At 63.8% G+C, this 57,671-nt stretch carries 51 protein-coding genes and 1 pseudogene (2 of these 52 cut by a window edge); 36 read left to right on the top strand and 16 right to left on the bottom strand.

What is annotated here, in order from left to right; all coding sequences use genetic code 11:
• Positions 1–2,208, top strand: partial view of a DNA polymerase I gene (gene polA / locus BFN03_RS09060; RefSeq protein WP_084385563.1) — the 3' portion only. Its footprint begins 537 nt before the window's first position; 2,208 of the gene's 2,745 nt are visible here — the last part of the coding sequence; its start codon lies beyond the left edge, outside the window; its stop codon occupies positions 2,206–2,208.
• 34 nt (positions 2,209–2,242) lie between these two features.
• Here the strand turns inward: polA and trxA are convergent, their stop codons facing one another.
• On the bottom strand, positions 2,243–2,611 hold the full coding sequence (gene trxA, locus BFN03_RS09055; protein ID WP_070378737.1) for a thioredoxin: 369 nt from the start codon (positions 2,609–2,611) through the stop codon (positions 2,243–2,245).
• Positions 2,612–2,684: 73 nt separating this feature from the next.
• Positions 2,685–3,683 carry a GlxA family transcriptional regulator gene (locus BFN03_RS09050; RefSeq protein WP_070378736.1) on the bottom strand — a complete coding sequence of 333 codons (999 nt, stop codon included), beginning with the start codon at positions 3,681–3,683 and terminating at the stop codon, positions 2,685–2,687.
• A gap of 194 nt (positions 3,684–3,877) precedes the next feature.
• Between BFN03_RS09050 and BFN03_RS09045 the strand changes: the two genes are divergently transcribed.
• The gene (locus tag BFN03_RS09045; RefSeq protein ID WP_070378735.1) at positions 3,878–4,801 is read left to right on the top strand and encodes a DMT family transporter; all 924 of its coding nucleotides are present in this window, start codon (positions 3,878–3,880) and stop codon (positions 4,799–4,801) included.
• Here BFN03_RS09045 and BFN03_RS09040 read toward each other — a convergent pair.
• Both BFN03_RS09040 and BFN03_RS09035 read right to left on the bottom strand, forming a co-directional pair.
• Complete coding sequence (locus BFN03_RS09040; protein ID WP_070378734.1) at positions 4,785–5,306, bottom strand: 2'-5' RNA ligase family protein; 522 nt, start codon at positions 5,304–5,306, stop codon at positions 4,785–4,787. The genes BFN03_RS09045 and BFN03_RS09040 overlap by 17 nt on opposite strands.
• 57 nt (positions 5,307–5,363) lie before the next feature.
• A complete protein-coding gene (locus BFN03_RS09035) occupies positions 5,364–6,521 on the bottom strand; it encodes an RNA-guided endonuclease InsQ/TnpB family protein (protein WP_070378733.1) in 1,158 nt (385 codons plus the stop codon).
• A gap of 38 nt (positions 6,522–6,559) precedes the next feature.
• On the opposite strand from BFN03_RS09035, the gene tnpA reads away from it, so the two are divergent.
• Positions 6,560–6,955, top strand: a complete 396-nt coding sequence (gene tnpA / locus BFN03_RS09030; protein ID WP_070378732.1) for an IS200/IS605 family transposase — start codon at positions 6,560–6,562, stop codon at positions 6,953–6,955.
• Between the two features lie 51 nt (positions 6,956–7,006).
• On the top strand, positions 7,007–8,101 hold the full coding sequence (locus tag BFN03_RS09025; protein WP_070378731.1) for an isocitrate/isopropylmalate dehydrogenase family protein: 1,095 nt from the start codon (positions 7,007–7,009) through the stop codon (positions 8,099–8,101).
• A gap of 905 nt (positions 8,102–9,006) precedes the next feature.
• On the opposite strand, the gene BFN03_RS09015 is transcribed toward BFN03_RS09025, so the two are convergent.
• Both BFN03_RS09015 and BFN03_RS21020 read right to left on the bottom strand, forming a co-directional pair.
• Positions 9,007–9,756 (bottom strand): RICIN domain-containing protein, encoded by a 750-nt coding sequence (locus BFN03_RS09015; protein WP_157109586.1) that lies wholly within the window; start codon positions 9,754–9,756, stop codon positions 9,007–9,009.
• Positions 9,757–9,804: 48 nt separating this feature from the next.
• Entirely contained in the window at positions 9,805–10,425 is a 621-nt protein-coding gene (locus tag BFN03_RS21020; protein ID WP_442971880.1) for a ricin-type beta-trefoil lectin domain protein, read from the bottom strand.
• Positions 10,426–10,949: 524 nt separating this feature from the next.
• Here BFN03_RS21020 and BFN03_RS09005 point away from each other — a divergent pair.
• From BFN03_RS09005 to BFN03_RS08985, 5 genes and pseudogenes are all read left to right on the top strand, one after another.
• Positions 10,950–11,349 (top strand): annotated as a pseudogene (locus BFN03_RS09005) (amino acid ABC transporter permease); the annotation flags it as partial.
• A 174-nt stretch (positions 11,350–11,523) separates the two neighbouring features.
• Complete coding sequence (locus BFN03_RS09000; RefSeq protein WP_070380759.1) at positions 11,524–12,588, top strand: isocitrate/isopropylmalate dehydrogenase family protein; 1,065 nt, start codon at positions 11,524–11,526, stop codon at positions 12,586–12,588.
• A gap of 150 nt (positions 12,589–12,738) precedes the next feature.
• Positions 12,739–13,659 carry an ABC transporter substrate-binding protein gene (locus BFN03_RS08995; RefSeq protein ID WP_070380758.1) on the top strand — a complete coding sequence of 307 codons (921 nt, stop codon included), beginning with the start codon at positions 12,739–12,741 and terminating at the stop codon, positions 13,657–13,659.
• Between the two features lie 11 nt (positions 13,660–13,670).
• Positions 13,671–14,663, top strand: coding sequence for an amino acid ABC transporter permease (locus BFN03_RS08990; protein WP_070378727.1), 993 nt, complete (start codon positions 13,671–13,673; stop codon positions 14,661–14,663).
• Positions 14,660–15,421 carry an amino acid ABC transporter ATP-binding protein gene (locus BFN03_RS08985; RefSeq protein ID WP_070378726.1) on the top strand — a complete coding sequence of 254 codons (762 nt, stop codon included), beginning with the start codon at positions 14,660–14,662 and terminating at the stop codon, positions 15,419–15,421. Before BFN03_RS08990 ends, BFN03_RS08985 begins: the two co-directional genes overlap by 4 nt.
• 47 nt (positions 15,422–15,468) lie before the next feature.
• Here BFN03_RS08985 and BFN03_RS08980 read toward each other — a convergent pair whose 3' ends face one another.
• Positions 15,469–16,350, bottom strand: a complete 882-nt coding sequence (locus tag BFN03_RS08980) for a class I SAM-dependent methyltransferase (RefSeq protein ID WP_070378725.1) — start codon at positions 16,348–16,350, stop codon at positions 15,469–15,471.
• 249 nt (positions 16,351–16,599) lie between these two features.
• Between BFN03_RS08980 and rpsA the strand changes: the two genes are divergently transcribed.
• A complete protein-coding gene (gene rpsA / locus BFN03_RS08975) occupies positions 16,600–18,084 on the top strand; it encodes a 30S ribosomal protein S1 (protein WP_070378724.1) in 1,485 nt (494 codons plus the stop codon).
• Between the two features lie 103 nt (positions 18,085–18,187).
• On the opposite strand, the gene BFN03_RS20130 is transcribed toward rpsA, so the two are convergent.
• The gene (locus BFN03_RS20130) at positions 18,188–18,406 is read right to left on the bottom strand and encodes a hypothetical protein (RefSeq protein WP_084385561.1); all 219 of its coding nucleotides are present in this window, start codon (positions 18,404–18,406) and stop codon (positions 18,188–18,190) included.
• A gap of 201 nt (positions 18,407–18,607) precedes the next feature.
• Here BFN03_RS20130 and coaE point away from each other — a divergent pair, with 201 nt between their 5' ends.
• A complete protein-coding gene (gene coaE / locus BFN03_RS08965; protein ID WP_070378722.1) occupies positions 18,608–19,822 on the top strand; it encodes a dephospho-CoA kinase in 1,215 nt (404 codons plus the stop codon).
• Between the two features lie 3 nt (positions 19,823–19,825).
• Here the strand turns inward: coaE and BFN03_RS08960 are convergent, their stop codons facing one another.
• Positions 19,826–20,344: a DUF402 domain-containing protein gene (locus BFN03_RS08960; RefSeq protein ID WP_070378721.1), complete on the bottom strand. Its 519-nt coding sequence runs from the start codon at positions 20,342–20,344 to the stop codon at positions 19,826–19,828.
• Positions 20,345–20,420: 76 nt separating this feature from the next.
• Here BFN03_RS08960 and uvrB point away from each other — a divergent pair, with 76 nt between their 5' ends.
• A complete protein-coding gene (gene uvrB, locus BFN03_RS08955; protein WP_070378720.1) occupies positions 20,421–22,583 on the top strand; it encodes an excinuclease ABC subunit UvrB in 2,163 nt (720 codons plus the stop codon).
• Between the two features lie 46 nt (positions 22,584–22,629).
• Here the strand turns inward: uvrB and BFN03_RS08950 are convergent, their stop codons facing one another.
• On the bottom strand, positions 22,630–23,667 hold the full coding sequence (locus BFN03_RS08950) for an FAD-dependent oxidoreductase (protein WP_084385560.1): 1,038 nt from the start codon (positions 23,665–23,667) through the stop codon (positions 22,630–22,632).
• A gap of 246 nt (positions 23,668–23,913) precedes the next feature.
• Between BFN03_RS08950 and BFN03_RS08945 the strand changes: the two genes are divergently transcribed.
• Positions 23,914–24,366 (top strand): universal stress protein, encoded by a 453-nt coding sequence (locus tag BFN03_RS08945; RefSeq protein ID WP_070378718.1) that lies wholly within the window; start codon positions 23,914–23,916, stop codon positions 24,364–24,366.
• 91 nt (positions 24,367–24,457) lie between these two features.
• Here the strand turns inward: BFN03_RS08945 and BFN03_RS08940 are convergent, their stop codons facing one another.
• The 3 genes from BFN03_RS08940 to BFN03_RS08935 all read right to left on the bottom strand — a co-directional run bounded on the left by BFN03_RS08940 (position 24,458) and on the right by BFN03_RS08935 (position 28,509).
• The gene (locus BFN03_RS08940; protein WP_442971879.1) at positions 24,458–26,683 is read right to left on the bottom strand and encodes a HelD family protein; all 2,226 of its coding nucleotides are present in this window, start codon (positions 26,681–26,683) and stop codon (positions 24,458–24,460) included.
• Positions 26,684–26,884: 201 nt separating this feature from the next.
• Positions 26,885–26,989, bottom strand: coding sequence for a methionine/alanine import family NSS transporter small subunit (locus BFN03_RS20125; protein WP_084385559.1), 105 nt, complete (start codon positions 26,987–26,989; stop codon positions 26,885–26,887).
• Complete coding sequence (locus BFN03_RS08935) at positions 26,986–28,509, bottom strand: sodium-dependent transporter (protein WP_070378717.1); 1,524 nt, start codon at positions 28,507–28,509, stop codon at positions 26,986–26,988. The genes BFN03_RS20125 and BFN03_RS08935 overlap by 4 nt, the downstream gene beginning before the upstream one ends.
• Before the next feature lie 1,266 nt (positions 28,510–29,775).
• Between BFN03_RS08935 and BFN03_RS08930 the strand changes: the two genes are divergently transcribed.
• Positions 29,776–31,299 carry a sodium-dependent transporter gene (locus BFN03_RS08930; RefSeq protein ID WP_070378716.1) on the top strand — a complete coding sequence of 508 codons (1,524 nt, stop codon included), beginning with the start codon at positions 29,776–29,778 and terminating at the stop codon, positions 31,297–31,299.
• Complete coding sequence (locus tag BFN03_RS20120) at positions 31,296–31,400, top strand: methionine/alanine import family NSS transporter small subunit (RefSeq protein ID WP_084385558.1); 105 nt, start codon at positions 31,296–31,298, stop codon at positions 31,398–31,400. Before BFN03_RS08930 ends, BFN03_RS20120 begins: the two co-directional genes overlap by 4 nt.
• A 59-nt stretch (positions 31,401–31,459) precedes the next feature.
• On the opposite strand, the gene BFN03_RS08925 is transcribed toward BFN03_RS20120, so the two are convergent.
• A complete protein-coding gene (locus BFN03_RS08925; RefSeq protein ID WP_070378715.1) occupies positions 31,460–32,149 on the bottom strand; it encodes an MBL fold metallo-hydrolase in 690 nt (229 codons plus the stop codon).
• Positions 32,150–32,301: 152 nt separating this feature from the next.
• Here BFN03_RS08925 and uvrA point away from each other — a divergent pair, with 152 nt between their 5' ends.
• Positions 32,302–35,295 (top strand): excinuclease ABC subunit UvrA, encoded by a 2,994-nt coding sequence (uvrA, locus tag BFN03_RS08920; RefSeq protein ID WP_070378714.1) that lies wholly within the window; start codon positions 32,302–32,304, stop codon positions 35,293–35,295.
• 6 nt (positions 35,296–35,301) lie between these two features.
• Here uvrA and BFN03_RS08915 read toward each other — a convergent pair whose 3' ends face one another.
• The gene (locus BFN03_RS08915; protein ID WP_070380756.1) at positions 35,302–36,030 is read right to left on the bottom strand and encodes an alpha/beta fold hydrolase; all 729 of its coding nucleotides are present in this window, start codon (positions 36,028–36,030) and stop codon (positions 35,302–35,304) included.
• Positions 36,031–36,150: 120 nt separating this feature from the next.
• Between BFN03_RS08915 and BFN03_RS08910 the strand changes: the two genes are divergently transcribed.
• The gene (locus tag BFN03_RS08910; RefSeq protein WP_070378713.1) at positions 36,151–36,852 is read left to right on the top strand and encodes a helix-turn-helix transcriptional regulator; all 702 of its coding nucleotides are present in this window, start codon (positions 36,151–36,153) and stop codon (positions 36,850–36,852) included.
• A 44-nt stretch (positions 36,853–36,896) separates the two neighbouring features.
• Here the strand turns inward: BFN03_RS08910 and BFN03_RS08905 are convergent, their stop codons facing one another.
• Positions 36,897–37,280 (bottom strand): DUF1844 domain-containing protein, encoded by a 384-nt coding sequence (locus BFN03_RS08905; RefSeq protein WP_070378712.1) that lies wholly within the window; start codon positions 37,278–37,280, stop codon positions 36,897–36,899.
• Positions 37,281–37,652: 372 nt separating this feature from the next.
• Here BFN03_RS08905 and infC point away from each other — a divergent pair, with 372 nt between their 5' ends.
• The 19 genes from infC to tyrS form a co-directional block, all read left to right on the top strand.
• The gene (gene infC, locus BFN03_RS08895) at positions 37,653–38,288 is read left to right on the top strand and encodes a translation initiation factor IF-3 (RefSeq protein WP_232320517.1); all 636 of its coding nucleotides are present in this window, start codon (positions 37,653–37,655) and stop codon (positions 38,286–38,288) included.
• A gap of 47 nt (positions 38,289–38,335) precedes the next feature.
• Positions 38,336–38,530, top strand: coding sequence for a 50S ribosomal protein L35 (gene rpmI, locus BFN03_RS08890; RefSeq protein ID WP_070378709.1), 195 nt, complete (start codon positions 38,336–38,338; stop codon positions 38,528–38,530).
• A 63-nt stretch (positions 38,531–38,593) separates the two neighbouring features.
• Complete coding sequence (gene rplT, locus BFN03_RS08885) at positions 38,594–38,983, top strand: 50S ribosomal protein L20 (protein WP_070378708.1); 390 nt, start codon at positions 38,594–38,596, stop codon at positions 38,981–38,983.
• Between the two features lie 68 nt (positions 38,984–39,051).
• Positions 39,052–39,861, top strand: coding sequence for a TrmH family RNA methyltransferase (locus BFN03_RS08880; protein WP_070378707.1), 810 nt, complete (start codon positions 39,052–39,054; stop codon positions 39,859–39,861).
• Between the two features lie 97 nt (positions 39,862–39,958).
• Positions 39,959–41,044 carry a phenylalanine--tRNA ligase subunit alpha gene (gene pheS / locus BFN03_RS08875; RefSeq protein ID WP_070380755.1) on the top strand — a complete coding sequence of 362 codons (1,086 nt, stop codon included), beginning with the start codon at positions 39,959–39,961 and terminating at the stop codon, positions 41,042–41,044.
• A gap of 68 nt (positions 41,045–41,112) precedes the next feature.
• The gene (gene pheT, locus BFN03_RS08870) at positions 41,113–43,599 is read left to right on the top strand and encodes a phenylalanine--tRNA ligase subunit beta (RefSeq protein WP_070378706.1); all 2,487 of its coding nucleotides are present in this window, start codon (positions 41,113–41,115) and stop codon (positions 43,597–43,599) included.
• Between the two features lie 53 nt (positions 43,600–43,652).
• Complete coding sequence (locus tag BFN03_RS08865; protein WP_070378705.1) at positions 43,653–44,078, top strand: hypothetical protein; 426 nt, start codon at positions 43,653–43,655, stop codon at positions 44,076–44,078.
• Positions 44,079–44,164: 86 nt separating this feature from the next.
• Positions 44,165–45,220, top strand: a complete 1,056-nt coding sequence (gene argC / locus BFN03_RS08860; protein ID WP_070378704.1) for an N-acetyl-gamma-glutamyl-phosphate reductase — start codon at positions 44,165–44,167, stop codon at positions 45,218–45,220.
• On the top strand, positions 45,217–46,461 hold the full coding sequence (gene argJ, locus BFN03_RS08855) for a bifunctional glutamate N-acetyltransferase/amino-acid acetyltransferase ArgJ (protein WP_070378703.1): 1,245 nt from the start codon (positions 45,217–45,219) through the stop codon (positions 46,459–46,461). The genes argC and argJ overlap by 4 nt, the downstream gene beginning before the upstream one ends.
• Complete coding sequence (gene argB, locus BFN03_RS08850; RefSeq protein ID WP_070378702.1) at positions 46,458–47,387, top strand: acetylglutamate kinase; 930 nt, start codon at positions 46,458–46,460, stop codon at positions 47,385–47,387. Before argJ ends, argB begins: the two co-directional genes overlap by 4 nt.
• Positions 47,384–48,583 carry an acetylornithine transaminase gene (locus BFN03_RS08845; protein WP_070378701.1) on the top strand — a complete coding sequence of 400 codons (1,200 nt, stop codon included), beginning with the start codon at positions 47,384–47,386 and terminating at the stop codon, positions 48,581–48,583. Before argB ends, BFN03_RS08845 begins: the two co-directional genes overlap by 4 nt.
• Entirely contained in the window at positions 48,580–49,527 is a 948-nt protein-coding gene (argF, locus tag BFN03_RS08840; RefSeq protein ID WP_070378700.1) for an ornithine carbamoyltransferase, read from the top strand. The genes BFN03_RS08845 and argF overlap by 4 nt, the downstream gene beginning before the upstream one ends.
• A complete protein-coding gene (locus tag BFN03_RS08835; protein WP_070380754.1) occupies positions 49,491–50,003 on the top strand; it encodes an arginine repressor in 513 nt (170 codons plus the stop codon). The genes argF and BFN03_RS08835 overlap by 37 nt, the downstream gene beginning before the upstream one ends.
• 48 nt (positions 50,004–50,051) lie before the next feature.
• A complete protein-coding gene (locus BFN03_RS08830) occupies positions 50,052–51,251 on the top strand; it encodes an argininosuccinate synthase (RefSeq protein ID WP_070378699.1) in 1,200 nt (399 codons plus the stop codon).
• Between the two features lie 2 nt (positions 51,252–51,253).
• A complete protein-coding gene (argH, locus tag BFN03_RS08825; RefSeq protein ID WP_070378698.1) occupies positions 51,254–52,702 on the top strand; it encodes an argininosuccinate lyase in 1,449 nt (482 codons plus the stop codon).
• A gap of 136 nt (positions 52,703–52,838) precedes the next feature.
• Complete coding sequence (locus tag BFN03_RS08820; RefSeq protein WP_070380753.1) at positions 52,839–55,805, top strand: acyl-CoA synthetase; 2,967 nt, start codon at positions 52,839–52,841, stop codon at positions 55,803–55,805.
• Positions 55,806–55,845: 40 nt separating this feature from the next.
• On the top strand, positions 55,846–56,094 hold the full coding sequence (locus BFN03_RS08815; RefSeq protein ID WP_070378697.1) for a Trm112 family protein: 249 nt from the start codon (positions 55,846–55,848) through the stop codon (positions 56,092–56,094).
• A gap of 46 nt (positions 56,095–56,140) precedes the next feature.
• On the top strand, positions 56,141–56,749 hold the full coding sequence (locus BFN03_RS08810; RefSeq protein WP_070378696.1) for a DNA-3-methyladenine glycosylase: 609 nt from the start codon (positions 56,141–56,143) through the stop codon (positions 56,747–56,749).
• A 16-nt stretch (positions 56,750–56,765) separates the two neighbouring features.
• Positions 56,766–57,671, top strand: the 5' portion of a protein-coding gene (gene tyrS / locus BFN03_RS08805) for a tyrosine--tRNA ligase (RefSeq protein WP_070378695.1). The gene runs 372 nt beyond the window's last position; 906 of the gene's 1,278 nt are visible here — the first part of the coding sequence; its start codon is at positions 56,766–56,768; its stop codon lies beyond the right edge, outside the window.

Below are 57,671 nucleotides of genomic sequence, written 5' to 3'. Positions count from 1 at the left end.
GAGCTGGCCCGGTTCACCCCCGCGGCGGTGGAGGAGAAATACGGGCTCACCCCAGCGCAGTACCCGGACTTCGCGGCGCTTCGGGGCGACCCGAGCGACAACTTGCCGGGCATCCCGGGCGTGGGGGAGAAGACCGCCACCAAGTGGATCAAGGAATACGGCGACCTCGTCGGACTCGTCGACAACGTCGACAAAGTGCGTGGCAAGGTCGGTGACGCACTGCGCGAGAATCTTCCGAACGTTCTTCTCAATCGGGAACTCACCGAGATGGTGCGCGATGTTCCACTTCCGTACACACCGGACCAACTCATTCTCGCGCAGTGGGATCGTGACAAGATCCACGCACTGTTCGACGACCTCGAGTTCAAGGTGTTGCGAGACCGGTTGTTCGCGACGCTCGCACCCGTCGAGGCCGAAGCCGAGGAGGGCTTCGAGGTGCGTGGTGGTGCGCTCGAATCCGGTGCGGTCGCTGACTGGCTGTCCGAGCACACGTCGGGCGGCGAAAGATCCGGAGTCTCCGTGGTCGGAACCCGCAGACCTTACGGCGCCGACGTGACGGCGATCGCGATTGCGTCCGCGGACGGCGAAGGCGCCTACATCGACACCGCAAGGGTTACACCCGAAGACGAGAAGGCGCTCGGCGACTGGCTCGCTGATGCGGATCAGCCGAAAGCCCTGCACGAAGCCAAGTGGGCGATGCACGCTCTGCGCGGCCGCGGCTGGGTGCTCGGCGGTCTCACCAGCGACACCGCGCTGGCGGCCTACCTGGTACGGCCGGGGCAGCGGACGTTCAACCTCGACGACCTGGCGCTGCGCTACCTGCGCCGAGAGCTGCGGGCGGAGAAGACGGGCGAGGAGCAATTGTCGCTTCTCGACGACGCCGATCAGGTGGAGGCCGAGGCAGCGGAAACCGAAATCCTCAGCGCCCGTGCCGTGCTTGATCTCGCATCGGCGCTCGATGCCGAACTTTCCGACATCGAATCGAGCACCCTGCTCTCCGAGATCGAGTTGCCTCTGTTGGAGGTGCTCGCCGATCTCGAAGCATCGGGTATCGCCGTCGACGGTTCTCACCTGCAAGATCTGCAGAGCCAGTTCGCCGCCAGGGTCTCGGACGCGGCGGAGGCTGCCTACGGGGTCATCGGGAAGCAGATCAATCTCGGGTCACCCAAACAGCTGCAAGTCGTGCTCTTCGAAGAACTGGAGATGCCCAAGACGAAGAAGACCAAGACCGGCTACACCACCGACGCCGATGCGCTGCAGAACTTGTTCGAGAAGACGTCTCACCCGTTCCTCGAGCACCTGCTCGCCCACCGTGACGCGACACGTCTGAAGGTGACGGTGGACGGTCTGCTCAAGACCGTTGCGGAGGATGGTCGCATACATACCACGTTCAACCAGACGGTCGCTGCCACCGGCCGGCTGTCTTCGACCGAACCCAATCTCCAGAACATCCCGGTCCGCACCGACGCGGGTCGTCAGATCCGTGACGGGTTCGTAGTCGGCGAAGGCTTCGACACCCTGCTCACCGCGGACTACAGCCAGATCGAGATGCGGATCATGGCCCACGTGTCCGGGGACGAGGGGCTGATCGAGGCGTTCAACACCGGCGAGGACCTGCACAGCTTCGTAGGCGCCCGCGCGTTCGGCGTGCCGATCGAGGAGGTCACGCCCGAGCTGCGCCGCCGGGTGAAGGCGATGTCCTACGGTCTTGCCTATGGGCTCAGCGCCTTCGGGCTCGCTGCACAGCTCAAGATCTCGACCGAAGAGGCCAAGTCTCAGATGGAGGCTTACTTTGCGCGGTTCGGTGGCGTTCGCGACTACTTGCGCGAGGTGGTGGAACAGGCACGGAAGGACGGTTTCACCTCGACGCTGTACGGCCGCCGTCGCTACCTGCCCGATCTCAACAGCGACAACCGCCAGCGTCGAGAAGTCGCGGAGCGGGCCGCGTTGAATGCCCCGATCCAGGGCACGGCCGCCGACATCATCAAGGTCGCGATGATCAACGTTGCACGCTCGCTGCGCGAAGCCGGGCTGAGGTCACGCATGCTGCTGCAAGTTCACGACGAGCTCGTCCTCGAGGTCGCCCTGTCGGAGCGTGAACAGGTTGAACAGCTGGTGCGGCACGAGATGTCCTCGGCCATCGAGCTGTCGGTGCCTCTCGAGGTGTCCGTCGGCACCGGTCGCAGCTGGGACGCCGCCGCACACTAGGCGGCGCCCCTCGTCCTGTTCGGCCCCTTCGCCCCTATTCGGCCGGAGCCTGCTCGGCGATCTGCTTGCGTACCTCGTCCATGTCGAGGGCCTTCACCTGCGTGACGAGATCCTCGAGTGCGGCCGGCGGCAGGGCGCCCGGCTGGCTGAATACCAGTACACCCTCGCGGAACGCCATGATGGTCGGGATCGAGCGGATGTTCGCCGCCGCTGCAATGCCTTGTTCCGCTTCGGTGTCAACCTTGGCGTGGACCACGTCGGGGTGCTTCTCCGACGAAGCCTCGAAGGTGGGAGCAAACGCGCGGCAGGGTCCGCACCACGATGCCCAGAAGTCGACGAGAACCACGTCATTACCGGTCACGGTCTCGTCGAAGTTCTGTTGAGTCAGTGTCTTGGTGGCCACGAGGGTCCTTCCGATCGGTGAGGGTGTTGCTTGTGTAACGTACGGATCTGCCCGATTCTTCCCGGTGGGGCGATCAGGCGGTTCGTTCGGTGTCGCGGAAGGCGCGGCGGTACGCCTGCGGGGTGGTGTGACGCAGACGCAGGAAATGCTGCCGCAGCACTGCTCCACCCCCGAATCCCACGCGCTCGGCAACCACGTCGATCGGCAGGTCCGAGTTCTCCAAGTGGTGTTGCGCGGCGAGGACCCGTTGATCGCGGAGCCACCGGGCCGGAGTGGTGCCGGTTTCGGCCTGGAACCGTCTCGCAAATGTGCGTGGCGACATGTTGGCCTTCGCGGCCAGGGCCGGCACCGAGAGGTCGAGGGCCAGATGTTCGGTCATCCAGTCCAGCACAGGCCCGAGGGTGTCGATCGACGGCTTCGGAAGCGGCATCGCCACGTATTGAGCCTGACCACCGTCCCGGTGAGGTGGGACCACCATGCGCCGCGCGATGCCGTTGGCCACTGCGCTGCCCTGCTCCTTGCGCACGATGTGCAGGCACAGATCTATACCCGCCGCGGTACCTGCGCTGGTCAGGATGGGGTCGTCGTCTACGTAGAGGACGTCCGGATCGACCGTGGCCGCAGGATGGCGTTCGGTGAGTCGCTGGGTGTGCTTCCAGTGGGTAGTGCACCTGCGGCCGTCCAGGAGTCCAGCGGCACCCAGCACATACGCGCCGCTGCAGAGGCTCGCGACTCTGGCTCCGCGCTCGATGGCACCACGGAGCTTGTCCAGAAGTGGGTCCATGCATGAGTCGAGGTCCACAGCGCGAACGTCGATGCAGTCTGTTTCCGTGTACGTTCCACCAGCCGGAACGATGATGAGATCGGCGTCGTCGAGTCGATCGAGGTCGTAGGGAACATCGATTCCGTACCCGAAACGGGTGCGAATGGGCTCCGGTGCGCCCGCGACCAAGGAGAAGTCGTAGGTGGGGAGTCCGTCATCTGATCTGTCGACTCCGAAGACCTCGCAGGCGACGCCGAGTTCGAAAGCCTCGGTCACAGGTAATAGTGGGACGACAACCTTGTTCAGCACCGCATCAGTGTGGCAGAAAATCGTCGAACTGTGTCACTCCTGCCACTTTTGTGCGGGGTGAGCGGTGGCCAGGCTCTAAGAATGACAATCCTGGTCGCGATTCTCCTCGTATTCCTGGCGCTCGACGTGCTGGTGCTCAGCGGACGTACACCCGACACACACAACGATGTCAGCCAGCACGGGGACTTCCGGTTTTGAGGGTGGGTCTGGCGGTCCAGTACGCCGGCGCGGCGCTTGCGTGGGGCGCAAGCTTCCTCTTCATCAAAATCGGGCTCGAGGGCTTGTCTTTCAGCCAGGTCGTCTTGTGGAGACTGGTTCTCGGCGCGCTGACTCTCGGTGTGGTTGTCGCCCTGACCCGATCGCGGTTGCCCGGCGACGCAACTACCTGGACGCATCTATCCGTGCTCGCGGTCGTGCAGTGCCTCGTGCCGTGGTTGCTGCTGAGTTGGGCCGAGCAGACCATCAGTTCCGGGCTTGCCAGTATCTACAACGCGACGACACCGTTGATGACGATGTCTGTGGCACTGGCGTTCCTTCCTTCGGAGAGGCTAACGGACGCAAAGCTGTTCGGCCTGCTGCTCGGATTCTCGGGGGTGATGGTGGTGCTGGCGCCTTGGCAGGCCGGCATCGTCGGTAGTGTCCCTGCGCAGCTCGCGTGCCTGGGCGCGACAGCATCGTACGGCGTGGCGCTGGTCTACCTGCGCCGCTTCGTACTTCCGCGAGGTGTCGACACACCGACCATCGCGTTCATGCAGGTGTCCATCGCGGCGACGGTCATGCTGGTCGCAACGCCGTGGGCGGCGAGTTCTCCGATGCATCTGACGCCCGCGGTCGTTGCGTCGATGATCGGGCTCGGAGTATTCGGCACCGGACTGGCGTTCGTCTGGAATACCAACGTGGTTCGTGGTTGGGGCCCGACCGCCGCGTCTACCGTCACCTACCTGACCCCGCTGTTCGGGATAGTGCTCGGTGCCGTCGTGCTCGGGGAGAGCATCTCCTGGAACCATCCGGTGGGAGCGCTGGTCGTGATCGCGGGAATCGTTGTCACACAACGAGCGTCGCGAATGTCCACGAATGCGATGACTCGAGGGCGCATCATGATCACGGGGGCGCGGTGAGAACCCACTCACGTTTGGCGTCCCCGTCCCATCTGCGTATCACGGAGGCGCGACCGATGATGTCGCCGCCGTCGAGCAACCGCGCGGCTTCCGCGATCTGATCGGCCGGAAGTCGCCGCGCGAGGGTCACGTGCGGCGTCCACTCCCCGGGCCGAATGTGCGGGGGGACTTCCGCGGCGCGTTCCGCCACGTCGAAGACCGTGCGGTGTAGCGACAGCAGTGCCTTCGACGGCACCACCAGGCGCGACAACGTGACATGCCGGCTACCGAACATCACCAGACCGCCCAGGCGGATGTGAAAGGAAGGCGTCGCGATTTTCCGGCCGAGGAGATCGTCGATCTCGGTCGGGATGTGGCGGGCCACGAACAAGGTGATGTGTGGTCGATTCGACACAGCGCGAACGCGGGATCGACTGGGTAGACCCGCATCCCATAGCCGCTGCCACTCGGCACGAACGGCGACATCGGTTGCCTCGTCGAACAGCAGTTCCACAGACTGGACCATGTAGACAATGATGGCCCCTTAACGGTTCCCCAGGGCTTAAGCCGGGGGATTTCCAGCTCAGGCTGCACACTCACCGAACCCGGAGGTGGGGTGAATGTGTCTTATGTCGTCAACGCTGGTGTGACCTCGTTCTGCCACAGCCAAGATCGTCTTGGCGGCGTTCCTGTCCCGACTGTCGGTGTAACCGCAGCAGTGGCACAGGAAAGTGCGTTCGTCGAGTTCGAGCTGTTGCTTGGCTCTCGCGAAGCAACTCGAACACGTCATCGTCGTGTGCGCGGGCTTGACCAACACCACCTTCCGGCCAGCCCGCAGACCACGGTCGACAAGTTCTCGTTTCGCCGCCCCGATCGCAGCATCGGCGGCTTTGCGGGCCATCCGGGACTTCTTCAGGAACTTTGGTTTGAAGTCTTCGACGGCGAGCAACTGATGGTTGTCGGCGACCTGCTTCGCCCAGACCCTCGAGTCGTGCTGGGTTTGGCGGGCCGCTTTCTTATGCAGCCTGGCAGCCTCACGTTTCGCCCGCTGGTACCCGCTGGATTGGGGTCCGCGTTTACCGCGGTGCCGGCGTGACATTTTGCGCTGGGCTTTGGCGAGTTCGGCGGCGCATCGTTTCCGGTGCCCCAAATAGGGCAGGTCGTGGGCTTCATCGGTGGTAGTGGCGGTGGTAGTGACGCCCCAGTCGATGCCGACCTGGCTTTCCGGGTCAACCTCGGGGGCGGGTGTGGCCTCGCGTTGCACGACGAACGAGGCGTACCAGTGTCCGAGGCTGTCCTGGAAGACGCGAACGGAGGCCGGTTCTGAGGGCAGGTTACGGGACCACACAACCGGAATGGTGACACCTTTCGGCAGCACCAACCGGTTGTCACGGATGGAGAATCCCCGAGTGTTGTACTCGAGTGACGGCAACGTCTTCTTCCGGGCCTTGACCTTGGGTCGCCCACGGCCTTTCACGCTGAAGGAGTGACTGAGGGCCTGTGTGTAGGTGCGGAGTACCTGCTGCTGGGTGTTTTGGGAGCCAGCTTTAAGCCATGCGTTCCGGCTACGGGCTTCGGTGAGGAGTTTGCCCAGCTTCTTGAGGTCTGGTCTCTTTCCCGACTTCTGTTGGTGGACGGCCTCGTTCCACAGGAACCGGCAGCGGTGCCACTCTTCGAGGATTGTGCGTTCGGCCTGCGTGCCGGGGCGCAGCCGGTAGTTGTAGCGCACCGTCTCGATCACAGGAACAGTATATACATTTCAGCAATATACTGTTCTTTATGGCCGAGATTCGATCAAATAATGGTGTCGTGTACCGATGCACCTACCACGTCGTGTGGTGCCCGAAGTACCGACGCAAGGTCATCGGCGGTGCGGTCGATGACCGACTCAAGCAAATCATCCAGGAGGTTTGTTCGGAACGGCACGCCACGATTGTTGAGCTGGAGACGATGCCCGACCACGTTCAGCTGCTTGTCTCGGTCGATCCGCAGTACGGGATTCATCGTCTCGTCAAGCAGATCAAGGGCCGGTCCTCCCGGCTGCTGCGGCAGGAGTTCCCGCACCTGAAGTCGAAAATCCCCACGCTCTGGACTAATTCATACTTCGTCGCCACCGTTGGCGGCGCAACACTGGAGGTAGTCAAGAAATATGTCGAGAACCAACGCAACGCCTAACCGCCCTTTCCTCCCCACGGGTAAAGCCGGGGGCTTCTCGGGCGGTGTTCGATGAGCGGTACTACGGCAAACAGTTCCAGTATGAGGATCGGTGTGATTCTCGGTGACGGCATCGGACGCGAGATCGTTCCGGCAACTCAGCGCGTGGTCGCCGCCGCAACCGCGGCCGCAGGCATCGACGTCGACTGGGTGGATTTGCCTGTGGGGTTGGAGGCTATCGAGTCGCACGGGACCCCGATCCCCGATTCCACTCTCGCCACGTTGGACGAACTCGATGCGTGGATTCTCGGGCCGCACGACAGCGCCGGTTATCCGGAACGGTTTCGGGGGCAGTTGACACCTGGCGCAGTGGTGCGCAAGCGGTTCGATCTCTTCGCGAACGTCCGGCCGGCTCGCTCGCTCGAGGGAGTCGCCTCCATGGTGACGGACATGGACTTGGTGATCGTCCGGGAGAACACCGAGGGGCTGTACGCCGACCGGAACATGTTTGCCGGTAGCGGCGAGTTCATGCCGACACCCGATGTCGCGATGGCGGTCGGGATGGTGACGAGGAAGGCGTGTGAGCGTATCGCGCACACCGCATTCGCGCTCGCGTGTGCTCGCCGTAGGCACGTCACGATCGTCCACAAGGCGAACGTGCTGTCGATGACCACAGGTTTGTTCCGCGACGTGTGCCGGGAGGTGGGGGAGAGCAGCTACCCCGACGTACGGATCGACGACGAGCACGTGGATGCGATGGCAGCGCACCTTGTCCGCCGAGGCCGTGATTTCGACGTCATCGTGACGGAGAACATGTTCGGCGACATCTTGTCGGACCTGACTGCCGAACTGTCCGGCTCACTCGGCACGGCTCCATCGGTCAATGCCTCCGAGACCAAGGTGATGGCCCAGGCGGCGCACGGCGCTGCACCCGACATCGCGGGGCGGAACAGGGCCAATCCCACCGCGCTGATGCTGTCGGCGGCAATGATGCTCGAGGTGCTCGGCGATCGCCGTGACGACCATCGCCTTAACGCAGCTTCGCGTTGGATCAGCGAGGCGGTACGCGATACGATCTGCTCCGGAGTAGCCACCGCGGACCTGGGTGGGCTCGCGTCGACCGCCGAATTCGCCGAGACGGTCCTCGCCCGCACACTCCGCCGATGAAGACCGTCTTCGTTGTCCGACAGGCCGAGGAGGTTCGATGATTCCGCGCGCGGATCCGGGTGACGTACGCTTCCGTCTGACAATCTCGGAGTTCGAGAGCTCTCCGTCGCCGTAGTTTGCTCGGTGCACCACGATATCTTCTTGGAGGACATGCCAGTGACTGGTCAATCCGTCATCACGCGAGGCCGAACTGCCCGCAGCTCGACGTGACGAGCTGACCGACCGCGTGCGGCCACCGGTCTGTCCCTCGCCCACAGAGCTCATACCGGCGCGCACGATCTCGGCCACGTAGTCGGGTTGCGGGCGCTTGTTGCGTGGCAGGGACTTCGTTGTGCTCTCGAGTCGGGCGGATGGTCAGGTTGACGACGTGATGCCCCGCGCGGGGAGTGCTTTTCGGGCCGGCCCATTCCTTGCGGTCGGCGGCGGGAACGGGATCCTTTCCGCGCGTGCCGGATGCCGGATTCGGTGTGGGCCGGGTTGCGGTGGATTGCGGGGGTGCCGTGGTCATTTGAAAAGTGATTGTGCCGGTCAGGGGTGCGTTGGTCGAATGCAGCCAATGAGGACACCGTCATCGAGGTTCCAGTTCGGTGGGGTGTTCGCTTGAGCGACGACGCGGACACGGTGTCAGTGCCGGGTGCAAGTGTGTAGAGGATTTGCAGGCCACGCGAACCTCGTCGCCCGAGTAAATTGTCGGGTCGGGAGCGGGCGCGAAGGACGCACTCCGGGGCGAGGTCATGGTCGGTCCGCCTGCCGCGCCGCAACCAACGGTGGGCGAGCACTGGTCCGCGACGTTCGAACACACCGCACAATGGTGGGAACCGGACCTAGTCAAAGTCCGGTTCCCACCATTCGGTTCGGGATCTACCCCGATCTACACCCGTGGCCGTATGCTCGATTCATTCGAACTAGTAGACACTCCAGGCTTGATACTTGCCGCTATTGCAGCCGATGGCACGTAAACCCAGGTTGCTGTCATCGAGACAGGCTGCGGTCTGAAAATTCAAGATCTGGTAGCTGTTACCAAGTTGGACCACCCTCCAAGCTTGATGACCTCCACCGTTGCAGTCGATGGTCCGAAGGCCGAATTCACTGTGATCGAGGCACCGTCCAGTGGCCGTATTCTGAATCCGATAATTAACATCACCAAGAAGGAAGAAGCTCCATCGTTGGAAATCGGTTCCGTTGCACGCATATCCGCGGAGTCCGAATGAACTATCGTCCACACATGCCCCGGTGGCTTGGTTCCGCATCGTATTGATGCGGCCGGCAGCCTTGGCCTCCGGTGTGGGGGCGCTACCTTCGGTGTCGGCCTCCGGTGTGGGGGCGCTACCTTCGGTGTCGGCCTCCGGTGTGGGGGCGCTACCTTCGGTGTCGGCCTCCGGTGTGGGGGCGCTACCTTCGGTGTCGGCCTCCGGTGTGGGGGCACTACCTTCGGTGTCGGCCTCCGGTGTTGTGGTCGGCTCGACGGACGGTGTCGGCAATTCCGGCACAGAAGTCGATTCAGCTGCCTCTTCGGTGGTGGACGGGGCTGCGGCGGCGATGCTGGCGCCGGTAACCACGAGCGTGGAGGCTACTGCGACGGCTCCGAAGAAACGCGCGGCTCCCTTGCGATATCCGCGCCGGGACTGGTGTCCGCGTAATGAATTGTGATACAACGTGCACTCCACTTCTTTCAAGGTTCTTGCAAAGTACGGACTTCCGATTTAGATAAGACTCCAGCGTTGGTACACCGTGTCGTTGCATGTGATGACACGGACACCCAGGGCACTGTCATCGAGACACTTATTGGTCGCCCTGTTCCTGATCTCCAAGCCGCCTTTGTTCGTTATGTTCCATTTCTGATTTGTTGAGAGAGTACGGCATTCGCTAGTTCGCAGGCCGTAAGCGTCGTTGTGGTCAAGGCACTGCCAAGTCCCATGGCTCTCTAGCTCAAACTGGGCAAAATCAAGCTGACTTACATTCCAACGCTGATATGCGAGTCCATTGCACGGAAATCCGCGGACTCCGAATGAACTGGAATCCAAGCACGCCCCGGTAGCGTTGCTCCGAATCGTATTGATAAGACCCGCGGCCTTGGCCTCCGGTGTGGGGGCGCTACCTTCGGTGTCGGCCTCCGGTGTGGGGGCGCTACCTTCGGTGTCGGCCTCCGGTGTGGGGGCGCTACCTTCGGTGTCGGCCTCCGGTGTGGGGGCGCTACCTTCGGTGTCGGCCTCCGGTGTGGGGGCGCTACCTTCGGTGTCGGCCTCCGGTGTGGGGGCGCTACCTTCGGTGTCGGCCTCCGGTGTTGTGGTCGGCTCGACGGACGGTGTGGGCAACTCCGACACAGAGGTCGGTTCAGCTGTCTCCTCGGTGGTGGACGGGGCCACTGACGGGGCTGCGGCGGCGATGCTGGCGCCGGTAACCACGAGTGTGGAGGCTACCGCGACGGCTCCGAAGAAACGCGTGGCGCCCCTCCGATATCCGGACCGTAACGTGAGATACAAGATGCACTTCTTCCTGGAGGTGGATGTCCTGACATGCGTGGAACTTTGGCGACAGTCCGGTGAGCATCGCGCTGCGGCCGGACAGACGCCCGGGACTCTAACACCAAACAGAACGCTCGCTATTATCTGCCCCACACTGGGCGGTGAGAGTGCCGTTGACGACGCGCGGTCAGATCTGGGCCCCCGACATGCACGAAAGTGCTCGGGAGTTCGTACGTGTGTTGCCTTCCGCAGGAGTGGGTTTCGGCTGGGGAGGCCCGCGTGTCTGGTCTCAAGCGCTGATGCTCTTTCTGACCGTTTTGGTATTGACCGGCATTCTCGGTGCGGCACCAGCACGGAGAGTGGTGGCGCGCGGCGTGACCTAGTCGCAGACCATGCGGCGAACGGTCCTGCCTCAAGCCATGCGTGTGATTATTCCGCCCACGGGCAACGAGCTGATCGGCATGCTCAAGACGACCTCTCTGGTCTCCGCTATTCCATATCGCCTCGAGTTATACGGCCGTACCAGAAATATCTCCGGGGCCAACCTTCAGCCGATTCAGTTGTTGATCGCTTCCGCCACTTGGTATCTCGCGATCACAAGTGTGCTGATGATCGGCCAGCGCTATCTTGAGCGGTACTTCTCGAAGGGTGCTACCCGCAAGCTGACCCCAGCAGCAGCAGCTGCAGGCCCTCGCCGATGCCGAGGGTAAGCCACTCATCGTCGAACCCGACACGGCGCATTTTCGTTCACCTCCGGATGCACCCGGAGGTGAACGAGAATGACGCCGATCGTCATGGCGGACCGGATGTGTAAGAACTTCGGAGCGCTCAAGAGGTACTCAAGGGCGTGTCGCTCGAAATCGAGAGCGGCCAGGTCTTGTGCATCGCGGTCCCTCCGGTTCGGGCAAGTCGACGTTTCTGCGCCGCATCAACCACCTTGAGCAGGTCAACTCCGGTATGAGGATCGGTGTGATTCTCGGTGACGGCATCGGACGCGAGATCGTTCCGGCAACTCAGCGCGTGGTCGCCGCCGCAACCGCGGCCGCAGGCATCGACGTCGACTGGGTGGATTTGCCTGTGGGGTTGGAGGCTATCGAGTCGCACGGGACCCCGATCCCCGATTCCACTCTCGCCACGTTGGACGAACTCGATGCGTGGATTCTCGGGCCGCACGACAGCGCCGGTTATCCGGAACGGTTTCGGGGGCAGTTGACACCTGGCGCAGTGGTGCGCAAGCGGTTCGATCTCTTCGCGAACGTCCGGCCGGCTCGCTCGCTCGAGGGAGTCGCCTCCATGGTGACGGACATGGACTTGGTGATCGTCCGGGAGAACACCGAGGGGCTGTACGCCGACCGGAACATGTTTGCCGGTAGCGGCGAGTTCATGCCGACACCCGATGTCGCGATGGCGGTCGGGATGGTGACGAGGAAGGCGTGTGAGCGTATCGCGCACACCGCATTCGCGCTCGCGTGTGCTCGCCGTAGGCACGTCACGATCGTCCACAAGGCGAACGTGCTGTCGATGACCACAGGTTTGTTCCGCGACGTGTGCCGGGAGGTGGGGGAGAGCAGCTACCCCGACGTACGGATCGACGACGAGCACGTGGATGCGATGGCAGCGCACCTTGTCCGCCGAGGCCGTGATTTCGACGTCATCGTGACGGAGAACATGTTCGGCGACATCTTGTCGGACCTGACTGCCGAACTGTCCGGCTCACTCGGCACGGCTCCATCGGTCAATGCCTCCGAGACCAAGGTGATGGCCCAGGCGGCGCACGGCGCTGCACCCGACATCGCGGGGCGGAACAGGGCCAATCCCACCGCGCTGATGCTGTCGGCGGCAATGATGCTCGAGGTGCTCGGCGATCGCCGTGACGACCATCGCCTTAACGCAGCTTCGCGTTGGATCAGCGAGGCGGTACGCGATACGATCTGCTCCGGAGTAGCCACCGCGGACCTGGGTGGGCTCGCGTCGACCGCCGAATTCGCCGAGACGGTCCTCGCCCGCACACTCCGCCGATGAAGACCGTCTTCGTTGTCCGACAGGCCGAGGAGGTTCGATGATTCCGCGCGCGGATCCGGGTGACGTACGCTTCCGTCTGACAATCTCGGAGTTCGAGAGCTCTCCGTCGCCGTAGTTTGCTCGGTGCACCACGATATCTTCTTGGAGGACATGCCAGTGACTGGTCAATCCGTCATCACGCGAGGCCGAACTGCCCGCAGCCTCGGGGCACTCGTGGGTGCCAGTGCTCTGCTGCTTGCAGGGTGCGTCTCCAACACCGAGGGCGGCGTGCCCGTCGCGGGCGAAAACCCGGAGGTGAGCAAGGTGGACGCGATCGCGGCCCAGCTGCCCGAGGAGATCGCCTCTGACGGCGAGCTTGTCGTCGGCGTCAATGTTCCCTACGCCCCCAACGAGTTCAAGGATTCGGACGGCAACATCGTCGGCTTCGACATCGACCTCATGGATGCGGTCGGGGATGTGCTCGGTGTGACGCCGGTCTTCATGGAGGCCGACTTCGACAGGATAATTCCGGCGATACAGGCCGGCAGTTACGACACGGGCGCCTCCTCGTTCACCGACACCTTGGAACGTGAGGAGTCGGTGGACTTCGTCACCTACTTCAGCGCGGGTGTGCAGTGGGCCCAGGCCGCGGGCGGGTCGGTGGATCCGAATAATGCCTGCGGGCTACGGGTCGGCGTGCAGACCAACACCATCGAGGACATCGAGGAGGTGCCTGCCAAGAGCGAGGCGTGTGTCGCAGCCGGACAGCCTCCCATCGACATCGTCAAGTTCGACAGTCAGGACAGCGTGGCCAATGCGCTCACTCTCGGCAGGATCGACGCGATGTCTGCAGACTCCCCGGTCACCGGATACGCGATCAGACGGAGCGAGGGAAAGATCGTAGCCGCCGGAGAGATTTTTGATGCCCAGCCCTACGGCTGGCCCGTTGCGAAGGGCTCGCCTTTGGCGGAGGTGCTCCAGCAGGCTCTCCAGCATCTGATCGACGACGGCACCTACCAGACGATCGCGGAGAACTGGGGCGTCGAGCAGGGTGTCATCACAACGTCGCAGATCAACGGCGCGACGAGCTGAGCGGCTGACCAGTGTCTGATTCGGAGAACACGTCCAAGGGGTCGGCGAGCGCGGCGAGCGAGGAACCGGAGCCGATCAAGGCAGTCCCATTGCGGCGCCCCGGTCGATGGATAGCCGCGATCGTGGTCGGTGTGTTGCTCGTCCTGTTCGTCAATGGTGCACGGACCAACGAGAACTACCGCTGGGACATCTACGCTCAATACCTGTTCGACGAACGGATCTCGGCCGCAGCGTGGAACACCATTCAGCTCACCGTGCTGTCGATGGCGATTGCCATCGTGCTGGGTGTCGTCCTCGCGGTGATGCGGTTGTCGCCGAATCCCGTGCTGAAGACTGCTGCGTGGATCTATCTGTGGGTATTCCGCGGCACCCCGGTATACGTGCAGTTGGTTTTTTGGGGATTGATTCCCGCCATCTACAAGCAGTTGGATCTCGGTATCCCGTTCGTCCACCAGTTCGTGCACATCGAGCTCGAAGGAATCTACTCGCCGTTCCTGTTCGCGATAATCGGCCTCGGGCTGAACGAGGCCGCCTACATGGCTGAGATTGTCCGGGCCGGCGTGAACTCGGTGGGCGAGGGGCAGACCGAGGCATCGGTGGCGCTCGGCATGACCTGGGCGCAGACCATGCGGCGAACGGTTCTGCCTCAGGCCATGCGTGTGATCATCCCGCCCACGGGCAACGAGCTGATCGGCATGCTCAAGACGACCTCTCTGGTCTCTGCTGTTCCATACACCCTCGAATTGTTCGGTCGTCAGAGAGAAATCTCCGGGGCGAACTTTCAGCCGATTCCGTTGTTGATGGTGGCCGCCACTTGGTATCTGGTCATCACGAGCCTGCTGATGATCGGCCAGTACTACCTCGAGCGGTACTTCTCGAAGGGTGCGACCCGGGAGCTGACCGCGCGACAGTTGCAGGCCCTCGCTGACGCGGAGGGCAAGCCGCTCATCATCGAACCCGGCACCGCGCATTTGCCGGATGCACCCGGAGGTGACCGAAAATGACGCCGATGGTCAAGGCCGATCGGGTGTGTAAGAACTTCGGAGCGCTCGAGGTGCTCAAGGGCGTGTCGCTCGAAATCGAGCGCGGTCAGGTCCTGTGTATCGTGGGCCCCTCCGGTTCGGGCAAGTCGACGTTCCTGCGCTGCATCAACCACCTCGAGCAGGTCAATGCGGGGCGTCTGTATGTCGACGGCGAGATCGTGGGCTATGCCGAGCGGCACGGAAAACTCCACGAACTGCATCACCGCGCGGCGGCGAAGCAACGCCGCGACATCGGCATGGTGTTCCAGCACTTCAACCTCTTTCCGCACCGGACGGCGCTCGAGAACATCATCGAGGCGCCCACGCAGGTGAAGCGGCTGAACAAGAAGAAGGCCATCGAGCGGGCGCACAATCTGCTCGGGCAGGTCGGGTTGACCGAGAAGGCCGATGCCTACCCGGCACAACTGTCGGGCGGCCAGCAGCAGCGCGTCGCCATTGCCCGCGCGCTGGCGATGGATCCCAAGCTAATGCTGTTCGACGAGCCGACCTCTGCTCTCGACCCGGAACTGGTCGGGGAGGTGCTCGGTGTGATGAAAGACCTCGCCGCCGGCGGCATGACGATGGTCGTCGTGACCCACGAGATGGGCTTCGCGCGAGAGGTGGCCGACCACTTGGTATTCATGGATGACGGTGTTGTCGTCGAATCGGGCAAACCCGATGAGCTACTGACCAATCCGCAGCATGAACGCACGAAGGCGTTCCTGTCGAAGCTGTTGTGACGCGGTGGCCGTGAGTGTTTCGTGGCGCGCGACCGGTCGAGAACCACTCACGGCTTTCGGCAACTGAAGATGGCCGTGCCAGGGAACAGCTGCCCGCGTAGGGGACTCCACTGGCCCCATTCGCGTTCGAGCCATTCGGGCCACTCCGGCTCGATGATGTCGCGGACCTCGAGCCCAGCCGCGACGATCTCACGGACCCGGTCGCCGATTGTCCGGTGGTGCTCGACGTAGGTGGGGATGCCGTCGTCGTCGACCTCTACGTAGGGCGTGCGGTCGAAGTAGGGGAGGGCGGCGGTGAGCCCCCGCGGTCCCGGATCATCCGGGAAGATCCAGCGGATCGGATGGTTCACAGCGAATACCCAGAGCCCTCCGGGCCGAAGAACTCGGGCCACTTCGAGCATGACCTGCTGTGAATCCGCCACGAACGGAACGGCGCCAAAAGCCGAACAAGCGATGTCGAAGCTCTCGTCTGCAAAGGGGAGATGCTCGGCCCCGGCATGCACGAGCGGCACCGTCACCCCTCCCGCCCGCATTGCCTGTGCGCCGCGGGTCAACATCTGCATCGACAGATCGAGGCCCACGGCGCGAGCACCCCGGCCGGCGAGCCAGCGTGCGCAGGGGGCGGACCCGCAACCGACTTCGAGGACGTCCTTTCCGGCCACGTCGCCGAGCAGGTGGTAGTCGCCCTCGTGAAGTCCTTCCGGGCACCAAACGAACTCACCGTCCGTGGCGTCGACCCCGAGGAACTCGCCATGCGTGCGGTGGTAGTCCTCGGCGTCCGCATCCCACCAGGCGCGGCTTGCACGTTCACTGGTCTCGGAATCGACGCGCACGCGGCTGACTCCGGTCGTTCCGAGGGCGGCGTTGGCCGCTCCGTGGCGGTCGTCGTCCGGAGACAGGGGAGATGAGACGGGGCGGGGATCGGGCATGGGGAACAGACTAGAGCGCGGAGACGTGCCCGGGTTTGCCCAGCTTGCCCCCGGGCGCGTAGCCTATTGCACGCAAGTGTCTACGTGTGCGACATCGGATTCGGTTCAGTTCGAGTTTGTTCGGTTCCAATCGGGTGTCGTTCGCTGCACTTGGGGTGGCCTGATTCGGCGGAGTGTTTCGTCGGCTCGGGTTACTTGTCCGACAGAACACCATCAACCGACCACAACCCGTCCGGAGCAACTCGACACATGCCCTCCACCACCGTGACCTCGCCGCAGGTAGCCGTCAACGACATCGGCTCCGCCGAGGACTTCCTCGCCGCCATCGACGCCACGATCAAGTACTTCAACGATGGCGACATCGTCGAAGGCACCATCGTCAAGGTCGATCGGGACGAGGTTCTGCTCGACATCGGTTACAAGACCGAAGGCGTCATCCCTTCCCGCGAACTCTCCATCAAACACGACGTCGACCCCAACGAGGTCGTTTCCGTGGGCGATGAGGTCGAAGCTCTGGTCCTCACCAAGGAGGACAAGGAAGGCCGACTGATCCTGTCGAAGAAGCGCGCTCAGTACGAGCGCGCCTGGGGCACCATCGAGGAGCTCAAGGAGAGGGACGAGGCGGTCAAGGGCACCGTCATCGAGGTCGTCAAGGGTGGCCTGATCCTCGACATCGGACTGCGCGGCTTCCTTCCCGCTTCGCTCGTCGAGATGCGCCGGGTCCGGGATCTCCAGCCGTATGTCGGCAAGGAGATCGAGGCCAAGATCATCGAGCTCGACAAGAACCGCAACAATGTGGTCCTCTCGCGTCGCGCATGGCTCGAGCAGACGCAGTCCGAGGTTCGCAGCGAGTTCCTGAACCAGCTGCAGAAGGGCCAGGTCCGCAAGGGCGTTGTGTCCTCCATCGTCAACTTCGGCGCCTTCGTGGACCTCGGCGGCGTCGACGGTCTGGTGCACGTGTCCGAGCTGTCCTGGAAGCACATCGATCACCCGTCCGAGGTCGTCGAGGTCGGCACCGAGGTCACCGTCGAGGTTCTCGACGTCGATCTGGACCGCGAGCGCGTCTCCTTGTCGCTCAAGGCCACGCAGGAAGACCCGTGGCGTCAGTTCGCCCGCACGCACGCCATCGGCCAGATCGTGCCCGGCAAGGTCACGAAGCTGGTCCCGTTCGGCGCCTTCGTACGGGTCGAAGAGGGAATCGAAGGCCTCGTCCACATCTCCGAGCTGGCCGAGCGCCACGTCGAGGTTCCGGACCAGGTTGTCGGCGTCGGCGACGATGCACTCGTCAAGGTCATCGACATCGACCTCGAGCGTCGTCGCATCTCGTTGTCACTGAAGCAGGCCAACGAGGACTACAACGCCGAGTTCGATCCGTCCAAGTACGGCATGGCCGACAGCTACGACGAGCAGGGCAACTACATCTTCCCCGAGGGCTTCGACCCCGAGACCAACGAATGGCTCGAGGGCTTCGACAAGCAGCGTGAAGAGTGGGAGAACCGCTACGCCGAGGCCGAGCGTCGCCACAAGATGCACACCGCTCAGATGGAGAAGACCGCCGCCGACGAGGCCGCTGAGGCCGCCAATGCTGCCGCGGGCTACTCCTCGGAGTCGGGTGCAGACGAGGCAGACTCGGCTGCGTCCGCCAACTCCGCGCCGTCGGAGGCCACTGGTGGCTCGCTGGCCAGCGATGCACAGCTCGCCGCTCTGCGCGAGAAGCTGTCCGGCAACGCCTGATTGATCTGACCGACGCTCAGCGTCACAACGAAGACCCCGTTCCAGCGACTGCTGGAACGGGGTCTTTGCTATGGGCGGAGCCCTGTCGAACGGACCCTGTTGCTCAGCTTGCGGTTGCGGGAATCCGATAGTTGGGTGACGTTTGCGCGTCGGAGCGCCTGCGAATCGATCCGAAGGCGTGCCGGCCATGGCTTCCGAGCGCCATGAGCCGCGATCGTCGATGCTGGGCGAGGGCGAGGGATACCTCGGGAAGGTCGACGCAATGTACTCCGCCTGCAATCCCGAGGCGGTGCCGACCGATCTGATTGTCGTGCTCACGCATGGCGTTCCTCTTCGTCGAGAAAGTAGTAGGTCGGGTGCGCGTCTTCGAACCTAATCGAAGATGCGAGACCCATGTGCTATCTGAGGCAGGTGAGTCTGTAGGGGTAGTGGGTGATGGAGATGCTCACGGGCAGTAACCCGTTGCCGGAGACGCGACCCGCCAGTGGATGTGCCCTCTTCCCTTGATGCAACACTGGGAAGCGTGCTGAGAATCGGCCTCACCGGAGGCATAGGAGCAGGAAAGTCCACCGTGTCGAAGGTCCTTGCCGGACTCGGGGCCGTCATCGTCGACGCCGACCTGATTGCGAGGGAGGTCGTCGAACCCGGGACCCCAGGCCTCGCGGCCCTGGTCGATCGATTCGGCGAGGCGATCCTCACATCGAACGGGGAGTTGGACCGTCAGGCCCTGGCAGCCACGGCGTTCGCGGACGATGAATCGCGCCTCGCACTGAACTCGATAGTCCACCCGCTGGTTGGTGCGCGCACGATGGAGATCATCGAATCGGTGCCCGAGGACGCGGTGCTCGTCCAGGACATCCCGTTGCTCGTCGAGAATGGGTTGGGCGCAGCTTTCCATCTGGTGCTCATCGTGTCCGTCGAAGCCGAAGAGCGGGTGCGCCGACTCGTCGGCTCGCGGGGAATGTCGGAAGCTGACGCGCGGTCTCGCATCGCTGCCCAGGCAGACGACGATCAGCGGCGGGCGGCTGCCGATATTCTGCTCGACAACAACGGGGCACCGGACGCCCTCGAGTCAAGTGTCCGGGCATTGTGGTCCGAGCGGCTCGTGCCCTTCGAGTCCAACATCCGCACCGGAACCGTGGTGAGCGCTCCGCGGGTGCTCGCATCGCCGAATCCGCAATGGGCAGCGCAGGCGCGCAGGCTGATCGCCCGGCTCGAACTCGCATGCGGTGATCGCGCTCTACGTGTCGACCACATCGGGTCCACGGCGGTGGACGGACTACCCGCCAAGGATGTCATCGATATTCAGATCACGGTTGCGAGCCTGGAGACAGCGGACGAGCTCGCCGGATCTCTTCTCGCCGCTGGGTTTCCCCGGATCGACAACATCACGGCCGACGACCCGAAGCCCACGTACCAAGGTGGAGAGACCGACCCGGCGCTGTGGAGCAAGCGAATTCATGGGGCTGCAGACCCGGCACGACCGGCGAACATCCATGTGCGCGTCGCCGAGTGGCCCGGGCAGCGGTTCGCGCTTCTGTTCCGCGACTGGCTACGCGCTGACGAAGCGGTTCGCGCTGAGTACTCAGCGATCAAGATGCGTGCCGCAGACAAAGCGGCAGCATACACTTCGGATCGGGATGCGAGAGATGCCTACATGGACGCGAAAGCGCCGTGGTTCGATCTCGCCTTCAACCGGGCCTCTCAGTGGGCGGAGCAAACAGGGTGGTCGCCGTAGGCGTCACCGCCACGTGATCGGCATCCCCAGTGACGCCAGCCATCGACCGAGGTCGTGGCCGTGGGTGGCAATGCCGTCTATGGCTGTCGTCGCGGACAGCACCGCCCGCTCGGCCGCCCCGCCGTCCAGCAGTCCCTGCCGGTTCGCCTCCATCAACTCGTCGACATCGAGGAGTTCGGTGTCGCGTCCGGTTCGGATGACGAGGTCGAGATAGTGATCCTCGGATTTCCACACGCGGTCGCCGCGAGTGAAGGTGCCGATGTCGACGTAGTGGTCCTGGTCGCGTTCATGGTAGGGGTGATAGTGGAAGATCGACGCGCGGATTCCCAGATCGGGGAGCAGCCACGACTCGAGATAGTGAAACTGCCGGTGGTCGGATGTTCGTGCCATGTACAACCCCCAGGGCTCGACACGGTAGTGATCGACCGCACGAACAAAGCCCTTCGGATCGGTGTTGGTGCGCTCCACGAGGTCGAAGTACTCGATCTTCGGCGCGTGAATGCGGTGGCCAGCGTCCTCCATGAGGGGAATGTACCGGTTTTCGTCGACGCGGCGGCTGGCTGGTGAGTATGTCGGTGCCTACGCCTAGCCTTGTTGTATGGCGTTTGCATCCGAGCAGCCCGTGGTGGCACATTCCGAATTCCGTCCGATCGGTGACATCGAGAGGACACAGGCCCGGTTCGAGGTCGTCAGCGATCACAAACCGGCGGGTGACCAGCCGACGGCCATCGCCGACCTCGCGCGCCGTATCGATGCGGGCGAGAAGGACGTGGTTCTGCTCGGCGCCACAGGTACCGGAAAGTCTGCGACCACCGCCTGGCTCATCGAAAAGGTGCAGCGACCAACGCTGGTGATGGCACCGAACAAGACTCTCGCCGCCCAGCTCGCCAACGAATTGCGGGACATGCTGCCCAACAATTCCGTCGAGTACTTCGTTTCGTACTACGACTACTACCAACCCGAGGCCTACATCGCGCAGACCGACACCTACATCGAGAAGGATTCCTCGATCAACGACGATGTCGAGCGGCTACGGCACTCCGCTACGTCGAATCTGCTCTCGCGCAGGGACGTCGTCGTGGTGGCCTCCGTGTCGTGCATCTACGGACTCGGTACGCCGCAGTCCTACCTCGACCGTTCGATTCCGCTAGAGGTCGGTGTGGAGGTGCCTCGAGACGCGCTGCTCAGGCTGCTCGTCGACGTGCAATACACACGCAATGACATGGCGTTCACGCGAGGATCCTTCCGAGTGCGAGGCGACACCGTCGAGATCATCCCCTCGTACGAGGAGTTGGCGGTGCGGATCGAGTTCTTCGGTGACGAAATCGAGGCGTTGTACTACCTGCATCCCCTCACCGGCGACGTCGTGAAGCAGGTCGACTCGGTGCGGATCTTCCCCGCCACGCACTACGTCGCAGGCCCCGAGCGGATGGAACGCGCCGTGAAGGACATCGCGGCAGAACTCGAGGAGCGGCTCGCGGAACTCGAGAACAAGGGCAAACTCCTGGAAGCGCAAAGGCTGCGGATGCGCACCGAATACGACCTCGAGATGATCAAGCAGGTCGGGTTCTGCTCCGGTATCGAGAACTACTCGCGGCACATCGACGGCCGGGGGCCGGGCACGGCGCCCGCCACCCTCATCGACTATTTCCCGGAGGACTTCCTCCTCGTCATAGACGAATCTCATGTGACGGTCCCGCAGATCGGTGCGATGTATGAGGGTGACATGTCGCGCAAACGCAACCTCGTCGAGTTCGGATTCCGATTGCCGTCAGCCACCGACAATCGACCCCTGACGTGGGAGGAGTTCGCCGAGCGCATCGGGCAGACCGTGTACCTGTCGGCGACCCCGGGCAAGTATGAACTCGGGCAATCCGGCGGAGAGTTCGTCGAGCAGGTCATACGCCCGACCGGCCTGGTGGATCCGGAAGTCGTCGTGAAGCCGACCAAGGGCCAGATCGACGACCTGATACACGAGATCCGCGAACGCACAGACCGGGACGAGCGGGTTCTGGTGACCACCCTGACGAAGAAGATGGCCGAGGATCTGACCGACTACCTTCTCGAAATCGGCATCAAGGTGCGGTACCTGCACTCGGACATCGATACGCTGCGACGGGTCGAGTTGCTGAGACAACTTCGTCTCGGCGAGTACGACGTGCTGGTGGGGATCAACTTGCTCCGTGAAGGCTTGGATCTTCCAGAGGTCTCCCTGGTGGCGATCCTCGACGCAGACAAAGAGGGCTTCCTCCGAAGCTCCACGAGCCTTATCCAGACGATCGGTCGTGCGGCACGAAACGTCTCCGGTCAGGTTCACATGTACGCCGACAAGATCACCGACTCGATGCAGCAGGCCATCGCGGAGACCGAGCGGCGACGTGAAAAGCAGATCGCGTACAACAAGGAGATGGGCGTCGATCCGCAGCCGTTGAGGAAGAAGATCGCGGATATCCTCGACCAGGTCTACGAGGAGGCGGAGGACACCGCAGGAGGTGTCGATGTGGGCGGGTCCGGACGAAACGCCACGCGGGGTCGTCGCGCTCAGGGCGAGGCCGGTCGCGCTGTCAGTGCCGGAGTCTACGAGGGTCGTGACACGAAGTCGATGCCCAGGGCTGAACTGGCCGATCTGGTCGAGGAATTGACCGAGCAGATGATGAACGCGGCGCGTGAACTTCAGTTCGAACTCGCCGGCAGACTCCGCGACGAGATCGCCGATCTGAAGAAGGAACTGCGCGGCATGGACGCAGCCGGCTTGAAATAGTGCCGGGGCGGAGCAGCACGGGCTTCAAGCATCACAGCGCAGGATTTCAGTGTGCGAGGTCGGCCTGAGATGGGGTGGAACCATCCACGATCGCTTCGGCGAGTGTTTTGCCTACGAAGGGTGCCATCTTGAACAAGTTGTCACCGTAAAAGGCAACAATGCCGCCTTCCCGTAAGAAATGAAATCCGTCTCCCAGGTTCGGGTGTGTGCAGTAGACCCTTCCGATCTCGGTGGGGTCCACGTCATCGAGTGTTGATGCGACATAGTTGCGGACAACGCGGGCCGAGGCTTTCTCCGCGTGATCGCGGCCGACTTCCCAGGCCACATCATCGATCGGCATGTGAGCACCCACGGCCCACTGCCCACGGGTGTTCTCGTGCTGATAGGTGCTGACTCCGTCAAAGGGCTTGTCTATCCAGCACTGAGGATTCTCGACGCCCGCGCGTAAGCGGAATGTCAGCCGTAAGGCATGTTCCATTTCGCTGGGTGTATGCATACCAACTTGCGCCGCGAGTTCGGGCGTTCCTGCTCCCGCCGTGATGACTGCGGTGTCGAAATCGGCGTGCCCACTCTCGGTCCAGATTCGAACGCCTCGAGCAAGTTGTTCGAGAGCACGGACTTGCTCGAGGTGCGTTGCCGCTGCCGTTGCGCCAGTCAACAAACTCTTGACTCTGTCGACGTCGATGACTCCGCCGCTGAGGTCGAGCAGGGCGTGGCTGGGGAGCTTCCGGGTCGGAAGGCGGAGGGTGTTTGTTGATGACGACGAAGCGATCTCATACTTCGCGCCCGCGGCCGCCATGCTCGATACCCAGGGCTCCAGTTCTTCGTCGCTGATAACCGTTCCGCAGTCGCTTACGATCGGCCCCCCACGCATCTCCCACTGAGCAAATAGCGCACGAGATTTCGATGCAATGGCGACGAGCTCGGGATCTTGGTGCGCCAATCGGAATATCCGTGACGAGCCGAGTGAGCGTTCCGACATGGGCTGGTTCTTCTCGAAGCACCTCACGGTGTGATTCGACTGGAGTAGGTAGTAGGTAGTGGCCAGTCCGATTACTCCACCGCCGACTACAGCTACTCGCATGCCGCACCCGGCTCGCCGCTACTGCTCCCGCCTCGCCGTTGCGCGAAGCTCGGTGCCGCACGGCTATCGAATCGGCGAAAGTGCAGGTCCTGCGAGAAGCAACGCCACATATATGTACGGTACGTGAGTTCGAGCGGGCAGGACGAAGTAGTTGACCTCTCTCACGCCGATATCTGGGCATGTCTTACAGCTGCATCTGCTCCGTACCGATAAAGTCAATCGACCATCGTGAACATGGAGGAATGTATGAGCGCCTACCAGACCGTAGTAGTTGGAACCGATGGCTCCGAGTCATCGTTTCTGGCCGTCGAGAAGGCCGCTGCCATCGCACGTGACGCCGGTGCCGAATTGATCATCGCGTGCGCCTACCATCCGACCGACCCCAAGGACCTCGGGCAGGCAGCCGACGCACTCGGTGACGAGGCCTATCAGATCATGGGTTCGACACCGACATATGAAATCCTGCGCACGGCAAGGGAGCGCGCACATGCCGTAGGTGCAAAGGAGGTTACGGAACGTGCGGTCGTCGGTGGCCCGGTGGAGTCCTTGTTGAAGCTGGTCGACGAGGTGGAAGCAGGACTGTTGGTAGTCGGTAACCGGGGACTCAACACTCTCACCGGCCGGCTCCTGGGATCGGTTCCTTCTGATGCGGCCCGCAAGTCCACATCAGACGTCCTGATTGTCCATACCGTTCGGTAAATCGCTCGTTCGGCCACTCGTAGTGAGCCGTGGGGATCGGATGTCCGAGGATCGAATCCCCAGCCGCACCGATGTTACGGACGCACGGATGTCACGGCTGCACTGCGACTTCTGCCGACACCAGGTCGGACAACACCTCGGGCAGTGGTCGGGCATGCACCACGCCGAGGCGCTGGGTGGCGCGTGTCAGCGCGACGTACAGGTCGTTAATCCCGCGTGGCGACTCCTCGAGAATGTCCTGGGGTTCGGCAATGAGCACCGAGTCGAACTCCAGTCCCTTGATATCTCGCACCGTGAGGACGCTGACGTTGTCCGAAGCCAGATCCGAGAGAGCGGCTACAAGGTCGTGGCCGGCGATCACCGCAGTCGTACCCGGGCCGGTTTCGCGAGACACGCACGCGCGCAGCGTGTCTGCCATCTCGTTCGACGAGACCAGCAGGGCCCACGGTGGGGAGCCGGACTCGCGAATCGACCGGGGCGCCGTCTGTTCGGGGTCGATCTCGGTGAGTAGCCGCTGCGCCGGGGTCATGATCTCAGCAGGCGTGCGGTAGTTGACTGTAAGTTCGGTCAGCTTCCAGCGGTTCGCCACGTACGGCTCGAGAATTCTCTGCCATGAGGACGTGCCTGCGGGATCGCCGGTCTGCGCCGTATCCCCGACAAGGGTCATCCAGCGATTCGGTATGCGACGCATCAGCATTCGCCAGGCCATTTCCGAGAGCTCCTGAGCCTCGTCGACGATGACGTGACCGTAGGTCCACGTGCGGTCGCCGGCCGCACGTTCCGCCGTGGTTTGGTGCCGCCCCACGTCGTGCCGCCTCGCCAATTGACTGGCGTCGACAAGGTCGTAGGCCATGAGGATCTCGGGATCCAACTCGTCCTCGAGGTCCTGCGGCGCCGAACCGGTCAGGATGTCGAGTGCGCCTTGTGCGTCGGCGATCTGTGCTCTCCATTGCCGACGGGCACGTTCGCGTTCGGCGGTGTCGTCGACGCCGAGCAGTTCGGCGAGTTCGTCGAGGAGGGGAGCATCGGCGGCGCTGAACCCCTGAGTGTGCGGGCGTAGCAGCAAGGCGCGGCGAGACTCGGGCAACTTCGGTGTGGCGTCGGCCAGGCGCTTCGGTGAAGCGTACAACTCGGTGAGAACCTGCTGCGGCGACAGTTCGGGCCAGAGAGCGTTGATCGCCCCCATGATCTCCGGGTCCTCGCGCATCTCATCCCGCATGTCGGCGATATCGTCTGCACTCAGCAGATTTCCGCCATCGACGACGTTGGCGCCCAGGGTGTCTGCGAGTTGCTGGGCCAGCGCTTCGATGACCGCCGAGACAAAGATCGGTCGGGCAAGGTTATGGGGGCGCCGAGACGATCGCGCCCGGCCACGGGCGCGCGTGACGACCTTGCGGTCGAGGGTGATCGGGTAGGTGTCGAACGTCAACTCGACGGGTCGCGACGGTACTTCCTGTCGATCCCGGACCGCCTTCTTCAGAACGTCCAACATGTCGAGAGAGCCCTTGATCTCGCCGGACTCGAGGCTGTCCTGCACGGTGGCTTGAACGCCGGGGTACAGGTCGCCGATAGTCGACAGCAGCACACCCGTCTCGCCGAGCGACGGGAGTACCTGGCTGATGTAGTCCAGGAACGTCGCATTCGGGCCGATGATGAGGACCCCGGCCTTCGCCAGTTGCTGACGGTAGGTGTAGAGGAGGTACGCGGCGCGGTGTAGAGCGACTGCGGTCTTCCCGGTTCCGGGACCACCCTGGACCACCAGCACGCTCTTGTGCTCGGACCGAATGATGGCGTCTTGCTCACCTTGGATCGTCTCGACGATGTCGTTCATCTGACCCGTTCGCGCGGCGTTCAAGGCTGCGAGCAGTGCGCTTTCGCCCGCAACACCGTCCGAACCGGTGACTGCGCCGGCAGCTTCGGCGGCTTCCAGGTCCAGGTACTCATCATGGATGGCCGTCACGCGGCGGCTTCGGGTCCGAATATGCCGTCGACGCGAGACGCCATCCGGAGCCGCGGGTGTGGCGAGGTAGAACGGGCGGGCAAGTGGTGCGCGCCAATCGAGAAGCATTGTCTCGTAGTCGTTTTCCTCGTCGAGAATGCCGAGACGCCCGATGTAGCGGTGTTCGCCGTCGAGGTCGATGCGCCCGAAGCAGAGCCCGTTCTCGGCGGCGTCGTACTTGGCGAGGTCTTCGGTGTAGAGCTGATTGAAGGACTCTCGCTCACTCCGGGCCTGCGGGGTCCCGCCGCTTTCGAGCAGTACGCGGCTCAGGCGGGTCGCCGTGTAACGGCGAAGTCCGTCCAGTCGTGTGTAGAGCATCGTCACGTACTGCTGCTCGAACTCGCGCTCGTCGCCTGCCGCGTCCTCGTCGCGCAATGAGGTCTCCTTGACTACTTCGGCTGCAGATCCGATCGGCTGCAAAAGTGCCTAAATAGTCTAGTCGGCCGAACCGGCTTCCGTCTCACGCCGAGCGACCCACGTCCGAGTCGAGGACGTGGGTCGCTCAGCTTGAAGCCGCCTCTATTCTTCGTCGGGGTGATGGCGCAGGCCCGTCAGGCTCGCCGCCAAGCCGCCCCATATCAACGTGAGGGCAATCAGCATCATCACGATCGCAGACATGCTCATACTCTTGTACCAGCCTTCGTCGGTTCGAAGTTTTCGGGATTGTGCGTGCGCCGCCACCGGACATTTGCCAACAGCACTGCAAGGACGATCACCAGGATCTGCGCACCCCAACCGAACGTATTGACGAGGCCGCCGGGCAGATTCCCGTACCCGTCCTGTATGCGTTCGATCGTCTCGTCGATCAACATGTACGCCAGCGCGGCGGGGGTGATGACGCCGATGAACAAGCGCCACGCGAAGCCGAGCTTGAACGACGACAACGAGTTGAGGTGATCTTCGAGGCTGGTCAGGCGCCGCAGCACCCAGGCGATCACCACGATGGCGACCAGTGCCGCTGCGACGAGCCCTATGTTGTTGGCGAAGTTGTCGACCACATCAAGCACGTTCAACCCGGTAACGGTCGGGAAGAGCAGCATCGATATCACTGCCGAGACCCCACCCACGCCGAGGACGGCCGGTACGCGACCGATGTCGAACTTGTCCTCGATGGCGGCGACGACGACTTGGACGATGCTGATCATCGACGTGAAACCGGCGAGTACCAGGGCTCCGAAGAACAGGATCCCGAACAGGGGACCGCCAGGCATGGATGAGATGATCGCCGGGAACGCGATGAACGCGAGTCCGATTCCATCGCTGACCACCTCGTTGACGGCGACCCCCGAGATGTTGGCCATGTAGCCGAGTGTCGCGAAGACACCGATCCCGGCGAGGATCTCGAAACTGCTGTTCGAGAAGGCCACCACGAGCCCGGACCGGGTGAGATCCGTCTTACGTCCCAGATAGGAGGAATACGTGAGCATGATGCCGAAGGCGATGGACAACGAGAAGAAGATCTGACCGTACGCGGCGATCCACACGGTCGGGTCGCTCAGTGTGGACCAGTTCGGCCGGAAGAAGGCGTCGAGCCCTGCGGCCGACCCTTCGAGGAAGAGTGCACGCACGACCAGGATCGCGAACAGGACGATCAGCAACGGGACGAACAGCCGTGCTGTCGCACCGATGCCCTTCTGTACACCGAATATGAGCACCGCGAGCGTCAGAACCCACACCACCACCAGTGGAAATGCGACGCCGGGGACGAAGTCGAATGCGACGTTCGCCTCGCTGTTCTGATTCAGGAAGTCGTTGGAGAAGAAGTTTGCAGGGTCGTCGCCCCACGCCTCGTTGAACGAGAAGAAGAAGTACCGGATCGCCCACGCGACGATCACCGCGTAGTACGTACCGATTACGAAGGCGATACCGACCTGCCACCAGCCGATGGTTTCGGCACGCTTGTGCAGCCTGCGGAACGCCAGCGGCGGCGAGCCCCGGAACTTGTGGCCGAGGGCGTAGTCGAGGAACAGGAACGGAATTCCCGCCGTCAGCAACGCGAAGAGGTACGGGATGATGAAGGCGCCGCCGCCGTTCTCGTAGGCGGTGGCCGGGAACCGCCAGATGTTGCCCAGGCCGACGGCGGAGCCGATCGCGGCCAGGATGAACACGCTCCGTCCCGACCACGCCTCACGTTGACGTTCCACTGCCGCTGCTGCCTTTCGCTCGACGCAGATTTCTGGTGCCGCTGAGTCGCCCCGTCTTTACGGGTGCTTTCCAAGTAATTGGCGACTTCTGTGCCCGCAGAAGAGTACACCCTGCAGCCGGTATGCCAAGGCCTCGAGCTTTGTTTGGTGACATTTGCCGTGGGAGCGTGGATCCCGGTCCAGCGCCGCGTTGGCAGCTGTGATCGGTTCAACAGCAGAAGGTGAATGGTGCGTCACACGGCCATGGGGATCACCCGCAGCGATTACGCCACCCGTGCAGGTGCAGTTGGTCGACACCGCTCTTGGTGCCCTCGCCGCGACTCGGACAGACCACGATGTCTGGCCCGTCGGTAGTCGTCGCGCCGTCGCAGAATGGGGTCCTCCTCGGATTCAGGACGGGAACCCTGCTGGGGAACAACGCCGTCACGATTCGGGGTTGCCGGTTTCGTTGGCCTAGGTGTCAGCGTCGACCGCAACCCCAAACTGTCAGCAGCGAACCCAGTGGTATTTGCGCAAGGCTCGCCATGAATAGATCCGACTCGGCCCAACGTATCTGGCCCCGAATTGGTCAGCTGGAAGCAGAGTTTCGAGATCCTTGATTTGCAATGATTGACGCTCGGTCACCGCCTATTCTCCCGCTCACTTCCTCATCTCAGCTTTGACGTATGAGGAATGTCGACAATTCGTGCAGGCGGCTAGCAGATACCACTCAGCGATGATCGTCGAGTTATTTTCCGTCCGCGTGTCGAGAGGGCTCGAGGATTTATGTGGTGAGGTTGCGCTGATGCGGCGTCAGCCAGGCTCTTCGCGGCCCCGGCCTTCCCGCTGCATTAGTTGATGGGAGCGAAAACCGGACTATTCGGATTGACGGTACTTCATACAAAAAAAATCGGCTTGTCGGACTCGATACCAGGGTGCAAGTACGTTGGCAACTCGCATTGCTCGGGTTCATCTTGACATCTAGAGATCGTTTGTGAAGCCGACTTTTTGGACAACGGCGAGTTGGCGTCTTTGCGTCGCCGTTGCGCGGTTGACTTTATCGTTGATCCGCATCAAACTATCGAAGGTCAATACGCACGGGATTCGTATTTCCACAGCAAAAAGTCGCCAAGAGAAACTCGAGGCCGTGGGACTCGATGTCGACGATCTCGACATCGAGACTCGGTCGGTGCTGCTGGGCACGAAAATGCCGGTAACCGAGGAACACTCGGTGGGCCCGGCGACCCAACGGCAGCGGGGGTTTGCGTCGAGGGAAAGGCGGCAGCAGTGGAACATCATCGCGAGGCGTGGTCGGGACGGAGCGTGTTCATCCTGGCCGCGATCGGCTCCGCTGTCGGTGTGGGCAACATCTGGCGGTTCCCGTACGTCGCCTACGAGAACGGCGGCGGGGCCTTCATCATCCCGTACCTCTTCGCGTTGCTGACGGCGGGAATTCCGTTCCTGTTCCTCGACTACGCCCTCGGCCACAAGTTCCGGGGCTCGCCGCCGCTGGCGTTCCGCAGGCTGCACAAGCGTGCCGAAACCATCGGCTGGTGGCAGGTCGGTATCTGTTTCGTCATCAGCGTGTACTACGCGGTGATCGTCGCGTGGGCGATCCGGTACTTCTTCTTCTCGTTCAACGAGACGTGGGGTGACAACCCTTCGAGCTTCTTCTCCAACGAGTTCCTGCATCAGACCGACGAGGCGAATGTCGCATTCGACTTCGTCCCCGGCGTCGCTTTTCCACTGGTGGTGGTGTGGGTTCTCACGCTCGCGGTGCTCATATTCGGTGTCCAGAGCGGAATCGGCTCGTTGGCGCGGCTGTTCGTCCCGTTGCTGATCGCTATGTTCGTGATCCTGGTCGTACGTGCACTGTTTCTCCAAGGGGCAGGTACGGGACTCGACGCCTTCTTCCGGCCGAACTGGTCCGCGCTCGCCCATCCCACCGTATGGATCGCCGCGTACGCGCAGATCTTCTTCTCGTTGTCCGTCGCGTTCGGCATCATGCTCACGTATTCCTCCTATCTGGGACGCAAGGCCGACCTCACCCACTCCGGGCTCGTGGTGGCCTTCTCGAACAGCAGTTTCGAGATCCTCGCCGGGATCGGCGTCTTCGCGACACTCGGCTACATGGCCAACATCTCGGGGGTCGCCGTCAACGAGGTGGTCAGCGATGGAATCGGACTCGCGTTCATCGCGTTCCCGGCGATCATGTCGACGATGCCCGGCGGTCCCCTGTTCGGGATCCTGTTCTTCGGAGCCCTGGTACTCGCCGGTTTCACGTCGATGATCAGCATCACTCAGGTTGTCGTCGCCGCCATCGAGGACAAGTTCGACATCGGTCGCGTACCGGCCGTCCTCGGCGTGGGTGGGGCCTCGGCGTTGATATCGCTACTGTTCTTGCCAACCACTACCGGACTGAACATCCTGGACGTGTTGGACAGCTTCGCAAGCAACATCGGAATCGTCGGTGTCGCACTGGTCGCGACCGTGGTGATCGCCTGGGTGCTGCGGCGCCTGACCAGCCTCGAAGATCACCTCAACTCGTTGTCGTCGGTGAAGCTCGGCTTCTCGTGGCGGCTGTTCATCGGCGTCATCACCCCGGCTGTGCTCGCGTACATGTTGATCGACGAAACGATCACGCGCATACAGGAGGGGTACGAAGGTGTTCCCAGTGTCATCGTCAATACCTTCGGTTGGGGTGCGCAGATCCTGGTGATCGTCGTTGCAGTGCTGTTGTCGTTCACCCCGTGGCGGCGTACGCACAAACTCGATAACTTCGAACCGACGAAGGCTGGTACAAGAGTATGAGCATCTCTGCGATCGTGATGATGCTGATTGCCCTCACCGTGATATGGGGCGGATTGGTGGCGACCATCGTGAGTCTGCACCGCCACCCCGACAAGGAGTAGATCCGCGTCACCGAGGGATTGCGGGTCCCGGGCATCTCTGTTCAGATGTAGCCGGCGGCTCACCAACCGCGCCGGCGCCACTCGCCGAGGTGAGGGCGTTCCACGCCGAGCGTGGTGTCCTTGCCATGACCTGGATAAACCACGGTGTCGTCGCCGTAACGGCCGAACAGCTTGGTCTCCACATCGGACAGCAGGGATGCGAACTTCTCGGCGTCCGCCGTCTTGCCGACACCGCCGGGGAACAAAGAGTCACCTGTGAAGATGTGAGTTCGCCCGCCGCCCTTCTCCGTGAGGGCCAGCGCCACGGATCCCGGGGTATGGCCGGCTAGATGGATGACGTCGAACGTCAGGTCTCCGACATCCACGCGGTCGCCGTCCTCGAGCAGGCGGTTGGGGGGGACGGGGAGGGCGGTTGCGTCGAGGGGATGGGCGGCGGTCGGCACCTTCGTCGCCGCAGCGACGTCCGCGAGGGCTAGCCAGTGGTCGCCGTGCTGATGCGTGGTGACGATCAGTTCGAGGGACGGAGCGTGTTCGTCGATCAGTTGCTCGATGCGGTTCGCCTCGTTGGCGGCGTCGATGAGGACGGATTTTCCGGTTGCGGAACAGACGATCAGGTACACGTTGTTGTCCATGGGGCCGACGGACATCTTCGTGATCGTGGCTCCCGGCACGGCACGGCGCTGCGGCGGCGAACCGGGGGAGACGTGGCCGGTGTACGAGTCGTCTATCACCATGTGCTGCTCGGTCATATCAGGAACGCTACCGTCGAACTTAGGCAGATGAGTGGCTGGCCGGTTATCCGAATCGCAGAACGTGTCGGTACCCCGGCTTACCATGGCTCGGTCAGGGACCTGCACATTCACAGGCATCCTCGGCAGTGGAACGAGTGAAGGGACATGGAGTGGCGGATCGCCTAATCGTGCGGGGTGCCCGTGAACACAATCTGCGAGGGGTCGATCTCGATCTACCCCGCGACAGCCTGATCGTGTTCACCGGGCTGTCGGGCTCGGGCAAGTCGAGTCTCGCATTCGACACGATCTTCGCCGAAGGCCAGCGACGCTACGTCGAATCGCTCTCGGCGTACGCGCGCCAGTTCCTCGGTCAGATGGACAAGCCCGATGTCGACTTCATCGAGGGGCTGTCACCCGCCGTCTCGATCGACCAGAAGTCGACCAATCGGAACCCGCGGTCGACGGTCGGAACGATCACGGAGGTCTATGACTACCTCCGTCTGCTGTATGCCCGCGCCGGCACCGCGCACTGTCCGATGTGCGGTGAGCAGATTGCGCGGCAGACACCGCAGCAGATCGTCGACCAAGTCCTCGATATGGAGGAAGGCACCCGGTTCCAGGTTCTTGCCCCTGTCGTGCGCACCCGCAAGGGCGAGTTCGTCGACCTGTTCGATCAACTCAACGTGCAGGGTTTTTCTCGTGTGCGGGTCGACGGTGTGGTGCATCCGCTTACCGATCCACCGAAGCTCAAGAAGCAGGAAAAGCACGACATCGAGGTCGTCGTCGACCGCCTCACCGTCAAGTCCGGCTCGAAGCAGCGCCTCACTGATTCCGTCGAGACAGCGCTGCGGTTGGCGGAGGGCATCGTGGTTCTCGATTTCGTCGACCGTGAGGAGAACGCCCCCGACCGCGAGCGGCGGTTCTCCGAGAAGCTGGCGTGTCCCAACGGTCATGCGCTGTCGATCGACGATCTCGAACCGCGCTCGTTCTCGTTCAACTCTCCGTACGGCGCATGCCCCGAGTGCACAGGGCTCGGCATCCGTAAGGAGGTCGACCCGGATCTCGTCGTTCCCGACCCTGAACTGACGTTGCAGGGTGGTGCCATTGCGCCCTGGTCGATGGGGCAGAGTTCGGAGTACTTCGGCCGGCTGCTTTCCGGTCTCGGGGACATCCTCGGGTTCGATATGGCGACGCCGTGGAACAAGCTCCCGGCGAAGGCGCGCCGTGCGATCCTCGAGGGTAGCGAGGAGCAGGTGCACGTCCAGTACAAGAACCGGTACGGGCGTACCCGTTCTTACTACGCCGAGTTCGAGGGCGTCATGCCCTTCCTGCACCGGCGCCTCGAGCAGACCGACTCTGATCAGATGAAGGAACGCTACGACGGCTACATGCGTGACGTTCCCTGCCCTGCGTGTGGCGGAGCACGTCTGCGTCCGGAGATCTTGTCGGTGAGCATTTCGAGTGAGAAGTTCGGCATGAAGTCGATCGCTGAGGTGTGTGAACTGTCGATCTCGGACTGTGCGGACTTCCTGAACAGCCTCACGCTGGGTAGTCGCGAGGAAGCTATTGCCGGTCAGGTACTCAAGGAGGTTCAGGCTCGGCTCGGGTTCCTCCTCGACGTCGGTCTCGACTACCTGTCACTTGCCCGTGCGGCCGGGACCCTCTCCGGTGGCGAGGCACAGCGTATTCGCCTCGCCACCCAGATCGGTTCGGGACTGGTGGGAGTTCTCTACGTGCTGGATGAGCCGTCGATCGGTCTTCATCAACGCGACAACCGCCGCCTCATCGAAACCCTTACGCGTCTACGTGATCTCGGAAACACACTCATCGTGGTCGAACACGACGAAGACACCATCCGTACTTCCGACTGGGTCGTCGACATCGGGCCCCTCGCCGGCGAGCACGGAGGCAGCGTTGTCCACAGCGGTCCGTATCAGGAGTTGCTCGACTGCCGCGAGTCCTTGACCGGGGCATACCTGTCGGGGCGCAGCCACATCGAGATTCCCGCGATCCGCAGACCTGTCGATCGCAAACGGCAGATCACGGTGGTCGGTGCCCGCGAACACAACCTGGCCGGCATCGACGTCAGTTTCCCGCTCGGGGTGCTCACGTCGGTCACGGGCGTGTCCGGGTCCGGCAAGTCGACTCTCGTCAACGACATCCTCGCGACCGTGATGGCGAACAAGCTCAACGGTGCGCGCCAGGTTCCGGGGCGGCACACGCGGATCAACGGACTCGACCAACTCGACAAGCTCGTGCGAGTCGACCAATCACCCATCGGCCGCACTCCCCGGTCCAATGCGGCAACCTACACCGGTGTATTCGACAAGATCCGGACGCTGTTCGCCGCCACCACGGAGGCGAAGGTCCGCGGATACCAGCCCGGACGGTTCTCGTTCAATGTCAAGGGTGGCCGGTGCGAGGCCTGTTCCGGTGACGGCACCCTGAAGATCGAGATGAACTTCCTACCCGACGTGTACGTGCCTTGTGAGGTCTGCCACGGTGCGCGCTACAACCGGGAAACACTCGAAGTGCACTACAAGGGCAAGACCATCGCCGAGGTGCTCGACATGCCGATCGAGGATGCGGCCGAGTTCTTCGAACCGATAACTTCGATCCACCGCTACCTGAAGACCCTCGTCGAGGTCGGCCTGGGGTACGTGCGGCTCGGACAACCGGCGCCCACGCTGTCCGGTGGTGAGGCCCAACGTGTCAAACTCGCTGCCGAGTTGCAGAAGCGTTCGACAGGTCGCACGGTCTACATCCTCGACGAGCCCACGACGGGTCTGCACTTCGAGGACATTCGAAAGCTACTGAAGGTCGTCAACGGGTTGGTGGACAAGGGCAATTCCGTGATCGTCATCGAGCACAACCTCGACGTGATCAAAACATCGGACTGGGTGGTCGACATGGGGCCGGAAGGGGGCTCCGGCGGGGGAACGGTTGTCGCGCAGGGCACACCGGAAGACGTGGCGCAGGTGCCCGAGAGCTACACGGGCCGGTTCCTCGAGAGCGTTCTGTCGGCGTCGGCGTCGGCGCCCGTCGCGACCAATCCGAAGTCTGCTCCGACCAACGGCAAGGCCCCGGCTTCGAAGAAAACCGCCGCGGCCAAGTCGGCCACTTCGCGTAAGCGGGCACCGAAGAAGGCCGCGGCGGTCGGCTGAACTGGGTCAGCGGGCGGCCGCGTCGATCGCGGCCGCGAGGTCGGTGGGGCGTGACCACATCGGCCAGTGCCCGGTCGGCAGGTCGACGTACTCGACCGCGGTGAGTCGTGCCAGCTCGGCGACCATCGGGTGGCCGGCTGTGACCATCTGTGCGATCGCTTCCGACGGGAAGCTGGTGCAGATCACCGTTGACTGCACGTCGACCCGCCGCGGGTTCGTCAGCTCGAGGGCATCGCGGGCCGGGCCAGCAGGGTGCGGCACGGCGCGTGCGCGGAAGGTCCTGAGCATCACGTCGTCCAATCCGTCGAGGCTATTTCCGTCAGCCTCGAGTTCCGACCAGCTGGGCAGAGGAATCTCCGTCACCGAAGGCTCGAGGTCCGGCCGGAGCGCGGTGCCGTTCTGTAGTGGACCACTGTCGACATACACGATTCGGTCGATCCGTTCCGGCACTCGATCGCTCGCGCCGTACACGACCGGACCGGATCCGCTGTGCGCGACCAGCACGGTGCGTTGGTCGGTTGCGGTAGTAGCGGTGGCCGCGACAACTGCGGCGATGTGGTCGTCGAGACCGATTGTGCTGCGATCTGATTCGGAAGACTCGAGCCCCGGAGGGGTTACTGCCGTGACTCGGTGTCCACGATCGTTCAGGTCGTTGGCAACGGCGTCCCACGCCCAGTCCCCGAGCCAGAATCCCGGTACAAGCACGATGTGCGTTCTAGAAATGTTCTGCGTCATGACGCTCAGCATGAACCAGAGACGGTGACACCTGGGTGTCACCGTCCTCGTCACAGTCGAGTAACGAAACGCACGCCCCGAGCGGGGGACTTCGGGGCGTTTCTTCGGCAGACTGCGAGCATGGATCGTCCTGCGCGACTGCACGCGCTTACCGAAGAGCTCCGACGGGCCGGGGCGCGAGGGCGTACTGCCAGGCAGTTGGCGGCACAACTCGAGGTGACCACACGCACGATCAAGCGCGACATGGCCGTTCTTCAGGCCTCCGGCGTTGCGATCAGGTCTGCTGCAGGTCCGGGGGGCGGGTACGCAATCACCGGAAGCTCCACGCTTCCTCCCGTGAACTTCACTCCGGCGCAGGCGGTATCGGTGGCGCTGGCGCTCAAAGCTGGTGGCGAAGCGCCGTTCGCCGCGGACGGTCGTGCGGCGCTGGCGAAGCTGCTCGACGTCATGGATCCGGCCTCGCGCGACCGCGTCGCGAAACTGGGTGCGCGAGTGTGGATTCGACCGGCGACCGGGAATGCGAGTGCTGGGGCGCGCATACGCGCTGTAGTCGAGGAGGCGCTCGAGCGCGACCTCATGGTGTCGCTGCGCTATGTCGACCGCTACGGCGACCGCACCGAACGGATCGTCGAGCCGCACATGCTCGTTCACACCGGTCGGGCCTGGTTCCTGGTCGCCTGGTGCCGGACACGAGACGGTGTCCGCTGGTTCCGGATGGACAGGGTCAGTGACGCAACCATCACTCGCCAATCGTTCGTGGCGCGCGACCCGGAACTCTTCGGGGAGCCTCCCCCGGACGCACGGTCCGTGTTCGGCGGGTGAGCGGGACCGTAACTCGGTCTGCTCTCAACTCTGGCCTTGCCGAACTAGTGCACCGGGCCTGTGTACTTTTCGCCGGGGCCCTTGCCAGGCTCATCGGGATGCGACGATGCTTCGCGAAATGCGCGCTGCAGAGCCTGGAGGCCTTCGCGGATCGGGCCCGCGTGCGGCCCGAGGTACTCGACGGACGCCGTCACGAGGCCGGCCAGCGCAGTGATGACGCGGCGGGCTTCGTCGAGGTCGAGGTGGGGGCTGGACTCGGGGTCGGGGTCGGAGAGGCCGAGCTTTTCGGCTGCCGAGCTCATGAGCATGACCGCGGCACGGCTGATGACCTCGATCGCGGGAACGTCGGCGAGCTCCCGGACGTCGGTATTTTGGTCACCGTCGGTGGGTGTGCCGCCATCCGGGGTGTCTTCGAAGTTCTCCTGCATGACCTAGAGGATTCCATCAGGGCCCGGCCTGGCCGTGCTCCGGTCTCGATTAGCTCGCGAAGTGCGCCGAATGTTACTCTGGACGCTACGACCGCCCTCGGATTAGTCGGGGGCAGCAAGTGGAGTCCGACTCCCACCTCTGCGCGGCAGGTGAAACTGCAGCTCAGCGGTCCGGTCGCTCGTTTCCGAGAGTTTCGGTTCGAGTTCCTCGAGCGTGAGGGGATGAGGCAACGGCGTCAGCCGTGAGATCATCTGATCGGTCGACATCGGGCCCCGCATGGTGAATTCATTCACAGCGGGGCTTTTTTGTTGGGGCCGGGCGTACGGGCTGCTGGCGGTCTCGAGACCAGACCGTTCAACCTAGGAGGCCCCATCAGCACTGAGACCCGCATCAACGATCGCATCCGAGTTCCCGAGGTCCGCCTCGTCGGGCCCGGAGGTGAACAAGTTGGCATCGTGCGTGTTGAAGATGCACTCCGCTTGGCCCTCGAGGCCGATCTCGACTTGGTCGAGGTGGCCCCCGACGCTCGCCCGCCGGTCTGCAAGATCATGGACTACGGCAAGTTCAAGTACGAGGCTGCGCAGAAGGCTCGCGAGTCGCGCAAGAACCAGCAACTCACCGTCATCAAGGAGCAGAAGCTCCGCCCCAAGATTGACGATCACGACTACGAGACCAAGAAGCGCAACGTCGTTCGCTTCCTCGAGGCGGGGTCGAAGGTCAAGGTCACCATCATGTTCCGCGGTCGCGAGCAGTCGCGCCCAGAACTCGGATTCCGGCTGTTGCAGCGCCTTGGTGCGGATGTCGCGGACCTTGGGTTCGTGGAGACGTCAGCCAAGCAGGACGGTCGAAACATGACGATGGTGCTCGCTCCGCACAAGGGGGCGAAGACGCGTGCCAAGGCGCAGGAAAGTGCCGCGGCCCGACCCGCACAGCGTGCAACCCCCGCACCGAAGAAGCCTGCGGAGTCGACTGATGCCGATACGTCCGGCGAAGCACCGACCAGCTAGTTACGAATACACAGCACGCCCCGGATTACGGAAGAACTGAGGATTCCATGCCCAAGTCGAAGACCCACAGCGGCACCGCGAAGCGATTCAAGGTGTCCGGCAGCGGGAAGATCCTGCGCCAGAAGGCGGGCCGCCGCCACTTGCTCGAGCACAAGCCCACGAAGGTGACCCGTCGCCTCGATGGCAAGGCTGTCGTGAGCAAGGCTGACACGCCTCGCGTCAAGCGACTGCTCGGCATCTGAGTCGACACCCCTCATTGACCACCCGGGGCAAGTCCATCGCCCCAAGATTGACAGGATTTTTCAGTGGCACGCGTAAAGAGGGCGGTCAACGCCCAGAAGAAGCGCCGTTCGATTCTCGAAGCCTCCAGCGGCTACCGCGGACAGCGCTCGCGTCTGTACCGCAAGGCCAAGGAACAGCAACTCCACTCGCTGACCTACGCCTACCGTGACCGCCGTGCGCGCAAGGGCGATTTCCGCAAGCTGTGGATCACTCGTATCAACGCCGCCGCACGGGCGAACGACATCACGTACAACCGGCTGATCCAGGGCCTGCGTCTTGCCGAGATCGAGGTCGACCGTAAGAACCTCGCAGAGTTGGCCGTCTCCGACGCCGAAGCGTTCGCCGGCCTCGTCGCACTGGCGAAGGCGGCACTCCCGACGGACGTGAACGCTCCTGCTGGAGAAGCGGCCTGAGTCTCACACCCAGGCCCGGCGAGTCCCGAACTGCTGGGTCTCGGCCTGCCAGGGCCCGGAAACGGCCCGTGGACCCGCTCACCGAGCGCACCCCACGGGTCGTTTCTGCTGTCAAGTTGCTGCGTACGGCGGAACGCCGAAAGGTCAGGCGGTTCCTAGTGGAGGGGGAGAACTCGGTTGCCGAGGCTCTCGGCACCACTACCGTGCACGACCTCTTCTACACCGAGGACGCGGGTCGGCGATATGAGGGCCTGATCGACCGGGCGTATGCGGCAGGCGTACGGGTTTCGTTGGTGACGGATCGAGCGATCCAGGGACTCAGCGACACGGTTACCCCTCCGGGGCTCGTTGCGGTGTGCGATCAACTCGACGTCCCTCTGGAAGAGGTGGTCGGCCACGGGGCGCAACTACTCGCAGTTCCTGTTGCGGTCACTGATCCCGGAAACGCGGGAACCGTGATTCGGGTCGCGGACGCGGTTGGTGCGGACGCGGCGATCCTCGCGGGTGACAGCGTCGATCCGCACAACGGCAAGTGTGTTCGGGCTTCAGCCGGGAGTCTTTTCCACCTGCCCGTGGTACGTGAACGAGACACCGCCGCGGTGCTCGAGGCCATCAGCGAGGCTGGAATCCAGTTGCTCGCCACCGCGGCAGACGGTGAGATCGACCTGGACGACGCTGACGAATTGCTAGTGAGGCCGACAGCCTGGCTGTTCGGGAACGAGGCGCACGGTCTCGACGCGGTCACCGCGGCGCGGGCCGATCACCGGGTCCGGATTCCCATCCACGGTCGGGCCGAGAGTTTCAACCTGGCCACGGCGGCGTCGATTTGCCTGTACTCGAGTGCGCGAGTCCAGAACAGCGGGCGGGCCGTCGACTGAGGGACCCGCATTGCGTATCGCATAGGATTTGAGGCGAGCTGTTTTTCGTTTCGTCGAGACTGTTGACTTGAATGAACTTTAAGGAGTGGCACCGGTCGTGGCTAAGAATGAGGGCGCTGCCCCCGCTGGGGTCGAAGGCGGGGCGGTCGACGCGAGCGCGCTCACCGAAGATGCGCTGACCACGGCTGCGGAGAGCGCCGAGAAGGCGTTCGCCGCGGCGAAGGATCTCGATGACTTGGCGCGGCTCAAGGTCGAGCACGTGGGGGACAAGTCGCCGATCGCGCTGGCCCGCCGTGGACTCGGCTCTCTGCCAGGGAAGGACAGGGCCGAGGCGGGCAAACGTGTCAACGTCGCCCGGACACGGATCAGTGCGGCCTTCGAGGAGCGACGGGCAACATTGTTGGCCGAGCGCGACGCCGCCGTCCTGGTTGCCGAGGCGATCGATGTGACGTTGCCGTCGCAGCGCCGGCCCGTCGGTGCCCGTCACCCGGTCAGCATCATCTCCGAGCAGGTGGCCGACGTGTTCGTCGCGATGGGCTGGGAGGTGGCTGAGGGGCCCGAGGTCGAAACCGAGCACTTCAATTTCGACGCTCTCAACTTCCTTCCCGACCATCCCGCGCGGACGATGCAGGACACCTTCCACATTGCGCCCGAGGACTCGCGGCAGGTCCTCCGCACCCACACGTCCCCTGTTCAGGTGCGGACGATGCTCGCGCGTGAGCTCCCGATATATGTGGTGTGCCCGGGGCGCACGTTCCGCACCGACGAACTCGATGCGACACACACCCCCGTCTTCTCCCAGGTCGAGGGACTCGCGGTCGACAAGGGTCTGACGATGGCCCATCTGCGGGGCACTCTCGATGCTTTCGCCCGTGCGCTGTTCGGTCCGGAGACTCGTACCAGGATGCGCCCGAACTACTTTCCGTTCACGGAACCCTCCGCCGAGGTGGACGTCTGGTTCCCGGACAAGAAGGGTGGTGCAGGCTGGGTCGAGTGGGGCGGGTGCGGAATGGTCAACCCGAACGTGCTGCGTGCCTGCGGAATCGACCCCGAGGTCTATACCGGCTTCGCGTTCGGTATGGGGCTCGAGCGCACACTGCAGTTCCGCAACGGGATCCCGGACATGCGCGACATCGTTGAGGGTGACGTCCGGTTCACGCTGCCCTTCGGCGTTCAGGGCTGACTGGCGTCGCCCGATTCCCGCCCACCAACCAGTCACGACATCTTGACGAACGAGAGAGCTGAGCAGACGTGCGAGTAGCGCAATCCTGGCTGACCGAGATCCTCCAGCGTGCCACCCCGGACTGGGACGTCACGGCGGAGGAACTCGATGCTGGTTTCGTCCGAGTCGGGCTCGAGGTTGAGGAAGTCGACCGACTCGAGCCCATCGAAGGCCCGCTCGTCGTGGGCAAGGTTCTCGAGATCACCGAACTCACCGAATTCAAGAAGCCGATCCGCTTCTGCAAGGTCGATGTCGGGACGGCGGAGCCGCACGGGATCGTCTGCGGTGCCCGCAACTTTTCCGAAGGCGACCTTGTGGTGGTTGCGCTTCCGGGAGCGGTTCTTCCCGGTGGTTTCGCCATCACGGCCCGCAAGACATACGGCAAGGTTTCGGACGGAATGATCTGCTCGGTGGCCGAACTGGGCATCGGCAAGGACCACTCGGGCATCCTCGTCCTCGAGCAGGGCACCGCGCTGCCGGGCGCTGACGCCAACGAGTTGATGGGCCTGCCCGACACCGTCATTGAACTGAACATCACCCCGGATCGCGGCTACTGTTTCTCGGTGCGCGGTCTCACGCGGGAGTTGGCATGCGGATTCGATCTCGAGTTCGCCGATCCTGCGGTGGTGGCACCGCTTCCCGCAGAGGGGGAGGCGTGGCCTATCCGGGTCGATCCCGCTTCGAACGCATCCCGATTCGTCGCCCGACGGGTCACGGGAATCGATCCGAACGCGGTGAGTCCGTGGTGGCTGCAGCGCCGACTGCTGCTGTCGGGTGTCCGCCCGATATCGCCGGCGGTCGATGTCACCAACTACGTTCTGCTCGAACTCGGCCAGCCGCTGCATGCGTTCGATGCCGCCAAGATCAGCGGTGAACTCGTCGTGCGTCGCGCCGTGGTGGGAGAGAAGCTGACGACTCTCGACGAGACCGAACGCGTCCTCGACCCAGAGGATGTCGTGATCGCCGATGATTCGGGTGTCGTCTCGCTGGCCGGTGTCATGGGTGGAGCGTCCACCGAGGTCGGATCCGAGAGCACGGACATTCTGCTCGAGGCGGCGACGTGGGATCCGCTTGCGGTGTTCAGGACTTCGCGCAGACACAAGCTGTCCAGTGAGGCAGGTAAGCGCTTCGAGCGGGTGGTCGACCCCGAGATTCCCGTCGCGGCGCTCGACCGTGCGGCGACACTGCTGGTGAGTATCGCGGGCGGGCAGATCGAGCCGGTCCTCACCGACATCGGTGGGGTAATTCCACACGATCCGATCCGCATGGACATCGACCTTCCGGATCGCGTCGCGGGAGTCGACTACCCCACCGGTACCGCGGCTCGCCGACTCACCCAGATCGGCTGCAATGTCGAGGTCGGGGTCAGCGACAGTGGCCACGGGCAACTCGTGGCGACTCCGCCCTCGTGGCGACCGGACCTGACACAACCCGCCGATCTGGTGGAGGAGGTGCTGCGCCTCGAGGGGCTCGAACAGATTCCATCGGTGCTGCCTGCCGCTCCTGCGGGTCGGGGGCTGACACCGGCGCAACGTCGTAGGCGTGCCGTGAGCCGGGCGATGGCGTTCTCGGGATACGTCGAGATCCTGCCCCCCGTCTTTCTGCCTTCCGCGGTCTTCGACACCTGGGGCCTCGAGCCCGAGGATCCGCGCCGGAACACCAGCAAGGTCCTCAACCCTCTGGAGTCGGATCGCCCGGAACTAGCCACCACGTTGCTTCCGGGGCTGCTCGAGGTGCTTGCCCGCAACGCCTCCCGCGGCCAGCGCGACTTGTCACTGTTCGGGATCGCGCAGGTCGTGCTTCCCGGTGCCGACACCAAGCCCGTCGATGCGCTCCCAGTGGATCGGCGTCCGACCGACGAGCAGATCGCGACGCTTCTGCGGTCGTTGCCGGCCCAGCCAGTGCACGTTGCGGCGGTGCTCACCGGTCAGCGCGAGTTGAGCGGACCGTGGGGTTCCGGGCGCGCCGCGGACGCAACCGATGCGTTCACGGCCGCACGCACGATCGCGGCCGCTGCCGGGGTCGAAGTGGACTTCCGCAGTGCGCAGTATCTGCCGTGGCATCCCGGTCGCGGGGCGGAGGTTCTCGTGGACGGTGTCGTCGTCGGACATGCAGGTGAATTGCATCCGGCCGTGCTCGAACGCGCTGGGTTGCCGCCACGGACATGCGCCGTGGAGATAGACCTGGACGCACTGCCGCTCGTAGAGAACTTGCCCGCACCGACGGTTTCACCTTTCCCCGCAGTGCTCCAGGACGTGGCGGTCGTGGTCGACGCCACCGTACCCGCGGCCGACGTGCAAGCGGCGCTGAAGTCGGGTGGCGGTGAGCTCCTCGAGGACGTCCGGTTGTTCGACGTGTTCGAAGGCGAACAGGTCGGTCAGGGCCGGAAGTCGTTGGCGTTTGCGCTTCGTTTCCGTGGCTCGGACCGCACCCTGACCGAGGACGAGGCCAGTGCAGCCCGCGACTCGGCGGTTGCTGCCGCATCTGCCGCCGTCGGTGCCGAATTGCGCAGCTGACCCGTAACCTTGGGGGAGAGACAGCTCAACTGACCGGGACGAGGAGCGGTGTGATGAGCGGAGTTCGCGACGTTGCGGCGGCGGCGAGTCGATTGACCGACGCCGAGTTCCTCGAGGTGGTGCGTGCTGTCGCTGCCGGCCGTCCGGGTCTCGGCGCGCTCGCGGCGGCGGCCGATGTCGGAGCTGCGGGTCCCGTTGCCGCGCACGCTCCCGAGATTTCGTCGGACGATCCTGCGTCTGCCGACGCTCTGCCTTACCTGGCGACCGGGATTCCGGATCCCGACTACACGCCGGGCGGTGTTCCGACCTTCGATCGAGTACGGGATCGGATCGAGGAGCGCGCGGCGACTGCGATCGGCTCCTCGGAACTCGCACACGACAGCGCGTCGGGCAAGTCGCTCGACGAGCAATGGGAAGCGCGGGAGAAGGCCGGGAAGGCCAAACTCGAGGAGATTCGGCGGTCGCTGGGCAAACGGTGACACCCTGATCCGTAGGTGTGGGGTACCGCCGTGTGTATTAGCTTGCACGATGATGCATAATGACTCGTATGACTGAGCAGCCTCGCATGACTGAGCAATCGGGAGAACCGATCAGGATTGCCGTCGCCGGCGCAAGTGGCTACGCCGGTGGCGAAGTGCTGCGATTGCTGCTGGGGCATCCCTCGTACACAGATGGCTCGCTCGTCATCGGCGCACTCACGGCAGGCGGAAATTCCGGATCGACCTTGGGCTCGCATCATCCGCACCTTCAGCCGCTTGCGGGCCGCGTACTCGAAGACACCACCGTCGAGACGCTTGCCGGACACGATGTCGTGTTCCTTGCTCTGCCGCACGGCAATTCGGCGCAGTATGCGAAAGCGCTGCCGCAGTCCTCGGTCATCATCGATTGCGGTGCCGATTTCCGGCTCACGAACGCGGACGACTGGGAGCGGTACTACAAGACTGCCCATGCCGGCAGTTGGCCCTATGGACTCCCCGAACTCCCCGGTGCCCGCGAAAGACTGGTCGGTGCCACTCGTATCGCGGTGCCCGGGTGTTTCCCGACGGTCGCGAGCCTGGCGATGGCTCCGGCGGTCGCGGCCGGTGTGGTCGAGCCTCGGGTGACGATCGTCGCCGTGACCGGAACTTCGGGTGCTGGACGCGCTGCCAAGGCCGACCTGCTCGGTTCCGAGGTGATGGGCTCGGTTCGCGCCTACGGTGTCGGAGGCGTTCACCGTCACACCCCGGAGATCATCCAGAACCTGTCCGAATTGGCCGGTGAACGAGTCACCGTATCGTTCACCCCGGTACTCGCCCCGATGCCGCGTGGCATCCTCGCCACCTGCACCGCGGTCACCGAAGCGACCGAGGACGAGGTGCGGGCAATCTACGAAAAGGCTTATGCGGACGAGCCGTTCGTGCACGTTCTACCTGCGGGTGTGCTCCCGCAGACCGGGGCGGTGATCGGATCCAACGCGGTCCAGATCGCGGTGACGGTCGATGAACAAGCTGGTCAGGTGGTCGTCGTCGCGGTGATCGACAATCTGGCGAAGGGCACCGCCGGAGGCGCGGTGCAATCGATGAATCTTGCGCTTGGACTACCCGAGACCGCCGGTCTCTCGACCGTGGGAGTTGCCCCATGAGCAGTAGCAGCACGATCGATACGCACCTGACGCGGGAAGTAGCCGGTGGCACGCTGATTCGCAATCAGGGAGTCTCTGGTCCCGCCGGGTTCCGGGCGTCCGGCATCGAGGCTGGAATCAAAGCCAACGGCGGCGCGGACCTGGCATTGGTCTTCAACGAGGGGCCGGATCTCTCGGCGGCCGGGGTCTTCACCACCAACAAGGTGAAGGCTGCTCCCGTGCTCTGGTCGCAACAAGTGCTCACTACGGGCCGACTGCGCGCAGTGGTGCTCAACTCTGGTGGGGCCAACGCCTGCACCGGTGCGGGTGGATTCCAGGATGCTCACCGGACAGCGGAGGAGGTCGCGTCGGCGCTGAGCAACTGGGGAACCGAAACCGGGGCGATCGAGGTAGCGGTCTGCTCCACCGGACTGATCGGTGATCGGTTGCCCATGGACAAGCTGCTACCCGGCGTCACCGAGGCCGTTCGCGAACTTGCGGGCGGTATCGCCGGTGGCACAGACGCCGCGCACGCGATCATGACGACGGACACGGTTGCGAAACAGGCCGCGCTCCATCACGCAGACAAGTGGAACGTGGGCGGAATGGCCAAGGGTGCAGGGATGCTTGCACCGGCGCTTGCCACAATGCTGTGCGTAATCACCACCGACGCGGTCGCGACGGCCGAACAGCTCGACACCGCATTGCGCGCGGCCACCCGGGTCACCTTCGATCGACTCGATGTCGATGGTGCGACGTCGACCAACGACACGGTGTTGCTCTTGTCGTCCGGAGCCAGCGGTGTCACCCCCACCCAGGAAGAACTCGATGCCGCCGTCGCCGCCGTCTGCGGCGACCTGGCCGATCAGCTGATGGCCGACGCGGAGGGTGTCACCAAGAGGGTGCGGGTCACCGTCGGCGGTGCGGCCAGCGAGGAGGACGCTCTGATCGGTGCCCGAACCATCGCCCGCGACAGCCTGGTCAAGACTGCCCTGTTCGGTTCCGACCCCAACTGGGGGCGAGTGTTGGCGGCTATCGGTGTCGCGCCGATCGACTTGGACCCGAACAGAATCGCCGTGTCGTTCAACGGCGCCCCCGTCTGCGTCGACGGTGTCGGCACGCCCGGCGCGCGTGAAGTGGACCTGAGCGGAGTCGACATCAGCCTCGACGTCGATCTCGGTGTGGGTGAGCATGCGGTCACCATCCGGACAACCGACCTTTCGCACGGCTACGTGGAAGAGAATTCGGCTTACTCGTCATGACACTCGAGGGAATCACCGATCACGAGAAGGCGCACGTCCTCGCGGATGCGCTGCCGTGGCTACAGCAACTCCGCGACAAGGTCGTGGTGGTCAAGTACGGCGGCAACGCGATGATCGACGACGCGCTGAAGAAGGCGTTCGCCGCCGACATGGCATTTCTGCGGACCGTGGGAATCCACCCGGTCGTTGTGCACGGTGGTGGTCCACAGATCACGGCCATGCTCGGAAAACTCGGCATGACAGGCGAATTCAAGGGCGGATTTCGGGTCACCACACCGGAGGTGATGGAGGTGGTCCGGATGGTCCTGTTCGGTCAGGTCGGTCGCGAGCTGGTCGGATTGATCAACGCACACGGTCCCTACGCCGTCGGGATCTCGGGTGAGGACGCACACCTGTTCACTGCGACCAAGCGGACAGTGATCGTCGACGGACGACCGACCGACATCGGTCTCGTCGGCGACGTGACGACCGTGAACCCAGAGGCTGTCCTCGACCTGATCTCGGCCGGCCGGATCCCCGTCGTCTCCACGATCGCCCCCGACTCGGACGGTGTGGTGCACAACATCAACGCCGACACCGCTGCCGCCGCGCTCGCCGAAGCCATCGGCGCCGAGAAACTCGTCGTCCTCACCGATGTCGAAGGGCTCTACACCAACTGGCCCGACCGCGATTCGCTGGCCACCGAGATCGATGCCGCCGCTCTGGCGCAACTGCTACCGAGTCTCGATGCAGGCATGGTGCCCAAGATGGAGGCCTGCCTGCGCGCGGTCCGCGGAGGCGTACCCACCGCACACGTCATCGACGGTCGCGTCCTGCATTCCGTCCTTCTCGAACTGTTCACCGGAAAGGGCATCGGCACCATGGTGACGCCCTCCCAGACAGCCACGCCCATCCAGACCTCACCAACCGAAGGAGTTGTCTCATGACCGGAACCCCGGAACTGCAGCAACGCTGGTCCGGTGCGGTGATGAACACGTACGGCGTTCCTCCCGTGGCGCTCACACGTGGTCTGGGTGCGGTACTGACCGACGCCGACGGCAAGGAGTACGTGGACTTCCTCGCCGGCATCGCGGTCAACATCCTCGGACACGCACACCCGGCAATCATCGAGGCGGTCACCGCGCAACTTTCGACACTCGGACACGTGTCGAACCTGTACGCCAGCGAACCGGCGATCGAACTGGCCGAAAGGTTGCTCTCCCACCTGGGTGTGCCCGGGCGAGTGTTTCTCTGCAACTCCGGCACAGAGGCCAACGAAGCAGCGTTCAAGCTCGCGAGAGCCACGGGCCGATCGAAGATCATCGCCGCTGAGAACTCCTTCCACGGCCGGACGATGGGCGCCCTCGCGCTCACGGGACAGGCCGCGAAGCGTGCCCCCTTCGAGCCGATGCCTCCTGGAGTCGAGCACGTGCCGTACGGCGACCTCGATGCACTCGACCGCGCGGTCGATGCAGACACTGCGGCAGTCTTTCTGGAGCCGATGCTCGGTGAGGGAGGCGTGGTCGTGCCCCCGGAGGGATACCTCACCGGAGCACGGAAGATCACCGCGGACCGTGGTGCGCTGCTCGTGCTCGACGAGGTGCAAACCGGCATCGGCCGAACAGGCTGGTTCTACGCGCACCAGGCCTTCGGGATAGTGCCCGACGTCATGACCCTCGCCAAGGGACTCGGTGGCGGAATGCCGATCGGTGCCTGCATCGCGACCGGTTCTGCTGCCGATCTGCTCGGCCCGGGCAAGCACGGTACAACTTTCGGCGGGAACCCCGTCTGTGCATCGGCCGCGCTCGCGGTATTGAAGACGATCGCGGATGAGAACCTGCTGTCGCGGGCAGACGCGCTCGGCAAGACGCTTGCCGCCGGAATCGAGGGACTCGGCCACCCGCTCGTCGACCACGTCCGCGGCGCCGGCCTTCTCCTCGGCATAGTCCTCACACAGGACTTGGCGGCCGCGGTCGAGAAGTCCGCACGAGGCGCCGGCTACCTCGTGAACGCGGCCCAGCCCGGAGTCGTTCGACTGGCCCCGCCACTGGTCCTCACCGACGAACAGGCCGAAGGATTCATCGCGGATCTTCCCGCGATTCTCGACAACGCGCAATCGGCCGTCAAGCCGGGAAAGCAGTGACGATCGTGGTGAAGCACTTCCTCAGGGACGACGACCTGACACCTGCGCAGCAGGCCGAGGTTCTCGAACTCGCAGCCAGGTTGAAGAAGGACCCATACGCCGAACGGCCCCTCGAGGGTCCCCGTGGTGTGGGCGTGATCTTCGAGAAGAACTCGACCCGCACACGTTTCTCCTTCGAGATGGGTATCGCCCAACTCGGCGGCCACGCGGTCGTCGTCGACGGGCGCAGTACCCAACTCGGCCGTGAGGAAACGCTGCAGGACACGGGCCGAGTCCTGTCACGGTACGTAGACGCCGTCGTGTGGCGGACCTTCGGACAGAAAAGGCTCGAGGCGATGGCCGCTGGAGCAGACGTCCCGGTCGTGAACGCGTTGTCGGACGAGTTTCACCCCTGCCAGGTGCTCGCCGACCTCCAGACTCTCGCCGAGCGGAAGGGTTCACTGAAAGGGCTGAAGCTCACCTACCTCGGTGACGGTGCCAACAACATGGCGCACTCTCTGATGCTCGGTGGAGTGACGGCTGGCATCGACGTCACCATCGCGAGCCCCGACGGGTTCGAGCCACTGCCGTGGGTGCTCGAGGCTGCCGGTGCCCGAGCAGCCGAGACCGGAGCCACCATCACTCTGTCCGCCGACCCTGTGTCGGCAGTCGTGGGCGCGGACGCCCTGGTGACCGATACCTGGACTTCGATGGGGCAGGAAAACGACGGGTTGGACCGTGTGGGCCCGTTCCGTCCGTTCCAGGTCGGGGAGGAACTGCTGGCGAAGGCCGACTCCGAGGCAGTGGTTCTGCACTGCCTACCCGCTCACCGCGGTGAGGAGATCACCGATGCGGTGCTCGACGGACCGCAGAGCATCGTGTGGGACGAGGCCGAGAACCGCCTTCACGCGCAGAAGGCGCTACTGGTCTGGCTGCTCGCGCAGCGAACGGTGGAACGCCCGTGAACACCGCGCCTACACGCGCCGGACGACAGGCGCGGATCGTGGAGATCCTCTCGAACAACCCTGTGCGCAGCCAGACAGAACTGGCGGCACTGCTCGCTGCCGAGGGCATCGACGCAACCCAGGCCACGTTGTCGCGTGACCTGGAAGAACTTGGCGCCGTGAAACTCCGGGCCGCGGACGGTGGCGCCGGGGTGTACATGGTGCCCGAGGACGGGAATCCCGTCCGTGGCGTCTCAGGTGGGACGGATCGACTTTCGCGGCTACTCGGGGAATTGCTGGTGTCCACGGATTCCAGTGGCAATTTGGCGGTGTTGCGAACTCCCCCGGGGGCGGCGCACTACCTGGCGAGTGCCCTCGATCGGGCGTCACTTCCCGACGTCGTGGGGACCATCGCCGGGGATGACACCATTCTCGTGGTCGCCCGCGAACCACTGAGCGGAGCTGAACTCGCCGCCAAGATCGAACTTCTCGCCTGACAACTTCAATCGTCTTTACAGATAGTCAACCTAAGGAGCACAAGGACCATGTCCGATCGCGTCGTACTCGCCTATTCAGGCGGGCTGGACACCTCAGTCGCCATCAGCTGGATCGCCAAGGAGACGGGCAAGGAAGTCGTCGCCGTTGCCATCGATCTCGGCCAGGGCGGCGAGGACATGGAGGTCGTGCGTCAGCGTGCCCTCGACTGCGGTGCTGTCGAGTCGGTCGTGGTGGATGCCCGCGACGAGTTCGCCGACGAGTACTGCTTGCCGACGATCCAGGCCAACGCGCTCTACATGGACCGCTACCCGTTGGTGTCGGCCATCAGCCGGCCGCTGATCGTCAAGCACATCGTGAAGGCCGCACGCGACCACGGCGGCACTGTCGTCTCCCACGGCTGCACCGGCAAGGGTAACGACCAGGTGCGCTTCGAGGTGGGATTCGGTGCCCTCGCACCCGATCTCGAGGTCATCGCTCCGGTCCGCGACTACGCATGGACCCGTGAGAAGGCCATCTCCTTCGCCGAGGAGAACAACATTCCGATCAACGTCACCAAGCGCTCACCGTTTTCGATCGACCAGAACGTATGGGGCCGTGCGGTCGAGACGGGATTCCTCGAGGACCTGTGGAACGCCCCCACCAAGGACGTCTACGACTACACGCAGGACCCGACGCTCAACTGGAACAGCCCTGACGAGCTGATCGTCAGTTTCGAGGCGGGCAAGCCCGTTGCCATCGATGGTCGGCCGGTCTCGGTGCTCGAGGCGATCCAGGAGCTCAACCGCCGTGCAGGCGCGCAGGGTGTCGGTCGCTTGGACGTGGTCGAGGATCGTCTCGTCGGCATCAAGAGCCGGGAGGTCTACGAGGCTCCGGGTGCGATGGTGCTCATCAACGCGCATCAGGAGCTCGAGCACGTCACTCTCGAGCGCGAGCTGGGCCGCTACAAGCGTCAGATGGAGCAGCGGTGGAGTGAGCTGGTCTACGACGGCCTGTGGTTCTCGCCGCTGAAAACCGCGCTGGACGCGTTCGTGCAGAAGACCCAGGAGCGGGTCACCGGCGACATCCGTCTGTTCCTGCACGGCGGGGCGATCACAGTCAACGGCCGCCGCAGCTCCGAGTCCCTCTACGACTTCAATCTGGCCACCTACGACGAGGGTGACACCTTCGACCAGTCGTACGCCAAGGGATTCGTCAATATCCACGGCCTGTCCTCCAAGGTCGCGGCCAAGCGCGATTTGGGCCTGTAGCCATGTCCGCGCAGGGCGACACCGAGGACACCTCCCGAGAAGGCGCCACCGTCGAAGGGGCGCTGTGGGGTGGGCGGTTCGAGTCAGGGCCGGCCGCCGCCATGGCAGCGCTGAGCAAGTCCACGCATTTCGACTGGGCACTGGCCCCGTACGACGTGAGGGCTTCGCAGGCGCACGCGCGCGTGCTGCACAAGGCCGGGCTGCTCAGTGACGCCGACCTCGCGACCATGCTCGACGGACTGGCACGGCTCGCCGAGGATGTTCGGAGCGGGGCGTTCGTCCCCGCCGAGTCCGACGAGGACGTGCACGGTGCGCTCGAGCGTGGATTGATCGACCGTGTCGGCCCCGAGGTAGGGGGACGGCTACGGGCGGGGCGCTCGCGCAACGACCAGGTCGCCACGCTGTTCCGGATGTGGCTGCGTGATGCCGTCCGTCGTGTCGCTGCTGGTGTCCTCGACATCGTCGACGCCCTTGCCACGCAGGCGGCGGCACACCCGGACGCCGTGATGCCCGGCAAGACGCACCTGCAGGCGGCGCAGCCGGTGCTTCTGGCGCACCACTTGCTCGCGCACACGCATCCGCTGCTGCGAGATGTAGAGCGGCTGCGGGACCTCGACAAGCGGGCGGCCGTGTCGCCCTACGGTTCCGGCGCGCTCGCGGGTTCCTCGCTCGGGCTCGACCCGGATGCGATCGCGGACGAGTTGAACTTCGACTCGGCGGCCGAGAACTCGATCGATGCCACATCGTCGCGGGATTTTGCGGCCGAGGCGGCGTTCGTCCTGGCAATGATCGGAGTGGACCTGTCCCGAATGGCAGAGGAGATCATCCTCTGGAGCACTCCTGAATTCGGCTACATCACGCTCGCCGACGCCTGGTCGACCGGTTCCTCGATCATGCCGCAGAAGAAGAATCCAGATGTGTCAGAGCTGACGCGCGGGAAGTCCGGTCGGCTGATCGGAAACCTGACCGGGCTGCTGGCCACGTTGAAGGCGCAACCGCTCGCATACAACAGGGACCTGCAAGAGGACAAGGAGCCGGTATTCGATTCGGTCGCGCAACTCGAACTGTTGCTGCCGGCAATCACCGGATTGGTCTCCACGCTCGAATTCCACACCGATCGAATGGCGGAGCTGGCGCCCGCGGGCTTCACGCTCGCGACGGATATCGCTGAATGGTTGGTGCGCCAGGGTGTCCCGTTCAGAGTCGCGCATGAGGCAGCGGGGGCCTGCGTCCGCGTTGCCGAAGCGCGTGGAGCCGGGCTCGAAGACCTGACAGACGACGAACTGGCGGCGGTCGACCCGGCCCTCACTCCGGACGTGCGAGAGGTGCTCACCGTCGAGGGTTCGATCGCATCGCGCAGCGCCCGTGGCGGTACGGCCGCTATTCGTGTGGCCGATCAACTCGGCGGGATTCGTCGGCGATCTGGGTCACTGCGCGAGTGGTGTCGTTGAGCACATCAATTCTCTGATCTGAGTGCGGCGTGATGTGTACGGGCGCAGTAATGTAGGGGCGGGCCGCTGTTAGGCGTTCGTCAGTACTTGAGAGAGTCTGGGGGGAGTATCCGTGGGATCGACGACCGAATCGGTCATGGGCACGATCCGTCGTGTGGTGGCAACGGCGCAGAACGGGTTGGAGGTGGTTCGTCTCGGTGGGCTCGAGACCGGTCTCACGAACTCACCGTTCGAGGTGATCGAACGATCACCGATGTATCGGCTTCGGCGGTACTTTCCCGATACCGATGCCGCTGAGGCAGGACCACCGATCGTCCTCGTCCCGCCCATGATGATGTCCGCGGACGTCTACGACGTGACTCGGGATCAGGGTGCCGTCGGCATCCTGCACGATATGGGCATCGACCCGTGGGTCGTCGACTTCGGATCCCCGGATTCCGAAGAGGGCGGCTGGGATCGCAATCTCGCCGATCACGTGATTGCGATCAGCGAGATCATCGACCAGGTTCACGCCCACACCGGCCGTGACGTCCATCTCTCTGGATACTCGCAGGGCGGAATGTTCGCCTACCAGGCTGCCGCGTACCGCCGCAGTCGCAACATTGCGAGCCTGGTCACGTTCGGGGCTCCGGTCGACACGCTCGCTGGACTTCCGTTCGGCATCCCCGCCGGAATCGCGACCGACGCCGCTGACTTTCTCGCCGATCACGTCTTCAACCGACTCGCGGTGTCGGGCTGGATGGCACGCACGGGTTTTCAACTCCTCGACCCGGTCAAGACCCTCAAGTCGCGAGTGGACTTCGTCATGCAACTCCATGACAGGGAGGCATTGCTTCCGCGGGAACAACAACGACGATTCCTCGCGTCCGACGGGTGGGTGGCATGGTCCGGCCCGGCGGTCGCGGAATTGCTCAAACAGTTCATCGCGCACAACCGCATGATCACCGGCGGGTTTGTGGTCAAGGACCAGGTTGTATCGCTCGCGGAACTGACCTGCCCCATCCTGGCGTTCGTCGGTGAGGTCGACGATATCGGGCAACCGGCGGCGGTCCGAGGTATCCGAAGAGCCGCCCCACGCGCGAAAGTGTACGAATCGACCTTGCGGGCGGGGCATTTCGGATTGGTCGTCGGTTCTTCCGCGGCTACCCGCACGTGGCCGACTGCCGGACAGTGGGTGCTGTGGAACGAGGGACTCGGAGCGCGGCCTTCCGACCTGTCGCTGATGCGCTGCGACAAGAATCTGCGCCGCGAATCCGGTGTCTCCGTCAGCGATCGCATCATTCACACCGTGGCATCGGTCGCCGAGGTCGGAGTCGGTGTCGGTAAGGGAATCAGCGGTTTCGCCTCGGACGCGCTGCGGGGAACGGTGGAACTGTCCGGCGAGGCGACTCGGGCTCTGCCTCGCCTGGCACGGTTGGATCAGATTCAGCCGCACACTCAAATTTCCTTGAGCAGGTTGCTGGCAGAGCAGCGCAGGAAGGCACCCAATGGGGAGTGCTTCCTGTTCGACAACTGCGTCCACACCTACGAGGCGGTGAACCAGCGGATCGACAATGTGGTTCGCGGTCTGATCCAGTCCGGTGTTCGCCCCGCAGCCCGTGTCGGCGTCATGATGCACACGCGCCCGAGCGCGCTCGTCGCGATCGCCGCTCTGTCCCGCCTGGGTGCCGTGGCCGTTCTGCTGCCTCCGGGAAAGGAACTAGGGACTCTAGGGACTCCTCTTCGAGGCAACGGCGTCGAACGTATCGTGACCGACCCAGAAAATCTGGACTCGGTGATCGCGACCGGAATGCAGATCCTCGTGCTCGGCGGTGGAGACGTGCGCAGCCTCGACGTGGATCCGTCGTCTGACGTCGTGGATCTCGAGCAGATCGATCCCGACGCGGTGGCCGTGCCGGGCTGGTACCGGCCCGACTCCGGCGTTGCCCGGGAGTTGGCGTTCATCATCTGCAGTGAGTCCAATGGGCAGTGGGAGATGAAGCGGATCACCAACTACCGGTGGGCCCTGTCTGCATTCGGAACCGCGTCGGCTGCAGATCTCGATCGCGGTGACACTGTGTACTGCCTCGCTCCACTGCATCATGCGTCGAGTCTGCTTGCCGCGATTGGTGGTGCGCTGGCCGGCGGTTCGAGGCTTGCGCTCACACGCGGACTCGACCCCGAGCGGTTCGACGAAGAGGTTCACCGCTACGGCGTGACAGTGGTCAGTTACACGTGGACGATGATGCGCGAGATCCTCGACGTGGACAGCATCGCCCACGACGGAGGCCATCCCGTCAGGCTCTTTATCGGCTCAGGCATGCCGAAGGGGTTGTGGCGCAGGACGACCGAGAAATTCGCGCCCGCGAAAGTCCTCGAGTTCTACGCGTCCACCGAGGGGGATGTGGTTCTCGCGAACGTCGCAGGCGTGAAGGTGGGAGCCAAGGGGCGGCCGCTTCCAGGCAGCGCGGATGTGCGACTCGCCGCCTTCGATCCGATCGCGGGTCGTCTGATCGAGGATGAGAAGGGATTCATCCGCCAATGCAAGGACGATGAGGTCGGTCTGCTTCTCGGCCGGGCGGGCGTTCATGCGGAGGTGTCGGGCGGCGCGATTCGAGGAATCTTCGCTGCGGGAGATGCTTGGATTCCGACGGAGCATCTCTTCCGCCGCGATGCGGACGGGGACTACTGGCTGGTCGATCACAGAAGGACCGTGATCGCGACTTCGAGAGGCCCCGTCTTCACACAACCGATCGTCGATGCCCTGGTGTCTGCCAACAGAGTCGATCTGGCGGTGGCGTACGGGGTGGAGGCTAGCGGTAAGACTCTGGCTGTTGCAGCGTTCACCTCGTTCGACGGTCGTGTGCCGCGGGTGGCCGAGATCAGCGAAACCCTCGCCGCGCTCCCGCTCGAGTTGCGACCCGACATCGTTCATGCGGTGGAAGACATCCCATTGGGGTCCTCGTACCGACCGAATGCTGAGGTTTTGCGCGAACGCGGGCTGCCGAAGCCGGGAACGCGTGCGTGGTATCTGGATCCGGACTCGCAGCAGTACAAGCGGTTGACGAAGGCTGTGGTTGCAGGTTTGCGGGCGGGTTCGGCCACGAAGGCCGTGGCGCGGTAACCTGACACTGCTCATCCCGAACGGTTGGAGAGGACCCTACGTGGCTCTAGATGCGACACTGCTCGGCATTCTGGCGTGCCCGCAGGACAAGGGACCTCTGTTGCTGGTTGGAGAGGAGTTGCTGTACAACCCCAGGCTGAGGCGGGCGTATCCCATCGAGAATGGGATCCCCGTCCTCCTCATCGACGAAGCGCGAGACGTGGACGCCGAGGAGCACGAGTCACTCCTCGCGAGGGGCCAGGGCAATCTTGGTCAGCCCGACGGCGCCGATAGCGGCCCGGAGGCCTGATACTGCAGCACCGGTACCGGCGTCAACGGTTGTGGAGAATCGATAGGTGAGCGCCGAACGACTTGCCAGGGCCGATCCGATCGACGCCGCGATGGTCGTCCTCGGGTCCACGTTGATCGTCGGCGACGTCCGCATTCGCATCGTCGAGGTGGAGGCGTACGGCGGGGAAAGAGACGGCCCGTGGCCCGATCCTGCGTCCCACTCGTATCGGGGCAAGACGCCTCGGAATGACGTGATGTTCGGCCCGGCGGGTCACCTGTACGTCTACCGCAGCTATGGGATGCACCACTGCATGAACATCTCGTACGGACCGGTGGGAAACGCGGGAGGCGTGCTCTTGCGGGCGGGTGAAGTTCAGGGTGGCAGTGAGACGGTTCGGGCCCGACGGCCCCTCGCCGCACGACCCGCCGATTGGGCGCGAGGCCCCGGCAATCTGGCTTCCGCTGCGGGTATAACGCTCGCCGAGAACGGCGCGGCACTGTTCTCAGCCGATTCGCCTGTGCGGTTCGAAGTAGGCGCGGCGAGCAATTGGGTCAGCGGCCCACGCGTCGGGGTCAGCGCTGCGGCCGGCCGACCGTGGCGCTTCTGGATCCCGGAGTCCGAGTCGGTCTCCGCGTACCGCAGAAGCCCGCGTGCGCGGGTCGTCGAGTGGTGAATGGGATGATCAAAGCGTGACTGAGAACATCATCGATGAACTGACCTGGCGTGGACTCATTGCCCAATCAACCGATCTGGACGCGTTGCGCCGTGATCTCGATGCCGGGCCGGTCACGTTGTATGCGGGGTTCGATCCGACCGGGCCCAGTCTGCACGCCGGCCATCTGGTGCCGCTGCTGGCGCTGAAGCGGTTCCAGCGCGCGGGCAATCGTCCTATTGTCCTTGCTGGCGGGGCAACTGGTTTGATCGGTGATCCACGCGACGTCGGTGAGCGCACGCTGAACTCCGCCGACACGGTGGCGGAGTGGGCAGACCGGATTCGAGGACAACTCGAGCGATTCGTGGACTTCGACGACTCCGCGAGCGGGGCGATCATCGAGAACAACATGAACTGGACCGGCAAACTGTCGGCGATCGATTTTCTGCGTGACATCGGCAAACACTTCTCGGTCAACGTGATGCTGGCCAGGGACACCGTGAGACGTCGCCTCGAATCCGACGGCATGTCTTACACCGAGTTCAGCTACATGTTGCTGCAGGCGAATGACTACCTACAACTACGCCGAAATCATGGGTGCACGTTGCAGGTCGGTGGATCCGACCAGTGGGGGAACATCATCGCCGGTGTCGAACTGAACCGGCGCGTGGACGCGGAATCGGTTCACGGCCTCACAGTTCCACTGGTGACCTCGGCCGACGGCAAGAAGTTCGGAAAGTCGACTGGGGGCGGAAGCCTGTGGCTCGACCCGGACATGACGAGTCCTTACGCCTGGTACCAGTACTTCGTGAACACCAGCGATGCGGACGTGATCAAGTACCTGCGCTGGTTCACCTTCCTCTCGGCAGAGGAACTGGCGGAACTCGAGATTGCGACCGCAGAGCGACCACATGCCCGCGAGGCGCAACGGACACTTGCGGCC

The organism is Rhodococcus sp. WMMA185 (assembly GCF_001767395.1).
Taxonomy (GTDB): Bacteria; Actinomycetota; Actinomycetes; order Mycobacteriales; family Mycobacteriaceae; genus Rhodococcus_F.
The sequence above is the reverse complement of the archived record's forward strand: the minus strand, read 5'-3'. Positions and strand labels throughout refer to the sequence as shown.

Coding starts and splice junctions, on each gene's coding strand:
- BFN03_RS09040 (WP_070378734.1), bottom strand. CDS start 5,306: ATGGTCCAGTCTGTGGAACTGCTGTTCGACGAGGCAACCGATGTCGCC.
- tnpA (WP_070378732.1), top strand. CDS start 6,560: ATGGCCGAGATTCGATCAAATAATGGTGTCGTGTACCGATGCACCTAC.
- BFN03_RS09025 (WP_070378731.1), top strand. CDS start 7,007: ATGAGCGGTACTACGGCAAACAGTTCCAGTATGAGGATCGGTGTGATT.
- BFN03_RS09000 (WP_070380759.1), top strand. CDS start 11,524: ATGAGGATCGGTGTGATTCTCGGTGACGGCATCGGACGCGAGATCGTT.
- BFN03_RS08995 (WP_070380758.1), top strand. CDS start 12,739: ATGCCAGTGACTGGTCAATCCGTCATCACGCGAGGCCGAACTGCCCGC.
- BFN03_RS08985 (WP_070378726.1), top strand. CDS start 14,660: ATGACGCCGATGGTCAAGGCCGATCGGGTGTGTAAGAACTTCGGAGCG.
- BFN03_RS08980 (WP_070378725.1), bottom strand. CDS start 16,350: ATGCCCGATCCCCGCCCCGTCTCATCTCCCCTGTCTCCGGACGACGAC.
- rpsA (WP_070378724.1), top strand. CDS start 16,600: ATGCCCTCCACCACCGTGACCTCGCCGCAGGTAGCCGTCAACGACATC.
- BFN03_RS20130 (WP_084385561.1), bottom strand. CDS start 18,406: ATGCGTGAGCACGACAATCAGATCGGTCGGCACCGCCTCGGGATTGCA.
- BFN03_RS08960 (WP_070378721.1), bottom strand. CDS start 20,344: ATGGAGGACGCTGGCCACCGCATTCACGCGCCGAAGATCGAGTACTTC.
- uvrB (WP_070378720.1), top strand. CDS start 20,421: ATGGCGTTTGCATCCGAGCAGCCCGTGGTGGCACATTCCGAATTCCGT.
- BFN03_RS08950 (WP_084385560.1), bottom strand. CDS start 23,667: ATGCGAGTAGCTGTAGTCGGCGGTGGAGTAATCGGACTGGCCACTACC.
- BFN03_RS08945 (WP_070378718.1), top strand. CDS start 23,914: ATGAGCGCCTACCAGACCGTAGTAGTTGGAACCGATGGCTCCGAGTCA.
- BFN03_RS08940 (WP_442971879.1), bottom strand. CDS start 26,683: ATGCTCTACACACGACTGGACGGACTTCGCCGTTACACGGCGACCCGC.
- BFN03_RS20125 (WP_084385559.1), bottom strand. CDS start 26,989: ATGAGCATGTCTGCGATCGTGATGATGCTGATTGCCCTCACGTTGATA.
- BFN03_RS20120 (WP_084385558.1), top strand. CDS start 31,296: ATGAGCATCTCTGCGATCGTGATGATGCTGATTGCCCTCACCGTGATA.
- BFN03_RS08925 (WP_070378715.1), bottom strand. CDS start 32,149: ATGACCGAGCAGCACATGGTGATAGACGACTCGTACACCGGCCACGTC.
- BFN03_RS08915 (WP_070380756.1), bottom strand. CDS start 36,030: ATGACGCAGAACATTTCTAGAACGCACATCGTGCTTGTACCGGGATTC.
- BFN03_RS08910 (WP_070378713.1), top strand. CDS start 36,151: ATGGATCGTCCTGCGCGACTGCACGCGCTTACCGAAGAGCTCCGACGG.
- BFN03_RS08905 (WP_070378712.1), bottom strand. CDS start 37,280: ATGCAGGAGAACTTCGAAGACACCCCGGATGGCGGCACACCCACCGAC.
- rpmI (WP_070378709.1), top strand. CDS start 38,336: ATGCCCAAGTCGAAGACCCACAGCGGCACCGCGAAGCGATTCAAGGTG.
- BFN03_RS08865 (WP_070378705.1), top strand. CDS start 43,653: ATGAGCGGAGTTCGCGACGTTGCGGCGGCGGCGAGTCGATTGACCGAC.
- argC (WP_070378704.1), top strand. CDS start 44,165: ATGACTGAGCAATCGGGAGAACCGATCAGGATTGCCGTCGCCGGCGCA.
- argJ (WP_070378703.1), top strand. CDS start 45,217: ATGAGCAGTAGCAGCACGATCGATACGCACCTGACGCGGGAAGTAGCC.
- argB (WP_070378702.1), top strand. CDS start 46,458: ATGACACTCGAGGGAATCACCGATCACGAGAAGGCGCACGTCCTCGCG.
- BFN03_RS08845 (WP_070378701.1), top strand. CDS start 47,384: ATGACCGGAACCCCGGAACTGCAGCAACGCTGGTCCGGTGCGGTGATG.
- BFN03_RS08830 (WP_070378699.1), top strand. CDS start 50,052: ATGTCCGATCGCGTCGTACTCGCCTATTCAGGCGGGCTGGACACCTCA.
- argH (WP_070378698.1), top strand. CDS start 51,254: ATGTCCGCGCAGGGCGACACCGAGGACACCTCCCGAGAAGGCGCCACC.
- BFN03_RS08820 (WP_070380753.1), top strand. CDS start 52,839: ATGGGCACGATCCGTCGTGTGGTGGCAACGGCGCAGAACGGGTTGGAG.